The organism is Bacillus canaveralius, from assembly GCF_002860125.1.
Classification (GTDB): Bacteria; Bacillota; Bacilli; order Bacillales; family Cytobacillaceae; genus Bacillus_BJ; species Bacillus_BJ canaveralius.
On sequence record NZ_PGVA01000019.1, the window covers coordinates 1 to 57,671 of the forward strand.

Here is a 57,671-nt window from a genome sequence, read left to right on the forward strand (position 1 = left end):
TGACACTTACTCGGGTTGGACTTTCACCAACTAGCAATTAACGGCTTGCTGGGCACGCACAAATGAAAGAGCACCTGAAAATCAGGTGCCCTCCTAAATTAAACTTCCTTATTCTTTTTTCTGCCCATTTTCCGAATTGCCTCATATACAATCGGAACAATGAGCAGCGTAAGAAATGTTGAGCTTGTTAAACCGCCGATAACGGTTACCCCCAAGCCCTTTGAGATCAGTCCGCTTCCTTCCATTCCGACTGCAAGAGGAAGAAGAGCTCCAATCGTTGCGATCGCCGTCATTAAAATTGGGCGGAGACGGGTTGTACCGGCCTCAAGAATCGCATCCCTTGTTGTTAATCCTTCATTCTCTTTATGGATAACACGGTCGATTAACACGATCGCATTGGTCACAACAATTCCGATCAGCATTAATGCGCCAATCATCGCGGAAACACTTATTGTTTCGCCGCTGACCAACAAACCGAGAAGCGCACCGATAATCGTGAATGGCAGCGAGAATAGAATCGCAAATGGTGCGAGACCCCCGCCAAAGGTAATAACCAGAACTAAATACACGATTGCAATTGCGGCGAGCATTGCCAGTCCGAGCTGCGAGAATGTTTCGTTGATATCTTCGGTAACGCCGCCCATATTTATTTCTGCGTTGGCAGGAAGCTCAAGCTTGTCGACCTTGCTCTGGACATCTGCAGACGCCTGCGCTACGTCATCCGTTCCCAGTTCAGCACTAACCTGGACATAGATTCGGCCGTCCCTCCTTGTCACTGTATCCGACGTGTTTCCTTCTTGAATTTCGACTACTTCACTAACCGCAACATCTGTTCCAAGCGGGGACTGTACCGTCTTGCCTGTTAACTCTTCAACAGTGCTGAGGCTGTCCTCTTCCTCATGGACGTATACATTCAGCTCTTTGCCATCACTTTCAACCTTTGTCAAAACCGGCTGTTCCTGATTCTGGCTCAATGCCATTCCTACCTGGGCGGCCGTCAGACCGAGCTTGCTCAGCTTTTCTTGGTTAACGACCAATGTATACTCTTCATATGTTTCTGAAATACTTGAATCAATATTTTTCAAATCTTTATTTTCAGCCATAATATCCTGGATATCGGCGACAACAGGTTCGATGTCCTCGAGGCTTTCACCATATACAAATAAGACGATTTCATTGCTTCCGGCACTTGCTGAAAAGTTTTGTGAAGCCCATTCTCCTGCATTGTCCCTATCTTGCAGTTTCGCAATAACGGCTTCTTTTTCCGCTTCAAAATTCTCGGTATCATTGTTGTATTCCACAAAGAACATGGCGCTGCTCGTGTCGCCGGGGTTCATTGGGTTTTCGCCACCGAGGGAAAACTGAACTGTCTTAACCCCGTCTCTGTCCTGGAAAAATTCCTCTGCTTCCAATGTGAGCTTTTCAACTTCTTCAAAAGTTTCACCCGGGGCAGGATTGTATGTGGTAATGATCATTTTTTGTTCTTCCTCTGGAAGGAAGCTGACGCCAATGACCGGCACGAGGAACAAGCTTCCGACCAGCATCAATACCGCGATGCCAGACGTGATCCATTTATGATTCAAGGCCCATTCAAGAATTCTCCGGTAAGTGCCGGCAAGCCTCCCCGGTTTTTCCGCATGCTGGTGGGCTTTTTCATTGATGCCTTTTTTAAATAACGAGTGGGCCATCATCGGCACAATTGTAACGGCGACAAGCAAGGATGCCAGCAAAGCGAAGACAATCGTCAACGCAAATGGCATAAACAATTCGCCAACCATTCCGTTTACTAACGCCAACGGAAAGAAGACAGCGATTGTGACGATCGTGGACGACATGATCGGCATGAACATTTCTTTTGTCGCGTCCCTGACCAATTCTTTCCCTTTCAGCTTTTCACCTTTTAAAGACATCCTGCGGTATATGTTTTCAATTACAACGATTGAATCATCGACAACGCGGCCGATCGCAACAGTCATCGCACCAAGCGTCATCATATTAAGGGTGATATCGAGCTGGTTTAATAATAGAATTGCAATCAATAATGACAACGGAATCGAGATAACAGAGATAAGCGTCGATTTGATATCCCTTAAAAACAACAGGATAATCAAGATTGCAAAGGCTGCACCTGTTATCGCCTTGCTAAGCATCGTTTGTACAGAATCCTCAATTGGAGTAGCCTGGTCAAACGTTGTGACAATCTCAAGACCGTCAATGTCTTCTTCAAATTCTTTGATCGCTTCTTTTACATTGTTAGCGACTGTTACGGTATTCGCGTCGCTTGCCTTGACAATCTGCAGGCCGATCGCTTCTTTGCCGTTTGTTCTGGAGATTGATTCTGCTTCCCCAACTACATTAATCTCAGCAATTTCCCCAAGCTTTATAGTTGGAAGTTCAAGCGCTTGCTGTGCACCTGGTTGCATCTGTTGTGTATTGCTTGGCTGGGCATCCATTCCACGGCCAGCTCCGCTGCCAGACTGTGCGGGTGACTGCTGTCCGGCTCCAGTGCCAGGCTGCATTCCCGTTCCATCGCCAGGTTGTCCCGGCGCCTGGCCGGATTCGCCGCCTTGCGGCATTCCTGCTCCGTTACCGGCTGGAATGAGCGGGATCTCGATTGCTTTTAAATCTTCAATTGTCGTAATATTCCCATCTACTACAACCGATTTCTGTGAATCTTCAAAGTTATAAAGTCCTAATGGAAAAGTAACATTTGAGCCTTGGATAACGCTTTGTACGGTTTGCTGATCGAGTCCGTACTCAGCCATTTTTTCCTCATTAAAATCGAGCTGGACCTCTTCTACTTGCTGACCTGATACTTGGACCATTGAAACACCGTCAAGACCTTGCAACGCAGGAACAATTTCGTCCTCAATCGTTGTTGTCAGTTCAGTTAATGTTTGCTTTTCATTTGCAGCACTAATCGCCACTATCGGAAATGCATTAAAGTTAATTCTCATAACCTCGGGATCATTTACCCCATCAGGCAATGAAAGGCTTGCAAGAACATCTTTCACTTCCTGTTCAGCCTCATCCATATCCTTTTCAAATTGATATTCCACCTGCACAGAGGAGGCATTTTGAAAGGAGGTCGAGCTAACCACGTTTACTCCATTTAAGTTTTGAATCGCCTTCTCAATCGGTTCTGATACATGATCCGCCACATCTTCAGGAGTTGCACCTGGATAAACAGTCGTGATACTGACCATCGGCATTGTGATATTCGGGATCGTTTCAAGCTTCATATTAAGCCCCGAATAAAGTCCGGCCACTGTGATGATAATGGTTAACAGCCAGACGGCAAACTTATTTTTCAACGAAAAATTAATAATCTTGTTCATTGTTTCCTCCCCATTTTACACTCTCTCTTGACCGACCGGTCATAATCATTAATAATATATATGACCAGTCAGTCACAAGTCAATAAAAAATTCCCTTCAAAAAAGCTGGTGCACAATAACCATACCTTTACAGCACTCCCGTTAACATGTTCTTCAGCTTTATTTTTAAGTACGACTTAAGACTGAAAAATTTAATTCAATCGATCCTTATTTGCAGCGGTTACTATAAAGGTTTGGGTTTGGTGAAGCCACATATAGCAAAAATGAGATTATTCATTGAAGTGTAACTTTATATTCCGGGAATAAACGGTCATAATTTAAATAGACGAAGATTTGAAGCGGGTGAGATGGATGAAAGAAAAAAAAGTACTCATTATTGAATCAGCCATAAAGCTATTTGCCTCTAAAGGATTTGATGCTACCTCCATCCAGGAGATTGCCAATGAATGCGGAATTTCCAAAGGAGCCTTCTATCTCTATTTCAAATCAAAAGAAGCTTTGCTTTTGGCTATTTTTGAATATTATTACGAAAGAATTCAAACACGGATCCAGCAAATTGAGGCAGAAAACCTGCCGCCGCGCGAAAAGTTTCTTGCGCAGGTGATCACCAATTATGACGAAATCATCCAGCATAAAGAGTTCATCATCATGCAGGCAAGAGAGCAGGCTATTCCCTTCAATGATTCCATTGCCGAATTCATCCAAAAAATGAGGCTTGAAGCGAGCAAGTTCTTTAAAGAGTCTTTGCTTGCAATTTATGGGGAAAGAGCAGCCCCTCATGTATGGGATTTAACTGTCATGCTAAAAAGCATTTTTCATTCCTATTTTGAAATTATTGTGTTTGATAAAGCGGAGATCGATTTAAATGCGCTGGCGCAATATATAATAAACAGAGCTGACAATCTTGTTGAAGGGCTCGCTCAATCCGGGGAAATGCCAATCCTGCCTCCGACACTCGTCGAAGAAAAGCTTATGGGTGATACTTTTATTGGCAAAAAGCTAAATAAATCCGAACTTATTAGAAAGATCAGCGAAACGAAGCAGAAGCTGGATAAATCAGAAGATCTATATATCACGCTTGATGTGCTCGAATCAGAAATACGGTCTGATTCCCCAAGAATGCCTGTTATTAAAGGCATGCTTGCCAATCTTAAAAATGAAAACGGAACAAAAGAACTCGAGGATTTGATTAATAAGTTCTTTCAATTTAAATAATCACTGAAAAAACCATGCCAAATTAGCATGGTTTTTATGTATGATTCATTGGTTTTATAGATTTATCTTAAAAATTCGTGTGGGGAATTCATTTGATAGTCATTACAATGACTCAAATTAAAATTCCTATCATAATATATAATGTTGTTCCGGCTTACTAGATTGATATATTTCCCATTTTACCCTGATTTACTGGAAAACTCCATTTTCAAGCGGGGTCTTTCAATCCAAAATCGCTATTTATAATTATTATAAAAAAGTATTGATTTTTTATTGAAAAGTGTTATCATTCTAGTTAGCAATATAAAAATCTTTAAGAGGTGATTTGATGAGTAATAATAAAAAGCTTACGACTAGCTGGGGTGCGCCAGTTGGCGACAATCAAAACTCCATGACAGCCGGTTCCCGTGGACCAACGTTGATTCAAGATGTTCATCTCTTGGAAAAACTGGCACACTTCAACAGAGAACGTGTTCCTGAGCGTGTTGTCCATGCTAAAGGTGCTGGAGCCCACGGTTACCTTGAAGTAACAAACGATGTTTCAAAATATACAAAAGCTGACTTCCTGTCAGAAGTAGGCAAACGCACACCTATGTTTATTCGTTTCTCTACTGTTGCCGGTGAACTCGGTTCTGCTGATACTGTTCGTGACCCGCGTGGATTTGCAGTGAAGTTTTATACAGAAGAAGGAAACTATGATCTAGTTGGAAACAACACACCTGTTTTCTTCATTCGTGATGCAATTAAATTCCCTGACTTTATCCATACACAAAAGCGCCACCCGCAAACACACTTAAAAAACCCGAATGCAGTATGGGATTTCTGGGGATTATCACCTGAGTCTACACATCAAGTAACAATCCTGATGTCTGACCGCGGTATCCCGGCAACTTTCCGCCATATGCACGGTTTCGGCAGCCACACATTCAAATGGGTGAATGCTGAAGGACAAGGCGTTTGGGTGAAATACCACTTTAAAACTGAACAAGGTGTTAAAAACCTGGATACAGACCTTGCTGCCAAGCTTGCTGGTGAAAATCCGGATTATCATACTGAAGATCTGTTTAACGCAATTGAAAAAGGCGACTTCCCTGCTTGGAAGCTTTATGTACAAATCATGCCTTTAGAAGATGCAAATACTTATCGTTTTGATCCATTCGATGTCACAAAAGTATGGTCTCAAAAAGATTACCCTCTAATCGAAGTTGGCCGCATGGTTCTAAACCGCAACCCTGAGAACTATTTTGCAGAGGTTGAACAAGCAACATTCTCACCTGGAACATTTGTCCCTGGTATCGAAGCTTCACCGGATAAAATGCTGCAAGGCCGTTTGTTTGCTTACCATGATGCCCACCGCTACCGTGTTGGAGCGAACCACCAGGCACTGCCGATCAACCGTGCAAAAAATGAAGTGAATAACTATCAGCGTGACGGTCAAATGCGCTTCGATAACAACGGTGGCGGCTCTGTTTATTACGAGCCAAACAGCTATGCCGGACCAACAGAATCAGCTGAAGATAAGCAAACTCCATATGCGGTTTCAGGAGAAGCTGACAGCGTAGCTTATGATCACAATGATCATTACACTCAAGCCGGTGACCTGTACCGTTTGATGAGTGAAGATGAGCGCACACGTTTAGTTGCCAACATCGTTGGTGCAATGAAGCCGGTAGAAAGCGATGATATTAAGCGACGCGCAACCATGAACTTCTATAAGGCAGATGCAGAGTACGGCACACGTATTGCAGAAGGACTCGGAATCTCTTTACTTGAAGAAGTAAAATAATTACTTAGTTTTTCCATTTCTATTCTCAACTTAATTCTCATTTTCTCAATTAATAGGTATCCATTTGTTTATGAATGGATACCTATTCTTAAAATAAAAAGCAAAGAGGATGTTAATCGTGGAAGAAGATCATGTGACAGAACTAATTCCCTATTTAAAAGAACGCGGTTTACGCATAACACCTCAAAGAATATTACTCTTAAAAACGATACTTTCATTAAATAATCACCCCACTGTTGAGGATATTCACCGGGAACTTCCTTTTATAAGCCTGGCGACTATTTACAACAATGTGAAACTGTTTGTACATTTAAACATTTTAAAAGAACTGCCGTATGGCAATGGATTGAGCAGATTTGAACTGGCGAATACTGACCATTACCATGTAATATGCGAAGCATGCGGAATGATTGTGGACTTTAATTATCCGAAGCTAAAAGAGATTGAGGACGCAGCATCAAAATTAACGCATTACGCGATTCACTTGCATGAATTGGAAATTTACGGTCTATGCACGGCTTGCCAGAAATCCAGGCAAGCATAATTGAAAATTATAAAGGGAAACAGTCACTAAAAGGAGGAAAAACAATGAGCCCGCAAAAAATATTGTGCCCAAAATGCCAATCAGAAATTAAATACTTGAAGCACAGTATCCTATGTCAATGTGGAATTAAGTTGAAAGGCATTAAAACAAAGTTTTGAGTATTATCAATAACTCCAGAAAAAAACTCATCGCAGTAAATTAACCATGGGGATTAACCATTTTTATGTCCTAAAAGAGTGATAAAAGTTCCAGATGCTACTTCTATATGTCTAATTTCCTGGAATCCAAATAATTTGTACAAGTTCTTTGCCGGGAATCAGATAATTTATGATTTCTGCTTCATTTTTCATGCTGGAATTTGTATATTAAGTATTCTTCTAGCTATTTCTTCATTATCAACCATCATTCCCTCTGTCCGATTGTTTTAAATAATTCCTCATCTTTCCCTGTTCCGGAAAACAGCTAATCAAAGGCGAAAATCCTTGCATCATTAAATAGAACAGCAAAGCTGAATCATGAATACAAAAACCCGGACTCCGCCTTTTCGGATCTCCTCGATAACTCTTCATATACATTATGCTCAACTACTCTGTATAGATGCCATAGCCTGTTTTAAGGTTCCAAGTATTCGAATCTCTTTAAAGTCGATGCCAAGACTTATCACAGCTTGGGCCAGTTCTGGCCGCAGCCCTGTAAAGGTGGGTCTGACCCCTACCAGCCTGAGTGCGTTTGCTACTTGAAACAACTCAGATGCTACCATCGTGTCGACGATAGGCACACCCGATAGATCAATGATTAACTCAGAGTTTCCTAACGAGGCACATCTTTGCAGGGAACTTTCCATTAAAACCTTCGCCCGGTATGTATCCAGTTCCCCAACTAAAGGAAGAATGGCAACTTCATCCGATATTGAAACAACCGGTGTCGAAATATCAAGCATCGCATCCTTTGCTAATGTCAGTCTTTTTCTATGATATTCTACAAAAGTAACACTGAACATATAAGCCGTTTGGTCCAAGATTGAGTCAATGATTTGATTAATCCGCAAAATAGAGTCAATTTTCGTAATTTCTTTATCGATATTCTCTTGAATAAAGTCCCAAATCACTTTGCGATATATTTTGTTTGTGTTTAACAATTCATCGATCTCGACTCCATATTGAACGGCTGCTTCCCCAGTGTTCCTTGCCCATTCATTTACGTCGTCCCACACGACCTTCACTTCAAATGAAATCAAAGCCTGGCCAGTATAACCAATTAATTTTGCTCTCCATTGCACGATTTGCTGATCATCCAGGTCGGTTTCCTCAAGGAACCTAATATATTTTTCATTTAAATTTTCACTAATTTTTGATGATAATGTAAGTTTTTCACCGACGATTAATTGTCCTAAATGCTTAGCTGATCGCAACTAGTTTCCTCCTTATAGTACATATTAGTAGACGATGGGATTGCAAAGCTTATGGTCATCCAACCTCTATCAAATCTATTGTACAGCAAATCATAATATTTGAATAAATTTCATAAAGAATTCTTTAACTGAAAAACGAACGGTTATTTAACATTAAGATAATCTTATTCGCTTCCTACGGTATACTCCTGTTTATTTAGACAACGTCATTCGTTTTTCGGTTTAGCTTATTACATTGTGAAATTTACTCATTTAAAAAATTTATTCTAGACAATGCAATCATTATTCAAAGAAACTTGTAAATAGAAATAATGATCTTATCGATACTTTTTCTTTTTCTCTTTTTAAAAGCGTAAAACTAATTGCTGGAGACTTTCTGGCATATTGGAGACTTAAATATACTCGATAAACCAGCATTTAAATTTTTCTAAATTTTGAAAATTTATTACGATTTTTCTTTTTTCTTATAAGGATTTCTGTTAAAGTTATTCTAATAGGATCATTTTTTTGAGGTCCATAATTGCCGGAAAGGGGATGTATAAAATGAATTTATCAACGATTAATAGACTGCTTCAGGAGCTCCAGAAAACTCCCTTCATTGAATCGAATGTTTCCCACAGGATTACAAATGACTCTGAACAAGTGGTTTCCTTAACATATTGTAGTGAAATGGAGCGTTTTAAGTTACATGACATTCAGGAAAACAAAATTCACCAATTTGCCGACCTTGAAGATACAGCTGCTTACTTAAACCGATTTATTAATCAATAAGCATGGAAGCTGCTGATTCAAGTGATTCCGGATTGGAATAACGGCCAGCTTCATTCTAATCCTGAAATGATCTAAAAAAAGTAAATGAGCCCGCTAATACCTAAGCAAATCATTCCAATGAGACCCGCGTATATGCCCACTTTAGTTCTTACCTTTCTTTGCTCCGTTGTTTCTGAATAATAATTCGCTCTTTGCTGTTGCCCGTCAATCCATGCCCCAATACAAATTCCTGAAATCATAATTCCAACTATCCCAACGATAAGAAAAAGTTTCATCATCCCTGCATTCGCCCTCTCTAAGGCTTAATTAATATTTCCAGTCTTCATTGTTGAATATATTTAACCCGATCAGGTTTGCTGTCACTGGCTCTTTGCCTATTTCTCGTGCCCATACTGACATCTGACCGATATGGTGACTCTCATGAACGGCAAGATGGAGAAGTATTTCAATATATATATACGCTACATTCTCCCCTTTCTTGTTGACAGCGTTTAGAATTTGAGCGCCGCTTCCTCGAGTATAATTGTTCAAAAATGAAGTAAAACGTGTTTGTGTTTCCCGGGAAAACCTGATAATCGATTCCAAATTATCAAAGTCAGTGAAGTTGTATTTAATAGACTCAGTATCTACCAGGCCAGATAACCACCTTTGTTCCACATCCACAATATGAAACAAAGTTTGCATAAACCCTTTATAGCCTCCGTTTCTCTCTTTAAAAAGTTCTTCCTCCTGAATTTGCTGGCACCATGCAAACCACTTCTCTCTAATTCTCCAATTATACTCAAACAACGCCCTGATAGTTTTCGGCTCCATCACAATCCTCCTGAAAAAGTTAATCGCACAGAAACAATAATAGCCAGTAAAAATCATTCAGTTCACATTGAGACTTTTATGCTGTGACAACATATACGAGGATTTCTTTGCCCCATTTGTGCATTTTCTTTTCTTTTTTCATGCCGATTCGTTCAGCAACACGAATAGAAGGAATATTATTGATACCGATTAAAGAAATGAGTTTTCGAAGCCTCAATTGGTCAAATCCATATGTTTTACAAGCTGAGGCTGCTTCTGTAGCATATCCATTTCCCCAATGGCGCCGGGCAAACAAATAGCCAATTTCCATCTCAATTGTCCCGTCTATGTCCTGGGGAACAATTCCACACTGTCCGAGAAACTCCCCTGTTTCTTTATGTTCTACTATCCAGAGACCTGTTCCATGAATCGAATAATTGCTTAATGTCCATTCGATCCACTCCATCGTTGCCTTTTCGTCTTTTATAGAAGGATAAAATTTCATCGCTTCCGGGTCCGCAAAGATTTCCATTAGGTTTTGAACATCTTCTTTATTCATTTTCCGCAAGCTCAATCTTTCTGTACTCAAGATCATAAGGTTCCTCTTCCTCAACTTAGGAATTTTTTGGAATATTCATATTTTAATGATAACTAAAAATTTCTGTTTCTACAAGCGCACTCCAGATAAAAAGTATTAAGACTGATTGAAAAATATTTTTCCTTGTTGACATATTTGTATATACAGGATAAAATGAAAACGCAACCAAATACTTGTATATACAGGATTCGTATTTTTGTAAACGCACACATTATCCTGTACATATAAGGGTATGAAAATATAAAAGAAAGAATTGGAGTGATTCCAATTCAACAGGGGGAAGAAAAATGAGTAAGTTCACAGATCCTGCAAAGGATTTATTGGAATACATTGGCGGTAAAGAAAACGTTGCAGCCGTTACCCATTGTGCGACGAGAATGCGCTTTGTATTAAATGATCCAGCTAAAGCTGATGTAAGTCAGATTGAGTCTATAAAGCTTGTAAAAGGAACTTTTACACAAGCAGGACAATTCCAGGTCATTATCGGCAATGAAGTTCCATCCTTCTACAATGAATTTACTAAACTAGCAGATATTGATGGTACTTCAAAAGATGAGGCAAAGGTTGTTGCCAAGAAAAATATGAGCTTTATCCAAAGAATGATTGCCCATCTTGCTGATATTTTTACTCCGTTAATTCCCGCTCTTGTCGTCGGTGGTTTAATCCTCGGCTTCAGGAACGTTATCGGAGACATTAAATTGCTTGAAGATGGTACAAAATCAATTGTTGAAGTATCCCAGTTCTGGGCTGGCGTGCATGCTTTTTTATGGCTGATTGGTGAAGCGGTATTCCACTTCCTTCCTGTCGGAATCACATGGTCGATTACAAAGAAAATGGGTACATCGCAAATACTCGGTATTGTCCTTGGTATCACACTCGTATCTCCACAGTTGCTTAATGCTTATGGAGTTCCCGGTGCTGACACAATACCAACATGGAATTTTGGCTTTGCCGAAATTGAAATGATTGGTTATCAGGCTCAGGTCATTCCAGCGATTCTTGCCGGATTTTTGCTAGCCCTTTTAGAACGCAAGCTTCGTGACTTTGTTCCAAATTCAATATCAATGATCGTTGTACCATTCTTTGCACTTATTCCAACTGTCTTAATTGCTCATACTGTCCTCGGTCCAATCGGCTGGACAATGGGTAGTTTCATCTCAGATGTGGTGTATTCAAGCTTAACATCTGCATTTGGCTGGTTGTTTGCCGCAATCTTTGGCTTTGCTTATGCACCGCTTGTTATTACAGGATTGCATCATATGACAAATGCGATTGACCTTCAATTAATGAGCGAATTTGGCGGAACAAACCTGTGGCCAATGATAGCCTTATCAAATATTGCTCAAGGTTCAGCTGTTCTAGCGATGATTTATATTAACAGAAAAAATGAAGAAGAAAAACAAGTGTCGATTCCGGCTGCGATTTCATGTTACCTCGGCGTAACAGAACCAGCGATGTTCGGGATCAATCTAAAATACGGCTTCCCATTCCTTGCAGCGATGATTGGATCTCTGTTCGCAGGTGTCGTATCAGTAGGCAGCAACGTTATGGCTAACTCAATCGGTGTTGGCGGTCTTCCGGGAATCTTATCTATCCAAGCTGGACACTGGCTCATGTTTGCAGTAGCCATGTTAGTAGCAATTGTTGTTCCTATCATCTTGACAATTGTTTTTGCTAATACAAGAATGAATAAATTTTCTTTTAATAGAAAGTAAGTGGACCGAAAAGGGAGGGAGAAGAAGTTTCTCCCTCGCTTTACTTTTCAGGTGAAATGTCATATTAAAAAAAGAATATGGTATGATTACTGATGGGGATTTTGTGAAGCTGACGTTGTGTGGAACTTTTAAAAAACAGCAATCCTCCTAGCAAGTTCATCTTCAAATAATCCCGATTTACAAGAAATATTTATTTAATAAACTGATTGGGGATCCTTTATGACTAACAAGTATCTAACAATCTATAGCAGCATTGTCGAACAAATTAAAAACGGGGAGATTCCGGCTAATACCCTTCTCCCCTCTGAACATGAATTAAAAGATCAATATGATACATCAAGGGAAACGATTAGAAAAGCATTGAACCTGCTTTCACAGAACGGGTATATTCAAAAAGTCCGTGGAAAAGGGTCGATTGTGATTGACATCAACAAGTTTGATTTCCCCGTTTCCGGTCTGATCAGCTTTAAAGAACTGGCAGATAAAATGGAGAACAAACCAAGAACGATTGTCCATGAACTTGCCTTAATCAAGCCTGACAACTATATTAAGCAACAACTCCATTTATCAAGCAAAGACCAGGTCTGGAAGATTGTCAGAACTAGGGAAATGGGCGGCGAGAAAATTATTTTGGATAAAGATTATATATCTAAAAAACACGTTCCTTCTTTGACAGAGGATATTTGCGCCGACTCGATTTACGATTATCTAGAAAATGAATTGAACTTAACGATCAGTTTCGCCAAAAAAGAAATCGTCGTTGTCGAACCTACCATTGAAGACCGAAAACTGTTGGACCTCGACGGATATCATAATGTTGTTGTCATTAAAAACTTTGTGTATTTGGATGACGCGAGCCTTTTTCAATATACAGAATCAAGGCACCGGCCGGACAAATTCCGATTTGTTGACTTTGCAAGAAGAACACATTTATGAAAAAATGGTGACCTCAATAAAATATTGTGGTCACCATTGTAATAATTATAACGCTGCCGCAAGCTGTTTCTCTTCTGTCTTTGGTCGAACTGCGTCTCTTCCTACTGAATAATACTCAACATTGTATTTTTCCACTTCTTCAAGTGCATAACAATTGCGTCCGTCAAAAATGACTGGTTCTTCATGGAACAGACTTGTCAGAATTAATGCTTTTTGGACAACTTCTTTCCAGTCAGTCAAAATAAACACGATATCTGAATGTTTAATCGCATCCTCGATTGTTTCTGTGTAGACTACGCCTTCTGGCAGCACCTTTTTAGCATTTTCTATCGCAATCGGGTCGTACCCAATCACCTCTGCACTTTCATTCATTAATTTTTCCGCTAAAGCTATTGACGCTGCTTCCCGAATATCGTCAGTTTCTGGCTTAAAGCTCAGCCCAAGAAAAGCGACCCGCTTCCCTGCAAGAGAGCCAAATCTCTCTTTTGCTTTTTCGTATAAAAGGTATTTTTGAGAATCATTGATTTGAATCACTGATTTCAATAAATGAAAGTCATGGTCTGATTCCTCTGATATTTTTACAAGCGCGTGAGTATCCTTCGGAAAACACGATCCCCCATATCCGATGCCAGCCTGAAGAAATTTAGCTCCGATTCTGTCATCCTTGCCAATCCCTTCAGCGACCTCTTCAATATTTGCCCCTACTTTTTCTGATAGATTGGCAATTTCATTAATAAACGAGATTTTAGTCGCAAGAAAAGCATTTGCAGCATATTTAATCATTTCCGCGCTAGAAATGCTTGTTTTCAATACAGGGATCTGCAATGGCTGATACAAGGCTTCTAACGTATCAGCTGTTGCTTCATTATCCGAACCGATCACAATTCGATCACCATGAAATGTGTCCGATACAGCTGATCCCTCTCTTAAAAACTCAGGGTTTGAAGCAAAATTTACTGTGATATTAGCGCGCAGATGTTTTAAGACCAGTTCCTTTATTTTATAATTCGTCCCTATTGGCACAGTGCTTTTTGTGACAAGAATAGTATTTCGGTTGATATGGGACGCAATATCTTTTGCTGCCTGAAAAATATAAGTTAAATCAGCGGAACCGTCTACGTTTTGCGGTGTTCCTACAGCTATGTAAACGACTTCGGCATCAGCGAGTCCTTCACTATGGGACATTGTAAAATGAAGCCGTCCATTTTCAATGTTGGTCTTCATTAATTCTTCTAAGCCGGGTTCATAAATGGGAGATTCTGCTTTTTTCAGCATTTCTATTTTATGCGGATTGATGTCAATGCAAGTTACATCATGGCCAATCTCAGATAAGCAAACACCTGTAACCAAGCCTACATACCCTGTTCCCAAGATTGATACTTTCATATTAGTTTCCCTCCTATAGACGATTAATGGACGAGCTTTTCGTTGCCAACAAGTTCATTCAAATATGTTTTCACCTGTTGATTAAGGTCCTCTCTTTCAAGAGAAAAATCAATGGTCGCTTTAACAAAACCAAATTTATCCCCAACATCGTATCGCTTGCCATCGAAGTCATAAGCAAGTACATTTTCGTTTTCATTTAGCTTTTGAATTGCATCTGTCAGCTGAATCTCTCCACCGGAACCCGGTGGCAGTGTTTCGAGAATCGTAAAGATTTCTGGTGTTAAGATATACCGTCCCATGATCGCGTAATTAGAAGGTGCGATTTCAATGCGCGGCTTTTCGACAACGGATGCCAGTGGGATGATTCCATCATCAGGATTTTTATTTCCTAACGGAGCGATAATACCGTACTTGGAAACATCCTTTGGGTCGACTTCTTGCACGCCGATAACCGAATTCTGGTGTTTATCAAAAACATCGATCAGCTGCTGAAGGCATGGTGTTTCACAACGGACAATATCGTCCCCCAATAAAACCGCAAACGGTTCATTACCTATAAAGCTTGCCGCACAATGAATAGCATGCCCCAACCCTTTTGGCTCTTTTTGGCGAATATAATGGATATTGGCCAGGTTTGAAATACTTTGGATTTCAGAAAGCTTGTCATACTTCTCTTTTTTATAGAGTGTCTCTTCCAACTCATAAGCTTTATCGAAATGATCTTCGATGGCCCGTTTACCGCGACCGCTAATAATCAGAATATCTTCGATACCTGAGTTGATTGCTTCCTCCACAATATACTGAATTGTTGGCTTATCAACGATCGGAAGCATTTCTTTTGGCTGGGCCTTTGTCGCCGGTAAAAATCTTGTACCCAACCCTGCAGCTGGAATAATCGCTTTACGAACCTTCATAGAAACAACTCCTCCTTCTAAAATAAGCTTTTAAGAATGATTTGAAAGGCCTATATTTTCAATCAAGCCGGATCAATTGTTCATTTTATCCTCTTGTTCCCCATGAAGTGGAACGTAAAGTCAGCAATGCCCAGAAACGGAGCGGGCATAACAGGATTAAAAACAAGATGCCATAAACTGGTGCAAGCAGGAAGGTTAATGGCCTTTTGTATGCATAAAACACGTTCCTTGCATAGGCGGATATCGTTACATACGCCAGATAGTAAATCAGCATAATCCAACCCATCGTTGCTGAAGTAATATAAACGGCCATCATTAATGACACTCCGAAAGCGAGCCATAAGAACATTTCAAGCATGACCCAGACAAAAACATTTGGCTTTTTGAAACCGATTTTCAATGCTACTAAGCTTTCTCTAAAGAAAGATTTATTCCAGCGCGACTGTTGTTTCAGCAGCGTATATAGGGATGTCGGCGCATCCGTGATGCAGCGAGCTGTTGATTGATAGATGGTTTTCCCTTCGCGAATGGCATAGTTTGTTAAGCACCGGTCATCGCCAAGCTGCACCTGTTGGCCCAAAAACGTTTGTGTACCATAATGTTCCAAGTTTGACATGATAATATTACGTTTATATGCACTAAGAGGACCGCTGCAGACCAAAACATTTCCTGTCACAGAATGTGCTGCCCGCTCAACACGGAACGCATTGTCATATCTCATATCGATCAGTCTTGTTAATAGATTATCGGTCCTGTTCCGGATATTTACATGTCCGGTTGTGGCCGCAACCTCTGAATCATTGAAAGGCTTTAACAATTCGCGAACCGCGTTGGAAAAAACGGTACAATCCGAGTCAACCGTAACAAAAACGTCACCAGTCGCTCGTTCAAACGCCCAGATTTGCGCATGTCTCTTTCCTTTATTTTGCGGCAGACGATGGACAATCAATTCAGGCAGCCTCGCAGGATCGATGCCTTCGATTGCTGTCATATTTGCATGAAGGGTCTCTTTAAGTTTAAGAGAAGCCTCATAAGCTGATATATCTTTGCTTCCATCATCGATCACAAAGATTTCGTGAATCGGGTAATCCTGCTTTAAAATACTTTTGATCGTACCAAGAACCGCCTCAGGCTCTTCATTATAAGAAGGGATTACAACCGACACCTTTAAGTCGGGAGGGTCGAGGTCGAAAGTTTTGTATTTAAATGACAGAATCATTTTTCCTAACAAATAAGCAATCATCACTGAACCGTAAAGGCCAATCGTTAAATTTAATTGATCTGATGCAGTCCAGTTCACATAGAAAAGCGCAGCTACAGTGAAAATGAAAAGCGTGATGACAAACGTTTTCTCCTTCAATGAGAATTTTTTATCTGTTGTAATCTGCTGGATTTCGGCTGCTGATAAATCTTGTACAACCTTTGACATTGTAACTCTCCTCTCGCTATTAAATTTTCAATCTCCCCTGCTCTCGGCAGGCAACTTCAAAACTAGATTAATAACGACAGCGTTTTTTAGCAATCCGACGTTTTTCACCGTTAAGAAAACCCTTCTTTTTAACCACGGTGTATTAATACTGTTGATCTTACCTGATTGGAAGCGGAAACATTTTGTTATTTAACTTAGCTATTATTTTTGTAACATAACTTTAATGTTTAAAATTGTATTTCCTATATATTCCTATATCCCTGTTTGTAAGGTTTGCTTTATTAAGGTGAAGTGGTGCATAATAATTTTTACATTTCATTTACATTTTCTCATTTTGACATTTTTAAAAAAGTTATAAAAAATTTTTTCTTTTGAAATTCTCTACTCAGATCGGTAAAAACGATATAAATCGCCTCAAAAATAAACGATATTGATTAGATAATGTAATAAACTGGAACTGTTTATAGGAATAATTCCTTATAAAGCTCCTATTCTTTTTATAAAACATTAAGCTTTTAATGATAGATAATAGGATTCTTATGAAATTATCCTCATATAAGAATACATATACGAGTACTGACGAATTTGCTTACTTAAAAGTAACGTGTTATTACAAATACTATAAGAATGTTTACTAAGGAGTTCTGGTATCATGATAGAATTGCAAAACGTTTCAAAAGTATATGGGAATGGAGATGACCAGTTCTGGGCCTTGAAGGATGTTTGCCTTTCGATTAATAAGGGGGAGTTTGTCGCGGTCATCGGTAAATCAGGCAGCGGGAAGTCAACTTTATTACATGTACTATCGGGTATCGATACTCCTACAGAAGGAACTATTAGCATTGCAGGAAAAACGATTTCGAGCTTTCCTGAAAAATGGCTGACGAAGTGGCGAAGCCGGGAAACGGGGATTGTCTTTCAATCTTTCTTCCTGCTTCAGACTCTTACACTCTTTGAAAATGTCATGCTTCCAATGGAGTTTTCCCGCTCCCTGAGCCGAAAAAAAAGAAAAGAACGGGCACTGAAGCTTCTCGAAAGTGTTGGGCTTTTACAAAAAGCTTACCTTTTTCCTGATTCTGTATCAGGCGGAGAAAAGCAAAGATGTGCAATAGCCAGGGCTTTAGCCAATGACCCTCCTCTAATCGTCGCTGATGAGCCGACTGGAAACCTGGATTCTGAGAATGCTGAGCATATCTTCTCCCTTTTTAAAAATCTATCAGAACAAGGCAAAACAATTGTGATGGTCACCCACGATCATGATTTCTCCCATAGGGTATCCCGCTCCTTTATTGTAAAGGATGGATATGTTTCCGAAGATCATATCGTTGACAAAAAAGTTGGTCAGGCATGAATGCTGTTTACATGCGGAAAGCCTGGAGAGATATAAGAAACAGCAGAGCCCGTATTTTCTTCATTATTATTTCTATATCAATCTGCTTAAGTACAGTAGCGACTCTCCTTAATACGAAAGAGCTGTTCAGCAGGACAGTGGCCGATACAGACAGACAGCAGGATTCCGTCATATCTTTGTACACAAACGTATTTCAACAAGAACTTCCCGATTTAACAAAGATAGATGGAATTAACGATGCTGAAGCACGCTTTAAGTCAAGGGTCCGCCTTGAAATCAACGGATCTCTAAGGAATTTTGAGTTAATAGCTTTACCAGGAAACAATCATACACCCGGGATTTTTTTAGAGAAAACGACGATGGACTTTTATGATCTAGAAAAAGGGGATATCGTTCCGGTCAAATTGCCGGAAAACAAGGAAGCGAATCTGCCAGTGGCAGGAGAAATGACCGATTATACTTTTATTCCAACCAAGTTCAGCGGGTTTGGACGCGCTTTTTTATCCCCTGCGTCTCTGGAGACACTGGATTTGTCTTCTGACAAAAACGTCATTCAAATTACTGTTAAATCAGGGGATGATCAACAAAACGACTCAGCCATTATTGAAAATATTAAGAAACTATTAAACTCGCAAGGCATTACCGTATATCGCAGTGAATTTACGAAACAGTCATTACTGCTTAGAGAACAGATGACGGACACGGTATTCAGTCTGTTGATCATCCTCGGGGTACTGGCACTGATCTTGGGAATCATCCTAGTGGTTCACTTTTTCTATCGCCTGACAACGGAGAAGATCCATGACATGAGCATTTTAAAGGTCCTGGGTGCAGAGAGAAAGCATTTGTGGAATGAATACATTGTTACCTTAGGATTTATGGGGTCAAGCATTTTTTTATTGACGATCCTATCCAGTGCTGGATTCTCCTATTATTTTTCGGAATATCTTATTAAATCCCTAAACATCGGAGAATTTGAATTTTATTATTCAACGGATATCCTGGTTCTTATCGTTGTTCTCGCGTTTTTAATTCCATTTGTATCCGCTTTTGTACCAATATACATCGTTCTTAGAATTCCAATTATCCAAGGATTACTATATGGCAGCAAAGAATTTCGCAAAAAAGGGGGAAGAAAAGCTACGGGTTTTCGCTTCTTCTGTCTATCGGTACGGAACGCTGTCAGTAGAAAGGTTCAGCTTTTGACTAATATTCTGATCCTTGCTTTCGGAGGGGCTATTATCATCTCCTGCATGGCCCTGAATAATTCGATGGTAAGCACACTCAAAGAAATCCAGAGCTTTTGGCAGCATGATTCGGAATGGAGTATAAGAACAAATTTAAGCAGCGAGCAGGTTACTGAGCTGGTCAATCAAACAGATGGAGTCCTTCAAGCTGAAAGTTGGACAGGCAGAAATTCAGAAGCAATTCTCCCTAATAAAACTACGGCAAGCAGCACTCTTTTGCTTGCGGTTCCAAGAGAGAGCAATATGCTAACCCCGGCAGTAACGAAAGGATTATGGCTAAGTAGCTTGCCCAAAAACCATATTGTTGTGAACAAGGACTTTCAAACAATGGCAGGAAACATTCAACCCGGTAGCCGGATTTCATTAAAGATAGGAAATCAAGTCAAAAATTGGACAGTTGGCGGTATCGTGCAGAGCCATTTAAATGGTCCTGCTATTTATATCGGCGCCGGCGATTATCATGATTGGATAAGTGAACAGCAGCCTAACAAGGTGATGGTAAAAATGAATTCCCATGGAAACTCCAAAACGATCAGCAATATTGAACAGCAGTTTAGTGATCATCACATTGCCATTGAATCGTTTGATACCGTTAATCACATGAACAAAAGACCACATGAGATTATTTCGCTTGTCGTCTATTCACTTTTATTTACGGGAATTCTTTTCACGGCGGTTGGAATAATGAATTTAATTACGGTTATGAGTGGAAATGTTCTTGAAAGAAAACAAGAGATCGGGATCATTCGTGCTATCGGGGGTTCCGACTTGAAAATCTTCCAACTGTTTATAGGTGAAGGACTTTTCATTGCTATCATCTCCTGGTTCATTTCCGTTGCACTATCCTATCCGATCCAAAAAATCTTAAATAAAAGTATTGGAGAATCGCTGATTCATTCCCAGCTGCAATCGCAATTTTCGCCGTGGGGGGTTGGCTTATGGCTTGCACTCTCTTTATGTCTGGGTGTGATAGCCAGTGTCGTTCCAGCACAAAAAGCGGCACGACTGCCAGTCAAAGAACTTATTACCGAGAAACTTGGAGGGGGACAATGAAAAAGATACTGTTTTTACCTCTATTTAAAATGGAATCTGGACATCATAAGGTTTCATCAGCACTGATCGATTCCTTTACGGAGGAATATCCGTCAATACAATGCAAAAAGGTCGATCTTCTAAGTTTTATGAGCCCAGCGCTTGAAAAAGGAATTTCTCACCTCTATCTGAACTGGATTAAAAAAGCGCCTGCTTTTTACAGCAGATTTTACAAAGGCTTCTTTAGCCAAAATTCAAAACTTATTCAGAGAGTTTATGAATCGTTCTGTTTAGAAAAGATGGAGGAGCTTTTGTTGAGGGAAGAGCCGGATCTGATTGTGTGCACGCACAGCTTTTCGTCCTTTCTAGTAGGCAAGCTCAAGAAATACGGAGTCATCTCAACACCTGTAATCAATATTTATACTGATTTTTTTATAAATAGCTTGTGGGATTTAAATGAAACGGACTGGCACCTCGTCCCTTCACGCCATATAAAAACTAAATTTGAGGAATCGGGGATACCATCAGAAAAAATTAAAATTACGGGAATCCTCGTCAATAACGAGATTAAATCGAGGAGTAAGAGAAAAGCATTTAATGAGCAGCTTTGTATTTTGATCGCTGGGGGAAATCTTGGGTTATTAAACATGTCAAAGTTTGACTCGTATTCTGCTGAGTACAGGGTTTTATGCGGAACAAACTTACCCCTTTATAGAAGCCTAAAAATGCAAAAAAACCCTGACGTTACACCCTATTCTTACATTACAAACAGTGCAAAAATGAATGAATTATATGATTGGGCAGACGTGATCGTCACTAAGCCAGGCGGTGTAACAATCAGCGAAGCGTTGCGAAAACGGCTTCCTATTTTTCTGCACAGTGTACTGCCCGGGCAGGAGGAAAAAAACGTCGAATATTTAAAAGCAAATGACCTGGTTTTTCTTTTTGATACTAATCTGCCAATGGAAGAGCAAATTTTTACCTTCCTGCAAAATCAGCCTGCCGTGTTTAAAAAACATAAAGCTACACAAGCGTATTTAAGCGAGCTGGAATTAAGCACAACTGCTGAAGTTTGCCATTTTATCGAAAAAACGATCTTGAATGAAGACAAACCGGGACACATTACGTATATAGATACCGTATTTTATCAGCTCTATGGTAATATTGAGAACTAATTTTTAAAGATATGGAAGAATATAAAAACCGTTCCAATCCCAAACACGACAATGTAAAGCCATGAGTAAACAAATTGGACGATTGAAATGAAATTGTGCATGTATTATCAACTCTCTGTTGGATTTTATTTGCCTTGTAGATGTTAACTACTGAACCGACGTCTTCTTTCTTTTATCGGTATGAAACCATCATAATTGTAATTGTTTTTTAGTTGGTCGTTACTTATACCCTAAATATTTTACATGTAACTGAAGATATGGCTTTGCGGCGAATTCGTTTTAATACTTTAACAAGAAACATTTATTTGAAATAATTTACGATTTATTAACACACAAGTCAATTTCACAATGTAACAAGCTAAACCGAAAAACGAATGAAGTTGTCTAGATATACAGGAGTATGCCGTAGGAAAAATTAGGTGAATGAGCTTGGGAAAAGTCCTTCATCCAGGCGATGAAGGACAAAATTAGGCAAGTGAGCTTGGGAGAAGTCCCTCATCTCTTGGATTGCCGCCAATGTCGTATTCTTCGATCATATGAAGATTGCCATCCCTCACCCCGCCCTTCTGATTCTCCGTTTCAAATAAGTGACCGCAGCCTCTTTGATGTCAGCCTTGCGCTTGCGGTGAATCAACAGGGTAATCTGAACAAATATAATTGGCAGGGTATGTTTTTTATATACAAGATACCGTGATTCCCACAGCGGTTCGAATTTATTTTTATATTCATAGAGCCCTTTAAAATTGTACAAGTAATTGCCTCTTTTATAGATGAACTGTCCGATCAACTCGGCCAAGTTAAACCTCTCTGATTCTCCTAAATTGGCTAGTGGCGACATTCCCAGGCTGCACCACTCATAGCCCTGTTCCTTACACCAGTTAAATATTGATACAAACAGAAAATCCATCGTTCCGGACGGGCTGTCCTGCAAGTAGCGCATTAAATCGATCGTAATTGTCCGATTCTTCAGTTGCTGGTTACATGCAAGCGTCGCAAAAGCAATGATTTTGCCATCTGGACCCGCAACAATAGCCAGCGGAAAACGGGCAAGATAATTTTCGCAAAAAAAACCGACCGAAAACCCCTTTTCTTTCCGATTGCCGAGCCAGGAATCCGATACGGCTTTTAACTCATTTTTTAACAGTGCTGAATGCGGCGGAAATAAAACAGAAAAACGGTAACCGTTCCGTTCGAATTTATTGATCGGCGTTCGAAGCCGCGTTTTCTTTTTCCCGACCGTCGAAAACTCCGGTATGCGAATTCTCGCTTCTTCGCCAACCTTAACCGAATGGTATCCCTTTTGTATATAATCATCTAAAAAACGTGGAGAAACATGATAAAAAACCGGCTCATTACCTGACCGGTAACAAAATTGTTTAAATTCCTTTATTGCGTCTTTCATGAATGATTCTTTCCCAACCGGGTCCCCTAAAACGACGCAAGTTTTGCCTACCTTTTGATAAGTAAGCAAAACTTGTTCATTTTTCGCCCAATAAAACAATTTGTCATTTAAAAAGCTTAAATGAGAGGTATGATTACCACCATATTTTTCTAGAAACGTCCAAATTTCATTCAAGTCCGTTTCATTTTGAACTGACCCGATAGCTCGATTCTCTTTAACGAAGAGATAGACAGTAATTAAAAATAATAATGACAAAGAGTAAACAAGGAGCATATGTCCCTCCGTAAAGCTAAATTTCCAAAGTCATTCTTTTACAATAATTTGCTTAATGCCTCTTCAATTCGTTCACTTGAAAAGGGCTTGACAATGAACTCTCTCGCACCTGCCTGAATGGCTTCGACCACCATATCCTGCTGCCCCATTGCCGAGCACATAATGATTTTGGCGTTAGGGTCGATTTTTTTAATTTCTTTCACAGCATGAACGCCGTCCATTTCCGGCATTGTAATATCCATTGTCACGAGGTCCGGTTGAAGCTCTTTATATTTTTCAACGGCCACCAGTCCGTTTTCAGCCTCACCAACAACTTCATGTCCTGCTTTAATAATCATATCTTTTAGTAACAATCTCATAAATGCTGCATCATCCGTTATTAAGACTTTTGCCATAAAAAAGTAAAAACCTCTTTCTATTATATATTATAGTTCTTTCATTTTCTGCATTTTGTGAAAAAATAAAAATCGTGTTATCGCGTTCATTTCTTGGACAATCACATCAATCGAGTAAAAAATAAATGATGAGATTCCCCTTTTCTTTAAAAGTAACAACAAACTGGATTCCCTTCTTGAAACCTGATATTTTGGAATCCCCTTCCATGATCGTCGGAGATGTGATATCCAGTGAAATTCCCTGTTGAAATACGTTTGCGCATAACCCTCCTGAGATCATATTACCAAGTTCACCGGCAAAAGATTTCAACATCTCTCCCTCCATCGGCATCCCATACATGGCTTCTCCAAGTGAACCGAATAACTCCTGATCACCTTTATAAATAATCTTTCCTTTCAGATCACCTGTAAGTCCGATTAACACACCAAATTGAAGGTTTAGATAGTTTTCCAGACTTTGCGGGCTTCCTTTTTCATAGGGGACGGGAACGACATGGTCTAATGACGAAAGCATACCATCCATAAGTATGGAAACCGGCTGGGATTGTGTAAGATTCATTCTGTGTATTTCCTCCAATTAATAAATATTTGACGCTCATATAGAGCTATCGACAATACACTACCTCTAAATTAGGCACCCCCAATCCTTCATTCATCGGATTGGGGTCAACTATCTATTACTCTATCATATTTAGTTCACTTTAAAACCGGATACCGACTGGTTCAGCTCCTCTGCCAGCTGGGCAAGAGATTGGGCAGCTACAGCTGTTTCCTCATGAAAATAATAGAAAGAAAAATCCCCATAAAAAAACGACCTCATTGCTGGTCGTCTTTTGTTATAGCTCCTAGTCCCTCTAATAAAATTTTAGCATCAGAATTCAGGTAAAGAATGACATCTTTGCGCAACAGCAATTGCGCTTTATCCTTTATACTAAGCTTCAGCCCTCTCACGTCAAATCTTGAGGCGTAAGCGTTTATTGAATTGATAGCCCCCAATTCCTGGCGTGTCAGTGGTTTATCTTCATTATCCAAACTATTAGTTAAGAATTCGAGTAATTCCCTGGCATTACTTTTCAGGAGATTTTTATTCTGATTAAGAATGGTTATGTTGGCTTCGATAAGCTTTCTTGTTGAAATAAGATCCAGATCCTCTACACTTTTATTTATTTTCAAAATTAACTCAGAAAGCTGCATGTTCTCTTCTCCTCTATTTCTTATTAACCTGGCTACTTTGGCTTGACTATGCTTTCTTAATAATCATATAATTCCCATGTCCCACCACTGTATTTGGAGTCTCGTATCCAAAAATTCGGGCAGCTTCCCGTGAAATTTCAACCAGTACACTGTTTTCCCTGACAAGAAACACTTCGCCTTCACATGAAGTATCTTTTCGTTCAAAAAGAATCGTGTCGCCTTTCTTCGCTTTTCCCGATTTTATTCTTTCCACCACTAACTCTCTCCCTTTTTTATGTGTTAATGTTGCATTCATAAATTCAAATCCGATTTTCTTTTTTCCAGCGTATAACGATATTTGAAGGGATATTTAAATCCTCTTGTATTTCCAGGATCGTTGCTTTTGGTTTACGTCTTAAATAATGTTTTACTTCGCGAAGTAATACGCTCTCCTGTTGGGCGCATTTAGCGCAAAGCTGTTCGGCTGTTCCGGAATGTACAAATATTTCATGACATTGAATACAATTAATTAACTCCATTTATCATCGCTTCCTCACCTATGATTCTTTAAGCTTTAAAACTAAGAAGTTACGTAAATTGAATAATTGTACCCGTAAACCTCGCTTAAATTTTCATACAAAAAAATCCACCGAAAAAGTTGGTGGACTTGTTGTATAAATGGTTTTCAAGCACCATTTACCGATGATTTTTCCCGAACTTTTTGGCAACCCGACTATCCTAGTACGATGACCTTAGACTCGTGGCTTTGCGTCCTTGTCTTTCAACAAGTTTGCCGTTTTACATTTGATTAATATGATAGTAAAACTTTAGAAGGGAAATTTCAACATTTTTCGCCATTTTATAACATAAATAGGTAAATATACTCATGCCTTAGGATTCATTTATATGATAATTAAATTTCGCCGGAATATCCTTACAAAAATCAATCCGACCTTCTATTTTTTCGTTAATCCTGTTCGGGAATCAATTACTTCTACCAATTTCCCGACAGTCTGTCAATAAACAACTGTGTCAGTCCTTTTTTCGCACTGACGCTATGTAAACATATTTAAATAACATCAGTAGTTTTGAGAAGATTGTCCCTTCTTCTAAAATACCCAACACCTACCACTAAAATGACTAAGACAATTGGAAGCCACGTGTGGATCTCGTCGACTAAGCCGGGAACGACAGAATGGAGAAATGCTTCTATTGTTTCGTCTTCAATCAGCATTTCTCCCGCAGTATATGCCAACAGCCCGGCACCAGCATAAATGATGAACGGGAATTTTTCCATTACGCGCAATAATAGCTGGCTGCCCCAAACAATGATTGGAATAGAAATTAAAATACCAACCAAAATCGGGACGAATCCATGTGCGACACCCGCTAATGCCAAGACATTGTCAAGGGACATTACGGCATCTGCGATAATGATCGTTCTCACAGCCGCTGCCACTGTCGCGCCACCGGCTTTGTGTTCTTTTTCTTTTCCGGCTAGCAACTTATAAGCAATCTGAAGCAATAAGAGTCCACCAATGAAAGATATAAAAGGTATTCCCAATAACCAGACAATAATTGCAGCGAAAATTAACCGTAAAATGATCGCGCCCAGTGTACCCCAAAATATCGCTTTTCTCCGATGTTCGGGTGGTACATTTCGAGCGGCCAGCGCAATAACGATTGCATTATCTCCGCTTAAGATCAGATCTACACCTATGACTTTTATAAGTGTTGATAGTTCCATTCCCAAGAATTCCACTGTCATCCCCCTGACAAATTGTGATAAGTTCTACTGCCCTAGTTTTTATCTATTTCAACATTTTAAACCGAAATTCCGAAAGAACATTCTCAAGTTGGTTTATCGGTAGATCGTACATATTTTATAAAAGGTGATGTAGTGAAAGCTAAAACCGGCTACAGTTCAACTGTATGCCGGTTTTGGTAATTATATCTATTGTTTTAGCAATTCGTATTTTAATGGAGATTTACGACCTTTTCCATATATTGTTCAATGTCCCTGTCATTAAACCAATAATAGGTTTCCCTTGGATTTGGATCATTCGTGTCATTCACTTTGTAGTGATTGAAATGACTAAACCAAATCCGGTACGGTACGGGCTGTCCACCATCATCATAATCATGATCCGATTGGATTTCATCGATTACGCCAGTGGACCCCTTTTTGACAACACCGTTATTTAATTCAAGGTCTTCCTTTGTAATAAAAGTATCACCCAATTGATATTGCATATTGTTCGCTCCTTTTCATTTTTCGCTACATTTTTACACACAGTGATAGGGTTTACTTACTGAGAGGCTAATTATTCTTTTTACGAATGCTTGTTAATTGATCTTCAAAAATATCTCAAGTTAGAGCTGAGTCCATTTTAACCCGTAAAAGGGGTCACCCCATAAAGTCATGTAAACTGACGTTGAGTGCCCCTAAGAATTATTTAATTACAACTTCCATGATGATTTGGACAGCCTGTTTCTTCGTTTTCAACCTGTAACGTGCTGTGTTCGATTCCAAATTCATCATGGAGGATCGACTGTGCCTGGAGCAAAACCGTATCATGGACACCGTCTGCATCAATGGCAATGTGGCAGCTGAGCATCGGCATCCCTGAAGTGATCGACCATATATGCAAATCATGAACTTGATTGACATTAGGAATAGTTAATAAAGTGACTTTTACTTTTTCTGCTTCAATCTGTATTGGTGTCCCTTCCATCAATACATGTATAGAGTCTTTCATCACTCTCCAACCGCTAACAAGAACAAGAACCGCAACAATGACGCTGGCAATCGGGTCGGCAATCCCCCATCCAAGGAAATATATGAGCAGTGCAGCGACGATAGCTCCAACCGAACCGACCATGTCACCTATTACATGAAGAAAGGCACTTCTCACGTTTAAGTTTTCATCTTTATCAGCTCTCATTAGTATCCATGCAGCTACTATGTTTACCAATAATCCAGTAAATGCGATGGTTAACATCCCTAAGCTTTGCACTTCAGGAGGATCAAGAAATCTTTGAATTGCTTCATTAAAAATATAGAGCGAAATAAGAATCAGAGTTAACCCATTTAAGGCAGCTGCAATGATCTCAAATCGTCTATACCCGAATGACTTGGTTCTGGTTGCCTGCCTTTCACCTAGTTTTATGGCAAAAAAGCTTAATCCCAGTGCCGCTGCATCGCTAAGCATGTGACCTGCATCTGAAAGTAAAGCGAGGCTATTCGTTAAAATTCCGCCAATTACCTCAACAAACATGAAGGTTGCGATTAATAAAAAAGATAAAAATAAAGCTTTTTTATTTTTTGTCTGCCCATGAGAATGTCCGTGTCCTTGAGAATGGCCATGGTGGTGACCCATAAGAACCCTTCTTTCTATATATGAGTATATGCTCATATATATTATATATGCAATTCCGATTTTATCGCAACTGTTTTTTGTACAATACCACAATTCTTTTCGCATTATCCCCCTTGATCCTTAGCGTTTTAACAGCGTATCGTTTGAACAAAAAAGCTTTAACCACTGAATAGAGAAGCATAAAAAAGAAAAGCTTAACTGAAAAGCTTCTCTAAGGGCTGTTAATATGATTAATGATGTCGTGCGTGATCAATCGTTTGCTTTAAGACATTCATAACGTGCTCGTCATTACATGAGTAAATCATCGTGGTACCTTCCCGGCGGGACTTCACCAGTCGCAAATTTTTAAGAAATCTTAATTGATGTGAAACGGCAGACTGGAGCATGTTCAGGTTTTCAGCTATTTCATTAACGGCATGCTGTTTTTGGTACAACAAATGAAGAATTTTTATTCTTGTAGGGTCTGATAAGGCTTTGAAAGTTTGAGAAACAATAAATAATGTTTCTTCATCTAAAGAATCTTCAAAACGCTCGTTGTTTATTTCACTTTTTTCGGATCTTTCCATGGTCCACCTCGGCGGAATTCTTTTGCCAATTATTATAACATAGAAAACCGCTGCTGTTGATGTTCAGCGGAACACGCTGCAGCAATGATTGTGGCATCAGCATGGGAATAACAAATTTTTCACGTTTTTGCCCTCATTTATTATTGAATGCTATTAGAGACAGATAGCTTGAACAACAAATAGAACAGTCATTAAGAATGATAACACTACTGGGCCTTTCGAAAAAGTGCGTTGCCTAAATCTTAGGCAACGCACTTTTTAGTTTCTTATATTTTAAATTTCTTCAACATATCCTGCAGTTCTTCTGCCATCAATGCAAGTGCTGTTGATGAACAAAAAAAACAACCCATCGTTATTCATAGCAATGAATGTTAAATGAGTTGCAATAAACGGCACTAAAAACACAATTAAGGAGTTTCATCGTCTTGTAAAATCTGTTTGAAATAATTTTGAACCTCCTGGATCTTTAGTTTTGAGATATGGGCGGTTTTATTGAAATTCGAAAAATGAGCAATGTAGGACTCACCCATTACTTCTATTTTGATGATTTTTTCCAAATTAACCAGGAAGGAACGATGTGTTTTAAAAAAGACAGGTTGTAATCGAACTTCAAGTTCCTGCAGCGATTCGTTTGTTTCAAACCGATCATAACCTGTATATATAACCGTTTTTCTTCCTTCCTTTTCAACAAATAATATATCATCGACCGGTAAATATAGGTGAGCGTTCATCGTTCTAACTGTTAACGTTTTCTTTGAGTCATTTGTCATTGTTGAAACGTCTTTTTGCATTTGCACTAATTTTTTGGCCTTCTCAAGAGCTTTAAAAAATCGTGTTGTATCTATTGGCTTTATCACGTAATCCGTTGCTGAGATGTCAAACGCATCTACCGCAAACTCTGTGTGACCGGTTGTAAAAATAACAGCTAAGCTTGGGAAAAGTTCTTTCAGTGATTTAACTGCATCCAAACCATTTAAACCAGGCATATCTATATCAACTATTATAATATCCGGTTTTTTTGTTAATACTAACGGAATTAATTCTGTTCCGTTGAGTGCTTCTCCAATGATCCTAAAATCAGGAACCAATTCAATATAGTGATTTAGAATCTCTCTGGCTGTTGCGTCATCATCTGCAATTGCGATACTAAATTGGTTCATGTCAAAATCCCCCTCCAGCATCTTAAAAACATCCATACCATTACTTAAGCAAAGCGATGAGTTACTTAAAAATATCGGGTCCCAGAATATCAGGCAATTGAATAATTTCAAAGATGTCTCTCACTTGTGGAGCTACATCAGAAATAGTTATAGCAACTTCGTCTTTTTTTAATGTATCAATTAAATTGATGAGCAATCCAATTCCTGTCGAATCGACGAATGGAACATCAGCAAGGTTTATATCAATTGTCTTAAAAGATTGTAAAGATGGAAAAATTTCTTCATCCATCATTTCAGTTACTTCAATATCTAGATCTCCAAGAAAGTAAATAACAGCATTCTCATCATTTTCCCGGTTAATGTTAAATGTAAACATCTGATTTATTCCCCTTTATTCAAAACAATTCTATTGTTTTCATCTAAAGCTGCTTCTATACGTTGCTGGTCTTCCATAAAAGTATGCTTTACTTTTCCAATTTGAATGGTCGTTCCTTCTCTGGCTATCCCAATTTTGATTTTCTGATCACTCGGAACAGCAATCAGGCTTGTCACTCCACCGTCTGAACCGACTTCTTTCACAGAAGCTCCGAGCCCGGCATGTACTTCCCCGCCGCGCAGGACGCCCTTTATTTGAAGCTCGCCTCCACAATGTATTTTTGAATTATAGCACCCCTGGCCTTTTATGGTCACGTCTCCACTGCAATAAATAAAGCTGTTTAATGTATATTTCAGTTCAATAAAGCAATGATCTTTTTCTGATACCTTGTACTCTTCAATAATATTTTGAATATTGTCATATTGTTTATTTAAGTAATCCTTGGAATGCCATGCATTAGGCACTGAAGCAAGCAAGCATAGCCGTAAAGATTCTGCTAAATTGTGAAACTCCGAATCAAGATTGTTGTTTCCACTGTTGCACAGCTCAATATATTCCTTGGTTGCTGCAGTTAAATTTTGATACTTTTTCTCTAATAATATTCTAATTAACGGATGCAAACCGCTTTTAGAATGATCTGATATTTTAAACGCCGGCACGGCTAATAATTGATCAATAGAAAGCATGAATTTTTTAAGATCCGGTTCAATAACAGTTAATAAATGCACAATTTGTGAGACCAGGATGTTCGTTTTTCCTGCCGATAATGTACTGCCGATCACATTTTGATTGATGATAATCGAATTTTTCGACGTAATTATTGCCCTATTAGCGTTATTTTTTACATTTATTACTCCATCTGCTTCTACTCTCATATTTTCCTCAACAGAGCCCAATACATCAATGTCCCCTTTAAACCGCAGGTTTCCTGTTGACATATTGACATCTCCATGATGAACCATCTTTTGCACAATACTAACCTTTACTAATTGTCCTTTAAGATCTATTTTTGGTCTGCCTGTTTCTGTCGCGACAATCTTTGTTTCATTTTCGATCAGGGCTGTACCATAACCCGTTTGTACAAGGATGGGGGCTGTCTGTTTAGCAGGGATCGGCTCATTTGTTACTGTGTTGCCTGGAATACCTGGAACAGGAGGATGGATGATCGCAATAACCTGTCCCTGGTTTACCACCGGTATATGTTTAAGTTCTCGAAAATCAACGGTTCCGTCTTCTCTTTCTTTCGGACCCTTTAAAATCTCTTTATCTTCGATGACCAGTTGTACGGAACCATTCTTTCCTTCCTTCGGTTCAGTACCAGCTGCGATAATGTAATCTCCAATGTCTTTGGCTTCGACAGCTGCCATAATGGCATTATGGATAAATCCATGAACCACTCTTAGCGAGTCAAGCTTGTCCACCACATCTTTGTAAGTTAATGTATTTTGGATTTCTATAGACTCCTCTGCGTGCAGTTCAATGTGATGGCTTGGTTCTACGTCCTTAAGGGTTCGGGTGATTTTAGCTCCCGGTTCAATATGTAGCTTAACGTTTAACTTCGTCTTATCGAATTCAATATGCCATTTTGTTTCCCTATATTCTTCGTCCAATTTCACTTCATATAAATCATTGCCAGTCACAACCCCAATTCCGTCAACCTTTTCTTTGTTCTTATATAGATCGATTCCTTTCGCGACCGAAATGGTTGGATAGGTCAAGTTGGAAGGTTGGCCAAAAATTCTCCCTCCCTTTACCCACACCTTGCCTGCATTGGCACTCAGTGCTTCTTCTTGAAACGGAACAACGTCATTGTTTGTTTCATTCTGAACTAGGCTATTTGGAATGGAGCTGAGTTTGTCAATCATATCCTCAATATTTGGCTCAGCGGATGTTTCTGCGTCCATTTTTTCAGTCTTGGTATGTGTTAGTTTTACAACCGCAGGTTTTGACCGAAAAAAAGACTTTGTCTCCTGCTGGATGATTTCTATCGATACATCCTCACGGGTGACATTTAAAATATCCAAACCAAGGTTAATGGCTTCAATGACGTCTTTTCCTTTTGAAATGATTGTTTGTGACATTGTGTGATCTACTCCTCTGTATTTATAACGGGAGAATTAAAGCTTGAAATATCACTTTTTTCCTCTTGAATTCTTAAAGAAACCATTGTTATATCGTCCTTTTGCGGGGTTCCCTGTGTAAACTCTTCAAGTGAATCCATGATGGACTGTTCAATCGCCGCCACCCCTTCGTCCATATTCTTAAACAAAGTTTCAACCAGGCGTTCTTTTTTGTATTGTTCATTATTCGTATCGGTCGCTTCAACAATACCATCGGTGTAGAAGAAAACTGTATCATTGTCTTTTAACTGGATTGATTCTTCGACATAAATATGGTTTGGGAGTCCGCCGACCATAATTCCAGATACTTTAGGCAATTCCTCAATCACTTTTTCTTTTCCTTTGATATGAAGCGGCATGCTATGCCCAGCACATGCATAAGTAAGTGTTTTTGTGTTAGGATCCCAATCTGCACAAAATAATGTTACAAACGACCTTAGTGAACGCAGATCATTACAAAGAGCTGTATTCATGGCAGTTAGTGTTTCCCCCGGCCCTTTTGTACTCTCCGATGCACTGCGAAAGGCGCCGCGCGTTAAAATCATTAGCATCGCAGCTGGAATCCCTTTTCCCATCACATCTCCGATAACAATTCGAATCTTCCCATTCACCAAAGGGTAAAAATCATAATAATCTCCACCGATTAGTCGGGCAGGAAGGGAGGAGCCTTTTAGCTCTCCCCCACTTAATTGAGGAGTTGGACCATTCAGCAATTTAGCTTGTATATTCCGTGCCAGACTGATCTCTCTTTGTAACGTTTTATCCATGGAAACACCATCATTCTCTGGTTTATCTTTCACTGATGATGCTTGATGAGACATCGAAAGGTGATTTAAAAACATCTAAACGACCTCCCCTTGATAGACTTCTAAAATTTTGTATAATCCAACTGTCTCAAAAACTTCATCTGTCAATTCATCGATGCCTTGAAGTATTAATTTGAACTTTTTTTCATCTGATAAATAGATCGCACTCATGATCGAGCCAATGCCTGTTGAATCGATAAATTCTAATTCACTAAGATCCAAAACCAATGCTTCTATATCTTCAAGGTCCTCTAAATAAGGATTAATAATCCTGGTTGTTGATATATCCAACACGCCGTTAATTTTCAAGATCACTTTTGAGCTCTGCATTTCCTTTTTAACACTTAAAGACATCACAATGCCTCCTCGTTACAATTTGAATTTTGCCATATAATCAAGCAGTTTATTAGATATATCGGATAGTTCACTTGATTGTCCATGCAGAGATTGCAGTAAGTCGGAAAGAGTAATCGTGACGTCTGTTGTCGCAGCTGTACGGTCATTTGCTACTTCTCTCATCGCATCTAACCGATCAAGAATATATTTCACTTTCGGATTATCTTTAAATGAATCAAGTATCTCTACAATTTCATCCATAAATGATGTAATTTCATACAATTGATCCCTTGATTTCATTGTTGCTTCCGTTGACAATCCATACATTTTTTCAATGGATTGAGATGCTTCAGCTTCCAGCAGGATTGAAAGACGCTGTGTTTTGGTTGCTTGCTCTTGAGTATCTTTGATGAGTTTATTTAGTCTTTCTGCCATTCGATTCGTACTATGAGATAGCTGCTCCAATTCACTTCTGTCATTCACTTCACTTTTTGCTGTTAAATCTCCCGCTTCCAGCAGCTTAATTTGCTGAATGATTTTTTGAATATTTTCATAGATACGATTGAAAAATCCAAATGATAATAAGAAAAGACCGAGCAACGATACTAATCCTGTAACAAACAGAATGATCGAGTGACGGTAGAGAGGATCCGTCATTTCTGCATAATCGAGGGCGATATAGATCACTTGATTATTTTTTATCGGTATAAAAAGTTTTAAAACTTTTTCACCCTTAATGTTTTGAACATAACTGTGTTTTTCTGGATAATTCGCTAAATTCTTAAGCAATTGAATATCTTTCTTTGTTTCAAACTTAAAATGACCATGAACCACTTTTTTCATTGGAGGCCAATATTGTTCCGCCAATTCCGGGTTTTCAAACACTTTAGGATCTAAGACAGCAATTTCTTTGATAAAGGAATTCTCTTTGACCATTGTTTCAATCCAGGAATCGGGTCCTATGTCTTGCGTGAATTGATATACTTCATTCGCTTCAATATACGGATTTACAAAATAATCCGTTCCTTCCGGATGGTAGTAAGCATACTTAAAAAATAAAGGTTGGTCTTCATAAGTCCCGGACATCATGATAGGCAGAACCAGCAAACCTTTCTCCGTATAGGCACCAGGCACGGTCGGATCTTTGCCGTTCAACATATCATCCGATGCTTGATAGACGATTTCACCAAAATTCTTTGTACTAAACCCTATTTCTTTTTGGTCTGTAGCTTTTACAGCCACAATATCATTGTCTACTCTTGTAAAAATAGTTAATCCCGAGAGATTTAACTTTTCTTTTATTTGGATAAGTTCTTCAGTTGTAATATCTTCAGCCTTTTCCTTACCCAACATATCACCAATATGTTTAGCATAACCAAACATTTTCAAATCAATTTGGTGTTCAATACTTTTCGCTGCTAAATCTGTTTCTTCTATCCCCTGGTTTATACTATCAGCTATCAATGATGATTGGGTGTCTATTTCATAATCAATTTGTTTATCCATAAAGTATAACTGTATTCCACCAGATAGGACGGTAATCAAGATAAGGACGGATAAAATCCGGGTCAACAGTTGTTTGCGTAGTGACGTTTGTTTCATTACAAGGAAACTCCTCTTTATCATTAATGTTTTATTTTGTTAAAGCTAATTTACGAAGTGATACTTTATCGGTCTTCCCCTGAACGATCGGAATTTCGTCTATAAACTTAATTTGGTCAGGTACCTTATATCTTGCAATATTTGCATGGCAATAATTGATTAGTTCCTTGACATCGATATCATCTTGATCTTTGACAATGTAAGCTACAATTTGCTCCCCGTATACAGAATGGGGTACTCCAACAACAACAGATTTTTGTACACTTGGATGACTGTTTAGAAACCTTTCAATTTCACCCGGTATAACTTGTTGCCCGCCTTTTTTAATCATGTCTTTCTTTCGGCCGATAATTTCGATTTTCCCATCAACTGTTACCTTTGCTAAATCTCCTGAGTAAAACCAATTATCTGAGTAAACTTCTGCTGTCAGGTCGGGGCGTTTATAATAACCCAAGAACTCATTTCCATTTTTAAAAAGAAGTTCTCCGATCCCGTCATCTGATTGTGCCACCGCTTTATACTCAACATTAGGAACGAGAGACCAATTTAGACCCTCCCGTATATCTTTTTCCGTATACATGATGCAGCCTAATTCTGAAAACCCATAAAATCCTCTCATCAAGCTTCTTGTGTTTGAAACGGAAGCAATAAAATCATCTGAAATCGCTTCACCAGCCAGGGTGATCAACTCCAATGGCTCTAATGCTGAACTTCCGGAACTTTTACAGAATAAGTCCAATGCTCTAAATAACGAAGGAGTGGTAATTAATTTTCGACACGGTTTTTCTTCAACCAACTTTATAATGTCTGGAAAACTAAAAGACTCTGTCATGACGATGTGATATTGGGAATGCAGGCTTGACAACAACCAGCAAAGCCCAAATAATCCAGACGCAGGAGCCATGATAAACACATCATCTTCTTCGGAAATTTCATTCACGAAACGGTACGATAGATCTGCGGTTCTGACAAGATTCATGTCACATACAATCCCCTTTGGTGTACCTGTACTTCCAGAAGTGCATCCAATAATGTGAATACCCTCATTTTCCAAGGGGCGTGTTTCTCCAAAAATCGTGTTTATTTCCCAGGAAAGATTGTCATCAGATTCAAAAATGTGCGTTTCTTTACCACTTGAATCAGCCCACGAATTTACAGCTGCTGCTAAATGAAAGCCCTGGTGATTTTTTACTGTAAATACGATATGCGGATCTGAAAAATCTAAAACTGCGAGTAAGTCATCTTTTCTTAGCAGGGGACTTAACGGAATGATGATGCCTCCTAATTTACTAATCGCAAGGACTATCGATATGAAACTATCTACCTTTGGTACAATGACAGCTACTTTTTTATTCTTGATTTCACCTAATGGCTTCAACAAATCTACATATCGATTGACATCATTATGGATATTCAAATATGTATAATCAACGCTCTGGGTGGATAATATCGTTTTATTCAAATCTAGTTCTTGTTCAAATATCCATTCATAAAAATTGTTCATGAATTAAATCTCCCTCATTATCATTTGATATAGATTCCCGACTGTTCTAAAATCTTCATTACTCTGTATCCGTGGGTAATCAATTCCGTATTTAGAGGAAACTTCCACGATCAGATTGACCAATTGTAATGAGTCAACATTTAAATCATCACGGAGCGAAGAATTCTTTTCGATCTTTTCCAATGGAAGATTTAGAACATCCGATATAAAATGACGAAAATCTTCATAACTCATCTATTAAACCTCCTTCTCAGTTGCAAACCATTTCATTGATTTTTCACGAATTTCAGCTAGTTTATAATTGCAACAATGCCCTTCTTCTTCGTATTCAACCAAGCGTTTACCCTGAGGTAGTTGCTCGTACAAGTGATAAATATTACTGTCGGACACCATTACATCTTGTTTTCCATGAAATAGCATAACAGGATTTCGAAATGGCAACAGTTCAAAAGCTGGTAAAGCTTTTTCCTCTTTTAAAACAAAACGGGTTCGCTCAACAAAATAATCTGGTAATGTAATTGCTTCGCCGATAAACGCAGGGGACACAGCCACTGTTTTATTTACTTTCGGATTGCAACTTCCATATAACGCCCATGCTGCGCCTGAACTAGTGCCAAATAGGTTGATTGGCAGGTTCGGGAATGTGTTTGAAGAAAAGTCTATCACGTCATCAATAAATGCTTCCCAACGCTTAGTTGTGCCCCGCAACCCTTCAAAAGTGAATGTTTGTCCCTGTCCTGGTCCATCAAAACTGACTACTATATATCCTTTACTTATGAAGTCAAGCTCGTAAGTAAATAATTCCTCTTTCGTTGAATCCAACGGGTTAATGATAATGACAACACCTGCAGGCTCGTCCGGAATACGGAGTCTTCCAAAACAATGTTGTTCTCCAATCGGAAGCTGAACATATTTTGTTTTGATTTGAGATAGTTTGTCCGCTTTTTCAAAAGCACTCAAACTAACATTCAACCAGCCTATTTTTTCCGTCTTCCGCTCAGGAATGAGCCATTGCATCAGTTGATAATAAAGTCCTGCTGCCCGAAACTTCATTTCTGCTTCAGTAAAGGAATCGTTCTGCGCCAGTTTTTCCGCCTCTAAAAACTTCTTGTCCGCAAGTTTACGCCAACCATCCACCCATATATCTTTGGTTAAATAAGAAGAGCGCAATGTCTCAATATCTTGTTTTTCTACTCCGTGCACAATCCATCTATCCCAAAACCCGTCAAATAAATTGGCAGTCAGCAGAGTTTTATCGATTGTTGTTTTAGCTAATGGCATGTATCTCCCCCACCTTGTCCTTGCTGGAATCAAAAATTAATATAATTGTGGATCCCTTTGAAGAAGTAAACAAAAGGACCTGTCTAGCCATTTTCATCATCAGGGTAAACCCCTGGCCCATTGATTTTTTTGATGAGTACCCTGCTAGCAACGTATTTTTAGGTAATTCTTTCAGCGCAAACCCAGGTCCTTTATCTTCAATAACGAAGCGTATTTCATTGTTTTTTTTATCTTCGATTATCGTCAGTTTACCTTCTTCAGCATGTTTAATCGTGTTTGTAATAGCTTCTGATAAAACCAAGATCCAGCTCATAATCTTCGATTTACTGAAGCCCTTTTGTTCAAGTGTATCTTTTGCTTGATTGCGAGAGACTGGTATATCAGAACGGTTTTTTATCTCCGTGTTGAGTAGTACGGTTCCTTCTGTGTATTTGTTGACTTCTTCATATGAAATCAGTAAAAACTGCCCTTGCGTGGCAGCATAAATCACGTCTCGATAAACCTCCCACTCATTGTTTTCTTGTTCGTCGAAAGAAACCACATGCTTATGTTCCGTATGTTGTGGTGTAGACGTGAATACATCTTGTTTATGGATCTCATATGCTTTCAACATTGCGTTTTGTAAATCCATTTTTATATCAAGATTGATGATTTGTTGTGGAATATCTAAATGCTGTTTGTCCCAATTGAGCATCGTGTGACTAAGCTCCAGGATTAGTTCGGTTTGGTTGTTGTTGACATCAGAATATTGTGGATTTAATCCCGCCAAGGAGCGGTTGAATACTGCATCGCCTATTTCCGGAGTGAGTCCAATATAATGACAAATTTTTCGTGCAAGAAAACCCCTTTTTGTCATCAGTTCCAGTTCTGGGTAAGATAAATCGAGTGGCTGAGGTTTGACAGGCAGATCCTCTTCAGAAGAATTTTTGATGATATTGAATAACCGCCTCAATCGCAACTCCCCCTCAAAGAATTCCATTTGGCGGCATTATCGTGATTTCATCAACAACCGCTCCTGATGGTTGATTTAATAAGTAAAGAAGGTGTTTCGCCACCGTCTCAACAGGAATCATCTGCGCCAAATCGGGGGTTGGCTCAATATTTTCCCAAAATGAACTGCTGACAGAGCCTGGGAGCACAGCAGTAACTTGGACCCCTTGTCGGCGAAGTTCTGCCTGCAGAACCCGAGTTAAGCCAAGCACTCCAAATTTTGAAGCAGAATATCCTCCGCATCCAGGCAAAGCTGTTGTGCCGGCAATAGAAATCAAATTTAAAATATGGCCTTTTCCCTGCTCCGTCATATGTTTTCCAAAATATTTGCATGTCAGATAGGTACCACGTAAATTAACCGAGAGCATTTGTTCAAAATCATTTGTAGAAGAATCAATAATACGATCAAACATCCCCACGCCAGCGCTATTAATCAATATGTCAACTGTCCCAAAATGTTGTATCGCACTTTCATAAAAGGTTTGAACCGATTGTTCACTGCTTACATCTAACGGGATTTCGAATACATTTCCCCGTATTGATGGTTGATTGCTGCGACTGCCTAACACAAGATTTGCACCGGATTGTTCTAATAAAAATGCTGTTGCTTTCCCTATTCCTTTACTAGATCCAGTAATCACAATGGTTTTGCCTTTGAATTGATTATTTTCTGCCATCGCTTATCCCTTTTCTGTTCCGAAATATTCAAAGTAATTTTTTTCAGTTTCATATAAGCCAATTTTGTAGAGATTATTCATTTTAGGGGCAAGCAAATTCCAAGTTACTACTGCGACATTTTCCGATGTTGGATTTAATTCTTTGAATTCTTCTGTATCGAGATTTAAATGTTTATGGTCAAATCTATTGATAATTTCTTCTTCTACCGTTTTATCTATATCTGCAATGTTGGCGATCATTCCTGTGATTGGATCTGGAACGCCGCTAACAGTCACTTCCAAATAGTAATTATGTCCATGACCATATGGATTATTGCACTTTCCAAATAAGCTCAGGTTTTTTTCCTCACTTAGTTGATCGCTATGTAAACGATGTGCTGTGCAAAAGTGATATTTTCTAGTTAATCGGACCATCTCGTTATCCTCTTTCTCTGAGTATAGAAAATCATTTTCATATAAACGGATTTTGTGAAGATCACAGTTATCTATCTTGTCAATGAGAGAATCCCATATGTAAGAAACGATATTTTCTGTTGTTGGAATATGTTTTTGAAAGTAATTGTTTTCTTTATTCAGGAATTTGCCGTCCAACTCAATTTGAATAAACGACTTAACGGCTGTATCGATATCTGTAATATTCACAACGATTCCGGATTTATCATTTAATTCGCCTTTAACCATTACCTCCATGGTATAGTCATGGCCATGTCCGTTAGAATTGCTGCAGGGACCGAACATTTTTCTGTTTTGCTCTTCAGTCCAGTCATCGATGCGATAGGAATGAGCGGCTGAAAAATACAATTTCCTTGAAAGATAGAGCATGTCAGGAACCTCCTTTTAATCTCTCAGAAGAGCTCGTTCAAATTCCTCAGCTAAAGAGACATTCTCAGTAAATACACCTTTTTTTATCGTCGTCACTGTAGATGCTCCAGGCTTTTTCACTCCCCTGGCACACATACAAAGGTGTTGCCCCTCTACACTTACAATGACTCCTTCAGGGCCAAGTACATTCATGATCGAATCTGCAATTTGTTGCGTCATTCGTTCTTGAACTTGAGGTCTTTGCGATACAAGCTCAACCAGTCTGGCAAATTTACTTAAACCAACTACCCGGCCATTAGGTATGTAGCCGATATGTGCTTTACCAAAGAACGGAATAAGATGGTGTTCGCAAAAAGTATAATAGGTAATATCCTTTACAACGACCAACCCATCATAGGCTTCTTCGAAAGTTGTTGTTAATGCGGTTTCAGGATTAACTCCCACGCCTGCAAATACTTCCTTATACATTTTGGCTACGCGTTTCGGCGTATCTTTTAAGCCTTCTCTTGAAGTATCCTCGCCAATCAACTGCAGAATCGACTTCACGTTTTCTTCCATTGAATCTATTGTTGATTCTTTCTTTAATTCTACTGCCATCTTAAATCCTCCAATTTTCCTCTAAATGATATAAGTCTTTTGTTTGCATGAATTTCATAAAGCGACTGTTTAACTGAAAAACGAACATATATTTAAAAATAAGATGGTTTTATTCGTTCCCTATGGCATAGTCCTGTTTATTTAGAAAACTTCATTCGTTTTCGGTTTAGCCATTTACATTGTGAAATTTACTCATTTATAAATCCTAAAAATTAAAATCAGGCTGTTTCATAATGATTTTTTCAGGCTTACCCAACAAATAACCTTGAACAACTGGAACTTTTAAAAGTTTTGCCTGGGCCAAATCAATAGCTGTTTCAATGCCTTCTAAAATCAAGATCATTTTTTGACTGCTGTACTGTGTGAGTAACGAAACTAGCATCTGTTTATCTGAAGACGCAGCCAGGTCTTTTGCGAAATATTTGTCTAATTTGATGTAGTTGGGTCTATATTCGATGATACTTTGCAATGATGCAGCACCCTTCCCCACGTCATCAAGTGCAACATAAAATCCATAATTCTGTAGAAATGATATTTTATCTTTTAGCTCAATGTGTGACCAAGAACAATATTCTTCACAGGTTTCATTTATCTCGAAAACAATTCTTCCATGTATAAAAGAATGCTCATGTACCAACTCTTCTATAAACTTTTCAAATTTCGAATTTAGGACAGTAGATGGAAACACGTTAATAAAAAGTAACTGCGTCTTATTATAAAAGAGCGGAAAATTCCCAATGGAACTCTTAATTGCATGGCAATCCATTTCAAATAAGCAATCTTCCGCTCTGGCTTTTCGAAATAAATCTTCCGGATTAAAATCATCATTATCCACTTGACGAAGTAGGCCTTCATACCCATAAATATTCCAAAATGCAGTATTCCATAAAGGCTGGTATACGTATTCCAGCTGAGTGACATCAATAATTTCGCTAATATGATTCGCCATTTAGGTCTCCTTTCTTGTTTCTGATCAAAACTGTAATACGACTATACCTTTAGTCCTATAAAATAGTCTAATTAATCCAAGGCACGAGGTGCACCTTTCCAAGCATGACAAACAGCGAATTACGATATTCAGACCAAATGAAGGACATTTTACGTCAATTTCCGACAAAAAAAGAGACCTATGAAAAAGGTCCCTCTAAAGTTAAATATATTTTTTTATTGTCAGTAAAAACTCGTTGATATTGATCGGTTTTGTTATATAATCATCAAACCCTTTATCTAACGTGTATTGTATGTCCTTGTTAATTGCATTGGCACTGAGTGCAATGACCGGGATCTTATTCGTGTTTTCATCCTGTTTCATCTCATTAAACACTTGATAACCATTAATATCGGGAAGGTTAATATCAAGTAAGACGAGATCAATCTTTTTATTTTTAATAATGTCCAAACCTTTCTTACCGCTATCTACAATGATGACAGAGTAATTCGTTTGAGCTTCAATAATTTCTTTTAACAAATCTATATTCGATAAATTATCCTCAATATACAAGATCGTAGATTTGAATTTCTTACCTATTTCCCAAGAAGAAATGTTGCTATTTTTATCCTCAGGTTCTGTTAATTCAAGTTCATGATGGATTGGTAAACTAAACCAAAAGGTACTGCCTTTACCCTTTACACTTTCGGCACCAATTGACCCTCCCATCAGCTGCATCAGCTGCCTCGTTAATGATAGACCAATGCCTGTTCCTTCCGTATTGGTTTCTTTTATTCTGTAAAAAGGTTCAAAAATATCATCAACATATTGATTACTGAAGCCTATACCAGTGTCTTTAATATAAACGGTGATATCATGTTTAGTTATTTTACAGCTAATGTTTACTTGACCGTTTTCTTTATTATATTTAATTGCATTATCGATTAAGTTTAACATTACTTGTCTTAATCGGATTGGGTCGGCGTAAACGAATTGGTCAGCAATATGGTCCAAGTCAGCTACAATTGAAATATTACTTTTTTCTGATACCGGAGACATCATACCAATACACTCATCTATTAACTTAGCTGTATTAATCACTTGAGAACTAATTTGCATCTTTCCCGTTTCAATTCGGGATAGATCCAGTATTTCATTAATAAGATTCAATAAATGTCCACCACTGGTGATTATTTTCTTCACAAACGTTTGCTGGCGATCGTCAAGTGTTCTTTCTAGTTCTAAAAGTTGCGCAAAGCCAAGAATGCCATTCAATGGCGTTCGAAGCTCATGACTCATTTTAGATAAGAAATCAGATTTAGCCATGTTGGCATTCACTGCTTCTTCTTGTGCTTTTAATGTAGATTCTTGAAGTTTACTCATTTCAGTGATATTTTCAAAGGTCCATAAATGGGCTTGACCCCTGCTGTTTAAATTTAATGGCGAATAATGAAGTTTAAAAATATATCCATTAACAGATCTAACTGTCAGTGTCCTAGGCACTCTCTTTGTTATGATGTCTTCAATCTGTTCACTGAAACTTTCAGTTTGAGTAAAAGCAGAATGAAATTGTCCTACCAATACACCGTGTACCTTTTCATCACAATCAATTCCTAAAATTTCTCTTAAAGCTTTATTTATTAATAAAATAGTTCTATTTTCATCTATAACCAGAATACCCGTTTGTGTATTTTCCATCAGGATTTCATTAAAGGCATTCATTTCTTTTAACTCTAATTCCTGTTTCTTCTGCAGGGAAATATCGCTAAATGATACGAGGGAGGCAGACTCTTCACTTAATGCCAATGGTTTTGAATTAACCGAAATCCACTTTTTTATATTGCCATTTGCTTTCACACCCATAACCGCATCTTTGAAAATAGTGCCATGATCGGTGGTAACCATAGCCGGTAAATCTTTATACTCCCACAGGCTCCCATCTTCTCTGACAAACTCAATGCCTAATTGATTCATTCCCGCTTCACTAAATACTCCTGATTTGATTCCAAGAATCTCTTCTACGTTATCGTTTAGATTGGTAATCATTCTTGATTTACTAATAAGAAATATTCCTTCAGACATGGTAGTCAGTACTGAACGATATAAATTGGTTTTTTTGCGAAGTTCTTCTTCCATGTTTTTGCGATCGCTAATATCAACACATGAACCAATAACTTCGATTACCTTACCGTTTCTAAGTATTGGTCGCAATGACGCAACATAGCTGATCCCGTTTATCTGACCTTCATACGTTGTGATTTCACCAGCCCAAGCTAGATCGTAGGATTTGGTTTTATTATGAATGACATTGTTCGAAGTAATAAAGTTACCTAGACTTTTGCCGATCACATCTTGAGGGGTCAAGCCAAATCGATATAACAGCTCACCATCACATAATGTATGAATATAGCGGTCTCCTTGTTTAATATATTTAAAAATCATTCCTTGTTGTTTCCGAATCGTATTTCTTAATTCTATTTGCGTTTTTACTATTCTATCCCTATACGTTTGTAATTCTGAAATATCATTACCAATAATAAAAAAGATCCCATCTTTATTATCTATTGTAATGGGTATTAGTGTGAAATTCATAGTAATACCATCACTTCGTTGTTTATTATGGATCTTTCCTATAAAACTGGCAGATTTACCCGACTTTGCTAACTCCAGCTGATTTTGTATATACTGTTGCTCATCGCAGTTTACAAACAGATTCCAAAACTGATTTGAAATTAACTGTTTGTACGTATAATTCAAGGTATTTATTACTTTGGAATTTACGGAAATAATATTCCCATTTCCATCAACAAGAAAAGTAAGCGAAGGATGATTGTCAAATAGAGAAACAAACAAACGACTCTTTTTCATGTAAGATCGATAAGTGAAAAGGATTACAAAAGTGATGATTATTAACATGACTAAGTTGAAAAAAGTTGCCCATAATCCGACATCATTTAGATCAATCATTCTATAAATTAAATAAGAAAAACAAATTCCAAGCGAAAACATTATTATCGGTAAATTCATTTTTTTACAGTGCAATTTTAATCATCCATTCTGCTCATTTTTTCATGTTCCTTGATATTGATACATAAAGACAGTTGGTATACCCATCGGTTCGAGATGAGAAGAACAGTCAATACTATTTAAATACACCATTTTTCTGAATACAAGTGACTATTGACCCGACCTTTCCAGCACCACTATACACTATATCTTTTTCTAAAAATCCTTTAATAGATTTTTACGGATTATTTTACAGGAAAAGGAAAACATTCTAAAGTAGAATATTTGTGCACATCACTGAAATGAACGGAGGAAATCAATCAGATCAGATAAGTTGTAATATCATGTTTGAAAAGAACATCGCTATGAGATTTAGTTTAATAAAGCTTCCTAAGGCGCTGTTTCACAAATTAACAACCGCTGTCCTGGTCCAAGCAGCCGATTCTCTGCACTTGATATAGAATTAGATAAGGATCCAACATAACCAGATTGACTACTTTAACAAACAGTAATGATTAAGAATCATTGTATGCTGTAATTTTTAAATCCATATTCTACTCTTAATGGCCGTCTTTTTGGTTAGAGAGACACATTCTCAATAGTTAATAATAGTTGCTTTCTTCATATTAAAGCGTCAAGATTAAGAAGATATGTACTTTAAAGAAAGAATTTGTAGGTGATTAACATTATAGAAATAAAAACATCCACACTCAGCGATGGGGAATTCAATAGAGGGGTATTTGCGACGATTGATATTGCAAAAGGTCAGCTTATACATGAAGCACCAGTCATTCCTTACCCTAACAGGGAGCATGTTTTCATACAGAAAACGGTGCTTGATGATTATGTGTTCGAGTACGGAAAAAACCATACTGCAGTCGTGTTAGGATATGGAATGTTATTTAACCATTCATATAAGCCTAATGCCACTTATGATATTAACTTTAACAACCATACGTTTGAATTTTACGCATACAAAGATATAAAAGCAGGAGAAGAGATATTAATCAACTATAATGGTGATGTTGATGACAAAGACCCACTATGGTTTGATAAAGATAAAAATAGCAAGGATGGATGATTAACAAAAAAAGCAGTGTGATTTCACTTTGAAATCCACTGCTTTTATTTTTGCATAATACCGAGAGTACCGACTTAATATTTTGTAACTTCAAAAAAAATGTTGACACCATGTTTACCTTAGGAATAAAGTATAGCTAAAGATCATATTTTTGCATAGAGGAAACTTTTTTAAGGAGGGTAAAAAATGTCTGTTGATGACAAAGTATCAAGACGGGATATTTTAAAAATAGGTTCTGCTGGTGCCTTAGGTTTGGCAGGCAGTTATTTGTTAAATAAAATGACGCCTCTTACTCCAACTGTTAAAGCAGAAACTCACAGTAAAAATGTGCATGCTAAGATGAATCACCATAATAATATGAATGACCTATCAAAAACCTCAGGGTACAAAATGGCTGAAAGGTTACTAACCAAATTCGATTACGGGAAAGTAAGTACGTTAGCAAATGGGCAAACCCTAAGAGAGTATGAAGTCATTGCGATTGATAAAGAAATTGAAATTGCAAAAGGTATTACATTTCCAGGATGGACATTTAACGGAACCATTCCGGGCCCTACGTTTCGTTGTACGGAGGGGGACTTACTTCGTTTTCATTTTGTAAATCAGGGAAGCCATCCTCACTCTATTCACTTTCATGGCATTCATCCACCAGAAATGGATGGCCTTACTTCGATTTATCCAGGGGAAAAATTTACTTATGAGTTTGAAGCCAAACCATATGGAATGCAGGTATACCACTGTCATGTAATGCCACTTGCCCGCCATATTCATAAGGGATTGTATGGAAATTTCATCATTGATCCGAAAACACCTAGAGAAAAGGCACACGAGCTGAACATGGTCATGAATGGATTTGATTTAGATTTAGATGGTGAGAATGAGTTTTATACTGTAAACGGATATGCTTTTGCCTTTATGAATCATCCAATTAAAGTAAAAAAAGACCAGCTAGTCCGTATTTATCTTAGTAACTTAACGGAATTTGATTTAATTAACTCTTTCCATCTTCATGCCAATTATTTTACGTATTATCCGACAGGAAGAAATGACAACCCTTCTCAGTTTACGGATACAATTATGCAAAGCCAAGGAGAACGCGGCATCCTGGAAACGCGCTTTACTTACCCGGGAAAATATATGTTCCATGCACATGTTAGCGAATTTGCTGAATTGGGCTGGATGGGATTCTTTGAAGTAGAATAATGGGGGTGTGGAAATGAAGACAAAGTTAATTTTGACTGTGTTAATTCCTCTAGGTCTACTCCTCGGGGTCTTAGGATGGGTATTTACAAATGGCGCAGGCGTTGAGCAAGAACCGGCTGCTCCTATCGAAATTTTAAATATTGATAGAATCATCGTAACCAAATTAGGGTTTGAATTAAAGGTAAGCAATACGGGTCCAGAACCGTTAACGATAGCCCAGGTAATGGTGGATGACTCTGTTTGGAGTTTTGGTGTTACCCCCAGCCCTGATCTTGACCGTTTTGATGAAGCAACGGTAAAAATCAACTATCCATGGGTCAAAGGAGATCCTCATGTCATTAAACTGATCACTGAAAATGCAATCATTACAGAAGGTGAAATAGCAGCAGCAACTCTAACACCACAAGGCAATTTTAACAACTTTCTTAATTTCGGCTTAATTGGATTTTATGTTGGAATTGTACCAATCGGGCTTGGTCTATTGTGGTATCCATTTATGAAGAGGTTTAAAAGAAAAACGATTAATGCAATTCTTGCACTCACCGTGGGGTTGTTGCTTTTCCTATTCGTTGGCACGCTGGCTGACGGGTTTGAGATCGGGGCAGAAGCTCCTACGGTATTGCAAGGGAACATGGTAGTTATCATTGGAGCATCGCTGACCTTTTTACTGTTGATCGGTTTTGATCAATATCAGTTTAGAAAACAAGCATCAAAAGGTTACACGCCTTTCGCTCTGGCACTTTTGATGGCAACAGGAATAGGCTTGCACAATTTTGGGGAAGGTTTGGCAATCGGCTCCTCTTTTGCACTTGGTGAAGCTGCACTGGGAACATTCTTAATAATCGGATTTACCCTTCATAACATCACTGAAGGAATTGGTATCGCTGCACCATTGCTCAAAGCGAAGCCGAGGGTAAGAAACTTTTTGCTCCTTGGTGCAATTGCCGGTGGACCAGCCATTCTTGGAACGTGGTTTGGCGGATTTATCTTCTCGCCCATTATGGGAGCTTTATTCTTAGGAATTGGAGCAGGCGCCATTTTGCAGGTAATCTATATCATTACGAAAATGCTTATTGAAGATCATCGAACACATAAGGAACCATCTGTTTCATGGTTAAATCTTTCTGGATTCGCCATCGGACTGTTAATTATGTACTTTACTGCATTCTTTGTTAAATTTTAAGGATGAATCTGAACGGTTTTGCTCCTGAAGTTACTTTAAAGATGATCATAAACGTCTGAAGGAATTACAAAATCTAAATATTCGGAGGAAATTATGCTTCAAAACATTGGAATACCTGGATTAATACTAATGTTAGTAATCGCCCTTATTATCTTCGGACCATCTAAGTTACCGGAAATTGGAAGGGCGTTTGGCTCAACATTAAGAGAATTTAAGAAGTCTACTAGAGATCTTGTAACAGATGACATAGTTGCAGAAACATCTAATAAGAAAGAAAAATTTGCCGATTAAAGGAAGGGAAGATGTAGGTTCTGACTTACATCTTCTTTTTCACGGACTAGGCAATTATGAAATTTCAGCCTGTATATAGCTTTGAACATAGTTGGCAGAATCCAGCTTCAAAAGAGTACGGCTCCGGAATCGATACACCGCACGAAGGAAAAGCGATAGCTTTTTCGAAGAGCGTCCAACCAGTTTTCCTAAGAACATGCTCCTTCGAATATCTCCCGGAGAGCATGACCTTTTGGTTATACTAGCAGCAGTTTTCGTCCTCGACAAAGCTTCATCGAATATCAAACGAAATGCATGCATAAAGGTTAGGTTAGTTAATACCTCCTGGTCGATATTGAACCCAAACTATTCTACAATTACCAACCCAAGCTATCCTACAGGGACCTCGACAACTTTAAATCTCAGCGAAACTTTTTCCATTCAAATAATAGGAGGATTCCAAAAATGCTGCAAAAGCAACTTCTACCTCTGGAATCCCAAGTGAAAGAACATGCTTTGTCACGAGGTGGGCAAATTGGTCCTGGATGTCCTGGCTACGTTCGAACCATTTGACTTCTATAAAGGGATATCCCTGAACCTCATTTTCATCAAAAACGAAAGTTGATTTTACTATTTCAAGAGTGAAATTATCAGTTTCACATATACAGAGTTCAGCTAATTCCTTTACTAGTGGTGTACTTATCGATTTGACCTGTTCCACGGAAATTCCTCTGATCATTAAATGGGGCATCCGAAATCCTCCAGCTTAATTTTTTTATGGATTAGATTCCAAAATGGAAAGTATTGCATTACATAAACCTACTAATCGAATACCTATCAATTGGAATAGATGTTTCTCCATCGAGAATTAATTCAGTCATTAGTGTTCCAATTAGGGGGGAAAGGGTTACTCCGCTATGTGTAGCTGCAACATAGAGATTTTCAATGTCAGGAACTTTTCCAAGAATCGGAAAGCCGTCTTCTGGCATAGCACGAATACCTGAAAATGCACGGACAATTTTTACTTTTCTCAATGAAGGTACATAATGGATAGCCATATTTGCTGTTTCCTGGATAACATCAAGGGTGGTTGATCTGTCAAACCCTGCCTTCTCCATCGAGTACCCGATTAAGACCTCGCCATTATTTGCTTGCCTGAGCCCGCTGATCGTATAATTCAAGAAAGGCTTTAGAGGTTCGGAAACAAGAATTTGCCCTCTTAATTGATTTACTGGAATATTGATCCCAAGCATCGCCCCCAACTCCCTTGACCAGGTACCGCCAGCAAGGATTAGATTTTTACATAAATAGGTTTCCTTGTCTGAAACAACGATAAATTTTCCATCCTGCTTTTGGATGTTTGTTACTTTATTATAAGTGGAGAAATTAACACCATTTTTCTTTGCAGCTCTCATGTACATGTCAATTAACCGAAAGGGATTGACGTTCCCGTCGATCGAACTATACGTCGCCCCAGCAACCTCAGGGTTGATTGAGGGCTCCTTTTCCAATACTTCTTCCCTTGATAATACCTTAATCTTAATGCCTATTTTTCGGTAAGACTCAGCAAGTTGTAAAGCCTTTTCCCGGTCCTCCTCATTGAAAAATGGAGATAGACCACCAGTCCGTTTATATTCAAAATCTCCAATTTTTTTTGATAAATAAGGATAGAGTTCAGCACTATACATACTAAATTCGGCATACCAGGATGGTGTCTTATTGTGCACCCACACCCAGGCCTGAGTGGAGCCCGATGTTCCTGTCATTGGATATTTCTTATCAAGCACCAATATGCCTTCTTTATAGCGTTCAGATAGGTGATAGGCAATACCATTACCTACTACCCCTCCACCAATGACCACTGTCTCGTAACTTGTTTCCATTTACTTCACCTTCCCATCCTCTAATTCCACCTCATCTAAAACAGATTTCACAGCCGAAAATGTTGTACTATTAGTAGCTAGTGTTTCAAGCTTTATAGGGGATAGCGGCATCCGCATCCGAGGTAAAGGAATCTCATGAAAAGGCCTGCCTGTTTGATCATGAATAATTTTCGCAACGAGGCTCGTGCAGATTTTTGCCTGACAGGGCCCCATTCCGCACCGTGTTAGTCTTTTTACATCATCAAAGGTACTTGCGCCTTGCTCAATGACTTCTTCAATTTCCTCACAGCTTATTTCTTCACATCGACAAATGATTGTTGTTTTTTCCAACTAATTCACCTTCTAGTCTCTTAATCTGTTGGTCTAAGACATAAATTGATCTCTAAGCTTGGGATTTGCAAAGTTTTCTATATGATTGATTCTGCCTTGCCATGCAGCCGTATCTAGTTTTGTTTCTAAAATCTCTAACTCTTTCCAAAGGGAATACCTAATCTGCTCAGCATCTTCCATGCTTATAGAATTCAATGCTTCACTTACACTAATTCCAGTGATCATACCTGTTACTAGTAAAACTCCTTGTGAGCTGATCCCTGCTGCATTACCAGCTATAAAGACATCATTACGATCTGTTTGGAAAAGTTTATTATATTGCGGGAGCCATCCTCCAAGTCCTACTTGATAACCGAAGGAGCAACCCAACTGATAAAACGAATCTAGAATAGGTGTTCTTCCTCCATCTACACAAACGAGGTCGACCATTTCAGTAATGACCTGATCCTGTTGCTGTATGTCAATTTCATCAACTTGACCATTCCCTCTCGCTTCCTTAATAGTAGAATTCAGATAAAAGGGAACACCTCTTTTTTTCACTTGTTCCACTTTTTCTTTATCTCTTGCTAGGACATGGGATTGATTTTCAATGATCCCTTTAATTTTTACGCCTACGTCTGAGAGCTGAATTACAACTTCCACGGCAAAATCACTAGACCCATAGATTACTGCTTCCTTTCCAGGAATAACAAAATCCCGATTGACTAAGGTTTGGGCTGCACCAATCGTCATAATACCTGGCAGCGTCCATTTCGGAAAAGGAACTGCACTTTCAGCTGCTCCAGTGGCGACGATTATTTTTTTCGCCTTTAATGGAAAAACATTTGCCTCATCTGTAATACCAACACTTCCATCCTTATATAGGCCAATCACTCGATGTTCAAGCAAATAATGGATTGGAAATTCATTTAATTGTTCCGTTAACTTTCTTGCTAGTTCAAAGCCACGCATTTGCTTGTAAGCTGAGGGTAATGATCGAATAAATTGCGTTTGCTGGCATAACTGGCCGCCCATTGAAATCGATTCATCAACAATTGTTACATCCAATCCCTTTGAAGCCGTTTCGAATGCTGCTGCAAGCCCTGCTGGTCCCGCTCCAATGATGAGAACATCAGTCTCCATCGCCATCTCTCCTTACCTCTGGATCTTCGAAGCTTGGATAAATCTCCATCCCTTCTTCAACCCTTTTCATACAAGTGCGTACATGGTCCTCTCCATCCACAGTCATATAGCAACTACAACATCTCCCTCGTGAACAAAAAAGACCTCGTGACTGAATTAACTTTCTGCTTAAACCGAATTTTTTTTCGCCATTAGCTATTAATGCTGCTGCAACCGTTTGCTGTTTATATGCCTTATATGGCTTATTATTAAAATAGATCGTGACGGGATCTTGAAGCTGCTTCCCTAACACGGGATGATTTTCGATATGCATAAAAACACCTTCTTATTGATTTTTCGATGCAAACACTTTTCCTACACCCAATACCCTTTCAATTACAACCATTAGCACAATGGTTAATAAAATCATAATACTTGATACCGACGTTATAATTGGATCATATTGGTATTGCATGTACGTATAGATTCGAACCGGCAGTGAAACCACATCGGTACTTACAATAAATAACGCTACTGTTAAATCATCAAATGAAGTAATAAATGCAAAGATAGCACCTGCAATCACCCCGGATTTAATAACAGGAAGAGTAATTTGAAAAAACACTTTAAATTTCCCAGCCCCTAAATTCATGGCAGCTTGTTCTATCGAGCGGTCAAAACCTACCAAACTAGCAACTACTAAGCGCATAACAAAAGGTACTGTTAAAATAATATGTCCAAGTATTAAAGCAAAAGGACTTGCGGACAATCCTATCCAAGAATAAAACTGGAGAAGTGCCACTCCAAACACCACGGATGGAATCAATAGGGGTGAGCCAATTAATTGGACAATGGCCATTTTCCCTTTAAATTGATGCCTAACAACAGCGATGGAAGCTAATGTCCCGATTGCCGTGGCGATAATTGAAGTACCAACTGCTACAATGACACTTAACACAAAAGATTGCATAAATTCGGGATGTTCAACTAGTTCAAAATACCATCTAAGTGTTAATCCTTTCGGCGGAAAAACAATATATTCAGTGGTTGTTAACGAGGACATTAATACGACAACAATAGGTGCAAGCAAAAAGCCATATACTAGGAAACAAACGAAATTAAATAGGAATTTGGGCAGCCTCTTTTTCCTCATTGAATTGCCACTCCTTTTTCCGAACTAGCAAGTATTTTGCTATAAGCGATGATCGTAATCGTTGCAATAATGATTAATAAGAATCCAATTGCTGCTCCATATGGCCAATTCAACATAACGGCCACCTGCTCATATGTTAGATAGGACATCACCTTCACCTGTGGACCACCAAGAATAGCAGGAGTAACAAACGAACTCACACTTAAGCTGAATACCATAACGGATCCGGCAAATATTCCAGGTAATGTCAAAGGCAGTAAAACCGAAAAGAATGTTCTAATTGAGCTAGCCCCAAGATTTTGTGCAGCCCTGATAACAGAAGGATCAATTCTTTCAAGCGAACCCATAATACTTAAGACCATATATGGAAACAGCACGTGTACCATTCCGATAATCACACTCAACTCCGTATACAGTAAGGTTAAAGGCTGGTCAATCCACCCAAGGTTCATCAAAGTATTATTCACTACACCGTTATTTGATAGTAAAATAACCCATCCATAGCAGCGGATGACCATACTAATTAACAGTGGTGATAACACAAGCAATATTAAATAATTTTTCACTCTCCCGTTGGCTCTTGAAATTTGAAAAGCCACTGGGTAAGCAATAATGATCGTAACCAATGTAGTTATCAAAGCTATTTTTACCGTTCTCCAAACGACCCCTAAGAAAAAAGGATCTGAAATGAATTTGATATAATTTTGAAGTGTCCATTCACTTCCAATTCCACTACTGGCATCGAACGTCTTAAAACTCGTGATAAAAAGGAAAAACAAAGGGAGCAAGAAGAAAAAGATGAAGATTCCGAGAGTAGGTAGCAATAACAGCCACGTATCAAGCCGTTTCCTGTTTAGGTTCTTTTTATTCTGTTTGAGTATTAAATCATGTTCCGTTCCTATTCCAGTCTGCATTCGCTCTGTCACCTCACCTTCCTACAAGGTAATAAATCTTCTGGATTCCAAATAGCAAATACGTTGTTTCCCTCCTGAATCTGATTAGGATTTAACACTGCATTTGATATATCAGCAACTAAATGCTTATCTTGTGCTTTTAAGATATATCTAGTCTTAGCTCCCAGAAACATCTTTCTTTCAACTTTCGTTTGAAGGCCAGCTTTCCCATCAAAAGATTCATCTAAAGAAATTTGTATTTTTTCAGGCCTAATAAAAAAGTCAACCTCTGAATTCTTCGTTGAATTGACCGAAACAATCTGCTCATTCCCAAAGAAGTGTAGTTTGCATTTATTATTTCCATAATTCTCTATAACTTTTCCCTGAATTTGATTGACTTCTCCAATGAACTGGGAAACAAAATCTGTTTTTGGGTGATTGTAGATGGCAGTAGGAACGTCCACCTGTTCAATTCTCCCTTCATACATAACTGCTATCCGATCTGATATCGCAAGGGCTTCCTCTTGGTCATGTGTAACAAATATGGTAGTAATTCCAACTTTCTTTTGAATATCCACAATTTCTTCACGCATTTCCTGGCGAAGTTTTGCATCGAGATTACTTAAGGGTTCATCAAGGAGAAGTACTTTGGGCTTGATTACTAGAGCCCTAGCCAAGGAAACACGCTGCTGCTGCCCACCAGAAAGCTCTTTCGGATAACGTTTTTCATATCCTGATAATCGGACCATTTCCAATGCTTCTAGCACTCGTTTATTCAGTTCACTTTTAGCGACCTTACGAAGTTTCAATCCATACGCAACATTATCAAAAACGGTCATATGAGGAAACAAAGCATAGTTTTGAAAGACCATACCCATTTCTCTTTTATTTGGAGGAAGAAGGTGAACGGGTTTCCCGTCCACCTCAATTTTCCCACCATCCACTTCTAAAAACCCCGCAATCATATTTAAAGTCGTTGTCTTTCCGCAGCCAGATGGTCCAAGAAATGACATAAGCTCCCCTTGCTCAATCTCAAGACTTAACTTTTTTACCACTTCTGTTTTATTAAATGTCTTTATCACATTTTCAAGGGTTAAATAACACATCATATCACCTCTTCGTTAGTGGGCTACTTCAATTTCTTTGTTAGCGCGTTCTGTCCACTCAGCTCTTTTTTGATTAACAACTTCCCAATTCACTTTTATAAGTTTCGCAATTTGGTCTTCGCCATAAACAACCTTATTTGTAATATCCCCCTCTAATTTCACGTTTTTATTAACCGGACCGTCAAACAGTGCATTGGCAAATAACTCCTGTGCTTCTTCACCTAAAATAAAATTGACAAATTCTTGAGCAAGTTCTACATTTGGTGCATCTTTGATCACACTAATTGTTGGCATCAACGCAGGAACTCCCTCTTTGGGTATCACATACTCAATTGGAAATCCTGTATCCTGCAGAGTGTATACACGGCTGCTTCCCCATGCACTTGCCACTGTCTGACCCTGCAAGAAATAATTAGAAACATCTGCCGTTTTATCAAATGTGACGGCATTTTTGGCAATTTCCTTTAATTTTTCAAAGCCTGGCTCAATATTTTCTTCACTTCCTCCGTTAGCAATTGCGGTCATTAGAAGCATATGAATCCCGTAAGTATTCGCAATAGATGGCAAGACAAGTTTGCCTTTAAACTTAGGATCTGCTAGATCATTCCAAGATGTTAATGGCTCCAAACCATTTTGTTCAAAGAATTCTTTGTTATATGCCAGTCCAGTTGAAATGATTCCAAAACCGACCCCAACATTATCTTTGTCCTTCGCAATGTCGTATACATTTGCTAGATTAGTAACAACTTCCTTATCTAGCGGGGCAAGTAATCCAAAGGCTTTTGCCTGAGCTTGTGGACCATCATCTAAAAATGCCACATCAATTTGCGGTTTGTCCTTTTGAGCCTGTAACTTGGACAAAGTATCCACAGAACTTCCGGTAATATACTTAATCTTAACGCTATGTTCCTTTTCAAATTTAGGGATAAGAACCTCTTTCATCTTTTGTTCATAGCTACCGCCGTAGGCAGCCAAAACCAATGTTTGTTCATCCTTCCCTGTTGAGCCTTCGTCGTCTGAGGAATTCCCCGCTTGACTACTGCATCCAGAAGCTATCGCAAAAAATAAACAGATTATTACAGTAAAATACGTTTTTCTTTTCATCAATTTTCCCCCTCGTCAATTTACTTGCATTCCCTGCACATAAAGAGCTGATCATGATGAAGTATTGTCGGACTTTTGTATTCCTCCTTTTCTTTTTTAAACTCAGATATATATTAATTTAATGTTACCAATTTTCAGATAAAACTTATTAAAAAAATATAATATTATAACTTTATAGCTTTTATAAAAAGAATACTTACGTTTAAAAGTATATCTCTTTAAAAATGAACCTCTGTATAATAGGTTTCTTTATCTTGACGCACATAAAATTTTGAGTACTCAATAATCTCCTCTTGTTTAGTGTAGGTAAACCTTTCCCATTCAAAAACAGGGGTTCCAGGCTCAACTTGTAGCAGTTTTGCTTTTTCATTTCGCACAATGTACGGATTAATAAAAAGCTTCGCCCTTCCCAGTGCAATATTAAATTTATTTTTAAGTATATTGTAAACAAGATCATTATTAATATCTTCAGGTGAAAGATCGGAGCATTTGGCATATGGAAGATATGTATATTCAAGTGCCATTGGTTCACTGTCGACAACTTTTATGCGCTTCAACTTAATTATTTGCGATTTATTTTGTACATTCAATTTTTCCGCTATTTCGCAGCTAGCATCCTCAATGGAAAAGCTGATCAATTCGTGAGGATGTTCTTCTGTCTCAGTTGTTAAAGAAATAAAAGAATTAATATCTTGTTCTTTTACTGACCCCAAGACAAATGTCCCCTTTCCTCTTTGTCTAAAAAGATATCCTTTATTCACAAGCTCGATAATTGCTCGTTTTACTGTAATTTTACTAACATCAAAAAGATCAGATAACTCTTGTTCCGATGGCAATTGACTGCCTACAGCCCATTTACCTGATGTTAATTTCTCTTCTAAAACCTGCTCCACTTGCTTGTAAAGAGGAATAAGTAGTTTTTTATCTATCTGCATCTCTAAAATCTCCTCAATATAATGTTATAACTTTAATTCATTAAAGCTTACATATTAATTATTGTCAATGTATTTTGAAAATTTAGTTTTTTTATTCTATTCAATTGAATATACGTAATCGATTGTCGGTGGGGGTGAGGAGTTGTACCCGCTTCTTCAAGCAAAACTAGTCATAATAACACTACTCTTCTTGTAGCTCTAAGATGGAATTAACATGAAGGATGGTTGAGAGCCAGTGGGCAATCATGATGACTGTTTTTTCGTGGTCAAATTGACTGATTGATTCTTGAATAAGCTTTTCTCTTTCGACTTCGTTGATTAAATAACTCATAGCAACATGTAACATTACACTAACTAATATCTACATCAATGTAGAGTAGAAAACAGGAATTAGA

57 protein-coding genes and 1 riboswitch are annotated in these 57,671 nt (G+C 38.5%); of the genes, 13 read left to right on the forward strand and 44 right to left on the reverse strand.

The annotated features are described in order from the left end of the window. Positions 1-98 precede the first annotated feature (98 nt). Positions 99-3,338: an efflux RND transporter permease subunit gene (locus CU635_RS08795; RefSeq protein WP_101576993.1), complete on the reverse strand. Its 3,240-nt coding sequence runs from the start codon at positions 3,336-3,338 to the stop codon at positions 99-101. A gap of 351 nt (positions 3,339-3,689) precedes the next feature. Here CU635_RS08795 and CU635_RS08800 point away from each other — a divergent pair, with 351 nt between their 5' ends. From CU635_RS08800 to CU635_RS08810, 3 genes are all read left to right on the forward strand, one after another. Then, positions 3,690-4,553, forward strand: a complete 864-nt coding sequence (locus tag CU635_RS08800; protein ID WP_101576995.1) for a TetR/AcrR family transcriptional regulator — start codon at positions 3,690-3,692, stop codon at positions 4,551-4,553. A gap of 328 nt (positions 4,554-4,881) precedes the next feature. Next, positions 4,882-6,339 (forward strand): catalase KatA, encoded by a 1,458-nt coding sequence (katA, locus tag CU635_RS08805; RefSeq protein ID WP_101576997.1) that lies wholly within the window; start codon positions 4,882-4,884, stop codon positions 6,337-6,339. Positions 6,340-6,448: 109 nt separating this feature from the next. Then, positions 6,449-6,883 carry a Fur family transcriptional regulator gene (locus tag CU635_RS08810; protein WP_101576999.1) on the forward strand — a complete coding sequence of 145 codons (435 nt, stop codon included), beginning with the start codon at positions 6,449-6,451 and terminating at the stop codon, positions 6,881-6,883. 580 nt (positions 6,884-7,463) lie between these two features. Here the strand turns inward: CU635_RS08810 and CU635_RS08815 are convergent. Then, entirely contained in the window at positions 7,464-8,294 is an 831-nt protein-coding gene (locus tag CU635_RS08815) for an STAS domain-containing protein (RefSeq protein ID WP_101577000.1), read from the reverse strand. A 543-nt stretch (positions 8,295-8,837) separates the two neighbouring features. Between CU635_RS08815 and CU635_RS08820 the strand changes: the two genes are divergently transcribed. Further along, positions 8,838-9,065 carry a hypothetical protein gene (locus CU635_RS08820; protein WP_101577001.1) on the forward strand — a complete coding sequence of 76 codons (228 nt, stop codon included), beginning with the start codon at positions 8,838-8,840 and terminating at the stop codon, positions 9,063-9,065. Positions 9,066-9,136: 71 nt separating this feature from the next. Here the strand turns inward: CU635_RS08820 and CU635_RS08825 are convergent, their stop codons facing one another. The 3 genes from CU635_RS08825 to CU635_RS08835 form a co-directional block, all read right to left on the reverse strand. Continuing rightward, positions 9,137-9,343, reverse strand: coding sequence for a DUF5316 family protein (locus tag CU635_RS08825; RefSeq protein ID WP_101577002.1), 207 nt, complete (start codon positions 9,341-9,343; stop codon positions 9,137-9,139). Between the two features lie 28 nt (positions 9,344-9,371). Beyond that, positions 9,372-9,878, reverse strand: coding sequence for a DinB family protein (locus CU635_RS08830; RefSeq protein WP_180956469.1), 507 nt, complete (start codon positions 9,876-9,878; stop codon positions 9,372-9,374). Positions 9,879-9,954: 76 nt separating this feature from the next. Then, complete coding sequence (locus CU635_RS08835) at positions 9,955-10,452, reverse strand: GNAT family N-acetyltransferase (protein WP_101577004.1); 498 nt, start codon at positions 10,450-10,452, stop codon at positions 9,955-9,957. Between the two features lie 290 nt (positions 10,453-10,742). Between CU635_RS08835 and treP the strand changes: the two genes are divergently transcribed. Both treP and treR read left to right on the forward strand, forming a co-directional pair. Beyond that, positions 10,743-12,170 carry a PTS system trehalose-specific EIIBC component gene (gene treP, locus CU635_RS08840; RefSeq protein WP_101577005.1) on the forward strand — a complete coding sequence of 476 codons (1,428 nt, stop codon included), beginning with the start codon at positions 10,743-10,745 and terminating at the stop codon, positions 12,168-12,170. A gap of 219 nt (positions 12,171-12,389) precedes the next feature. Beyond that, positions 12,390-13,106 carry a trehalose operon repressor gene (gene treR / locus CU635_RS08845; protein ID WP_101577006.1) on the forward strand — a complete coding sequence of 239 codons (717 nt, stop codon included), beginning with the start codon at positions 12,390-12,392 and terminating at the stop codon, positions 13,104-13,106. Between the two features lie 45 nt (positions 13,107-13,151). On the opposite strand, the gene CU635_RS08850 is transcribed toward treR, so the two are convergent. The 3 genes from CU635_RS08850 to CU635_RS08860 form a co-directional block, all read right to left on the reverse strand. Next, on the reverse strand, positions 13,152-14,492 hold the full coding sequence (locus CU635_RS08850; RefSeq protein ID WP_101577007.1) for a UDP-glucose dehydrogenase family protein: 1,341 nt from the start codon (positions 14,490-14,492) through the stop codon (positions 13,152-13,154). A gap of 23 nt (positions 14,493-14,515) precedes the next feature. Beyond that, positions 14,516-15,406 carry a UTP--glucose-1-phosphate uridylyltransferase GalU gene (gene galU / locus CU635_RS08855; protein ID WP_101577008.1) on the reverse strand — a complete coding sequence of 297 codons (891 nt, stop codon included), beginning with the start codon at positions 15,404-15,406 and terminating at the stop codon, positions 14,516-14,518. An 85-nt stretch (positions 15,407-15,491) separates the two neighbouring features. Further along, positions 15,492-16,835, reverse strand: a complete 1,344-nt coding sequence (locus CU635_RS08860; RefSeq protein WP_101577009.1) for a glycosyltransferase family 2 protein — start codon at positions 16,833-16,835, stop codon at positions 15,492-15,494. Positions 16,836-17,487: 652 nt separating this feature from the next. Between CU635_RS08860 and CU635_RS08865 the strand changes: the two genes are divergently transcribed. From CU635_RS08865 to CU635_RS08875, 3 genes are read left to right on the forward strand one after another with little or no spacing between them, the layout of a single operon-like run. Next, positions 17,488-18,186, forward strand: a complete 699-nt coding sequence (locus CU635_RS08865) for an ABC transporter ATP-binding protein (RefSeq protein WP_101577010.1) — start codon at positions 17,488-17,490, stop codon at positions 18,184-18,186. Beyond that, positions 18,183-20,486 carry an ABC transporter permease gene (locus CU635_RS08870; protein ID WP_101577011.1) on the forward strand — a complete coding sequence of 768 codons (2,304 nt, stop codon included), beginning with the start codon at positions 18,183-18,185 and terminating at the stop codon, positions 20,484-20,486. The genes CU635_RS08865 and CU635_RS08870 overlap by 4 nt, the downstream gene beginning before the upstream one ends. Continuing rightward, positions 20,483-21,640 carry an MGDG synthase family glycosyltransferase gene (locus tag CU635_RS08875; RefSeq protein ID WP_180956470.1) on the forward strand — a complete coding sequence of 386 codons (1,158 nt, stop codon included), beginning with the start codon at positions 20,483-20,485 and terminating at the stop codon, positions 21,638-21,640. The genes CU635_RS08870 and CU635_RS08875 overlap by 4 nt, the downstream gene beginning before the upstream one ends. Positions 21,641-22,193: 553 nt before the next feature. Here CU635_RS08875 and CU635_RS08880 read toward each other — a convergent pair. From CU635_RS08880 to CU635_RS08995, 26 genes are all read right to left on the reverse strand, one after another. Continuing rightward, a complete protein-coding gene (locus tag CU635_RS08880; protein WP_101577013.1) occupies positions 22,194-23,315 on the reverse strand; it encodes a phosphatidylglycerol lysyltransferase domain-containing protein in 1,122 nt (373 codons plus the stop codon). Positions 23,316-23,353: 38 nt separating this feature from the next. Beyond that, entirely contained in the window at positions 23,354-23,710 is a 357-nt protein-coding gene (locus CU635_RS08885; RefSeq protein ID WP_101577014.1) for a response regulator, read from the reverse strand. 106 nt (positions 23,711-23,816) lie between these two features. Beyond that, complete coding sequence (locus tag CU635_RS08890; RefSeq protein WP_101577015.1) at positions 23,817-24,269, reverse strand: chemotaxis protein CheX; 453 nt, start codon at positions 24,267-24,269, stop codon at positions 23,817-23,819. 132 nt (positions 24,270-24,401) lie between these two features. Then, positions 24,402-24,530, reverse strand: a complete 129-nt coding sequence (locus CU635_RS24075; RefSeq protein WP_257985632.1) for a hypothetical protein — start codon at positions 24,528-24,530, stop codon at positions 24,402-24,404. Then, the gene (locus CU635_RS08895) at positions 24,527-24,904 is read right to left on the reverse strand and encodes a hypothetical protein (RefSeq protein WP_101577016.1); all 378 of its coding nucleotides are present in this window, start codon (positions 24,902-24,904) and stop codon (positions 24,527-24,529) included. The genes CU635_RS24075 and CU635_RS08895 overlap by 4 nt, the downstream gene beginning before the upstream one ends. Before the next feature lie 46 nt (positions 24,905-24,950). Then, positions 24,951-25,157, reverse strand: coding sequence for a DUF2187 family protein (locus tag CU635_RS08900; RefSeq protein ID WP_245917393.1), 207 nt, complete (start codon positions 25,155-25,157; stop codon positions 24,951-24,953). 46 nt (positions 25,158-25,203) lie between these two features. Continuing rightward, positions 25,204-25,422, reverse strand: a complete 219-nt coding sequence (locus tag CU635_RS08905; RefSeq protein ID WP_101577018.1) for a hypothetical protein — start codon at positions 25,420-25,422, stop codon at positions 25,204-25,206. 181 nt (positions 25,423-25,603) lie between these two features. Then, positions 25,604-25,688, reverse strand: a riboswitch (cyclic di-GMP riboswitch). Positions 25,689-25,952: 264 nt separating this feature from the next. Next, positions 25,953-26,651, reverse strand: coding sequence for a TerC family protein (locus CU635_RS08910; RefSeq protein ID WP_245917395.1), 699 nt, complete (start codon positions 26,649-26,651; stop codon positions 25,953-25,955). A gap of 209 nt (positions 26,652-26,860) precedes the next feature. Continuing rightward, complete coding sequence (locus CU635_RS08915) at positions 26,861-27,136, reverse strand: hypothetical protein (RefSeq protein ID WP_101577019.1); 276 nt, start codon at positions 27,134-27,136, stop codon at positions 26,861-26,863. Between the two features lie 203 nt (positions 27,137-27,339). After that, a complete protein-coding gene (locus CU635_RS08920; protein ID WP_101577020.1) occupies positions 27,340-28,263 on the reverse strand; it encodes a cation diffusion facilitator family transporter in 924 nt (307 codons plus the stop codon). Positions 28,264-28,493: 230 nt separating this feature from the next. After that, positions 28,494-28,829, reverse strand: a complete 336-nt coding sequence (locus CU635_RS08925; protein WP_101577021.1) for an ArsR/SmtB family transcription factor — start codon at positions 28,827-28,829, stop codon at positions 28,494-28,496. A 407-nt stretch (positions 28,830-29,236) separates the two neighbouring features. Next, entirely contained in the window at positions 29,237-29,989 is a 753-nt protein-coding gene (locus tag CU635_RS08930) for a LytR/AlgR family response regulator transcription factor (protein WP_101577022.1), read from the reverse strand. A gap of 61 nt (positions 29,990-30,050) precedes the next feature. After that, positions 30,051-30,365 carry an STAS domain-containing protein gene (locus tag CU635_RS08935; RefSeq protein ID WP_101577023.1) on the reverse strand — a complete coding sequence of 105 codons (315 nt, stop codon included), beginning with the start codon at positions 30,363-30,365 and terminating at the stop codon, positions 30,051-30,053. 5 nt (positions 30,366-30,370) lie between these two features. Continuing rightward, entirely contained in the window at positions 30,371-32,446 is a 2,076-nt protein-coding gene (locus tag CU635_RS08940; protein ID WP_101577024.1) for a FapA family protein, read from the reverse strand. Between the two features lie 8 nt (positions 32,447-32,454). Continuing rightward, complete coding sequence (locus CU635_RS08945; protein WP_101577048.1) at positions 32,455-33,306, reverse strand: PP2C family protein-serine/threonine phosphatase; 852 nt, start codon at positions 33,304-33,306, stop codon at positions 32,455-32,457. Positions 33,307-33,327: 21 nt separating this feature from the next. Next, complete coding sequence (locus CU635_RS08950; protein WP_101577025.1) at positions 33,328-33,645, reverse strand: STAS domain-containing protein; 318 nt, start codon at positions 33,643-33,645, stop codon at positions 33,328-33,330. 15 nt (positions 33,646-33,660) lie between these two features. Further along, the gene (locus CU635_RS08955; RefSeq protein ID WP_101577026.1) at positions 33,661-35,229 is read right to left on the reverse strand and encodes a methyl-accepting chemotaxis protein; all 1,569 of its coding nucleotides are present in this window, start codon (positions 35,227-35,229) and stop codon (positions 33,661-33,663) included. A 31-nt stretch (positions 35,230-35,260) separates the two neighbouring features. Then, positions 35,261-36,733, reverse strand: coding sequence for a class I adenylate-forming enzyme family protein (locus tag CU635_RS08960; RefSeq protein ID WP_101577027.1), 1,473 nt, complete (start codon positions 36,731-36,733; stop codon positions 35,261-35,263). A 3-nt stretch (positions 36,734-36,736) separates the two neighbouring features. Further along, positions 36,737-36,967, reverse strand: a complete 231-nt coding sequence (locus tag CU635_RS08965; protein ID WP_101577028.1) for an acyl carrier protein — start codon at positions 36,965-36,967, stop codon at positions 36,737-36,739. 3 nt (positions 36,968-36,970) lie between these two features. Further along, entirely contained in the window at positions 36,971-38,014 is a 1,044-nt protein-coding gene (locus tag CU635_RS08970; RefSeq protein ID WP_101577029.1) for an alpha/beta hydrolase, read from the reverse strand. Beyond that, positions 38,001-38,966, reverse strand: a complete 966-nt coding sequence (locus tag CU635_RS23280; protein WP_180956471.1) for an ATP-binding protein — start codon at positions 38,964-38,966, stop codon at positions 38,001-38,003. Before CU635_RS23280 ends, CU635_RS08970 begins: the two co-directional genes overlap by 14 nt. A 13-nt stretch (positions 38,967-38,979) precedes the next feature. Further along, on the reverse strand, positions 38,980-39,681 hold the full coding sequence (locus tag CU635_RS23285; RefSeq protein ID WP_180956472.1) for an SDR family oxidoreductase: 702 nt from the start codon (positions 39,679-39,681) through the stop codon (positions 38,980-38,982). Positions 39,682-39,684: 3 nt separating this feature from the next. Then, positions 39,685-40,503 (reverse strand): 6-carboxytetrahydropterin synthase, encoded by an 819-nt coding sequence (locus tag CU635_RS08980; RefSeq protein WP_101577030.1) that lies wholly within the window; start codon positions 40,501-40,503, stop codon positions 39,685-39,687. Positions 40,504-40,518: 15 nt separating this feature from the next. Further along, a complete protein-coding gene (folE, locus tag CU635_RS08985) occupies positions 40,519-41,100 on the reverse strand; it encodes a GTP cyclohydrolase I FolE (RefSeq protein ID WP_101577031.1) in 582 nt (193 codons plus the stop codon). 205 nt (positions 41,101-41,305) lie between these two features. Then, on the reverse strand, positions 41,306-42,049 hold the full coding sequence (locus CU635_RS08990; RefSeq protein WP_101577032.1) for an EAL domain-containing protein: 744 nt from the start codon (positions 42,047-42,049) through the stop codon (positions 41,306-41,308). Between the two features lie 201 nt (positions 42,050-42,250). After that, positions 42,251-45,070: an ATP-binding protein gene (locus tag CU635_RS08995; protein ID WP_101577033.1), complete on the reverse strand. Its 2,820-nt coding sequence runs from the start codon at positions 45,068-45,070 to the stop codon at positions 42,251-42,253. A 649-nt stretch (positions 45,071-45,719) separates the two neighbouring features. Here CU635_RS08995 and CU635_RS09000 point away from each other — a divergent pair. The 4 genes from CU635_RS09000 (at position 45,720) to CU635_RS09015 (ending at position 48,792) form a co-directional block, all read left to right on the forward strand. Next, positions 45,720-46,115, forward strand: a complete 396-nt coding sequence (locus CU635_RS09000; protein ID WP_101577049.1) for an SET domain-containing protein — start codon at positions 45,720-45,722, stop codon at positions 46,113-46,115. 186 nt (positions 46,116-46,301) lie between these two features. After that, complete coding sequence (locus CU635_RS09005) at positions 46,302-47,318, forward strand: multicopper oxidase domain-containing protein (protein WP_101577034.1); 1,017 nt, start codon at positions 46,302-46,304, stop codon at positions 47,316-47,318. Between the two features lie 13 nt (positions 47,319-47,331). Then, positions 47,332-48,501, forward strand: a complete 1,170-nt coding sequence (locus CU635_RS09010) for a ZIP family metal transporter (protein ID WP_101577035.1) — start codon at positions 47,332-47,334, stop codon at positions 48,499-48,501. Positions 48,502-48,594: 93 nt separating this feature from the next. Continuing rightward, the gene (locus tag CU635_RS09015; protein ID WP_101577036.1) at positions 48,595-48,792 is read left to right on the forward strand and encodes a twin-arginine translocase TatA/TatE family subunit; all 198 of its coding nucleotides are present in this window, start codon (positions 48,595-48,597) and stop codon (positions 48,790-48,792) included. A gap of 394 nt (positions 48,793-49,186) precedes the next feature. Here CU635_RS09015 and CU635_RS09020 read toward each other — a convergent pair whose 3' ends face one another. The 10 genes from CU635_RS09020 to CU635_RS09065 form a co-directional block, all read right to left on the reverse strand. Beyond that, positions 49,187-49,522, reverse strand: a complete 336-nt coding sequence (locus CU635_RS09020) for a DUF1904 family protein (RefSeq protein ID WP_101577037.1) — start codon at positions 49,520-49,522, stop codon at positions 49,187-49,189. Positions 49,523-49,580: 58 nt separating this feature from the next. Next, positions 49,581-50,654, reverse strand: a complete 1,074-nt coding sequence (locus CU635_RS09025) for an NAD(P)/FAD-dependent oxidoreductase (protein WP_101577038.1) — start codon at positions 50,652-50,654, stop codon at positions 49,581-49,583. Then, complete coding sequence (locus CU635_RS09030) at positions 50,655-50,984, reverse strand: (2Fe-2S)-binding protein (protein WP_101577039.1); 330 nt, start codon at positions 50,982-50,984, stop codon at positions 50,655-50,657. A 33-nt stretch (positions 50,985-51,017) separates the two neighbouring features. Continuing rightward, a complete protein-coding gene (locus CU635_RS09035) occupies positions 51,018-52,106 on the reverse strand; it encodes an NAD(P)/FAD-dependent oxidoreductase (protein WP_101577040.1) in 1,089 nt (362 codons plus the stop codon). After that, positions 52,096-52,419, reverse strand: a complete 324-nt coding sequence (locus CU635_RS09040) for a (2Fe-2S)-binding protein (RefSeq protein WP_101577041.1) — start codon at positions 52,417-52,419, stop codon at positions 52,096-52,098. Before CU635_RS09040 ends, CU635_RS09035 begins: the two co-directional genes overlap by 11 nt. Positions 52,420-52,431: 12 nt before the next feature. Further along, complete coding sequence (locus CU635_RS09045) at positions 52,432-53,238, reverse strand: ABC transporter permease (RefSeq protein ID WP_101577042.1); 807 nt, start codon at positions 53,236-53,238, stop codon at positions 52,432-52,434. Next, positions 53,235-54,152 (reverse strand): ABC transporter permease, encoded by a 918-nt coding sequence (locus CU635_RS09050; RefSeq protein ID WP_101577043.1) that lies wholly within the window; start codon positions 54,150-54,152, stop codon positions 53,235-53,237. The genes CU635_RS09045 and CU635_RS09050 overlap by 4 nt, the downstream gene beginning before the upstream one ends. Before the next feature lie 8 nt (positions 54,153-54,160). Further along, a complete protein-coding gene (locus tag CU635_RS09055) occupies positions 54,161-55,237 on the reverse strand; it encodes an ABC transporter ATP-binding protein (protein ID WP_101577044.1) in 1,077 nt (358 codons plus the stop codon). Positions 55,238-55,252: 15 nt separating this feature from the next. Then, positions 55,253-56,341 (reverse strand): ABC transporter substrate-binding protein, encoded by a 1,089-nt coding sequence (locus tag CU635_RS09060; protein ID WP_101577045.1) that lies wholly within the window; start codon positions 56,339-56,341, stop codon positions 55,253-55,255. A gap of 218 nt (positions 56,342-56,559) precedes the next feature. Beyond that, positions 56,560-57,276 (reverse strand): GntR family transcriptional regulator, encoded by a 717-nt coding sequence (locus CU635_RS09065; protein WP_101577046.1) that lies wholly within the window; start codon positions 57,274-57,276, stop codon positions 56,560-56,562. Positions 57,277-57,671 lie beyond the last annotated feature (395 nt).

Coding starts and splice junctions, on each gene's coding strand:
- CU635_RS08795 (WP_101576993.1), bottom strand. CDS start 3,338: ATGAACAAGATTATTAATTTTTCGTTGAAAAATAAGTTTGCCGTCTGG.
- CU635_RS08800 (WP_101576995.1), top strand. CDS start 3,690: ATGAAAGAAAAAAAAGTACTCATTATTGAATCAGCCATAAAGCTATTT.
- katA (WP_101576997.1), top strand. CDS start 4,882: ATGAGTAATAATAAAAAGCTTACGACTAGCTGGGGTGCGCCAGTTGGC.
- CU635_RS08810 (WP_101576999.1), top strand. CDS start 6,449: ATGTTAATCGTGGAAGAAGATCATGTGACAGAACTAATTCCCTATTTA.
- CU635_RS08820 (WP_101577001.1), top strand. CDS start 8,838: ATGAATTTATCAACGATTAATAGACTGCTTCAGGAGCTCCAGAAAACT.
- CU635_RS08825 (WP_101577002.1), bottom strand. CDS start 9,343: ATGATGAAACTTTTTCTTATCGTTGGGATAGTTGGAATTATGATTTCA.
- CU635_RS08830 (WP_180956469.1), bottom strand. CDS start 9,878: ATGGAGCCGAAAACTATCAGGGCGTTGTTTGAGTATAATTGGAGAATT.
- CU635_RS08835 (WP_101577004.1), bottom strand. CDS start 10,452: ATGATCTTGAGTACAGAAAGATTGAGCTTGCGGAAAATGAATAAAGAA.
- treP (WP_101577005.1), top strand. CDS start 10,743: ATGAGTAAGTTCACAGATCCTGCAAAGGATTTATTGGAATACATTGGC.
- treR (WP_101577006.1), top strand. CDS start 12,390: ATGACTAACAAGTATCTAACAATCTATAGCAGCATTGTCGAACAAATT.
- CU635_RS08850 (WP_101577007.1), bottom strand. CDS start 14,492: ATGAAAGTATCAATCTTGGGAACAGGGTATGTAGGCTTGGTTACAGGT.
- galU (WP_101577008.1), bottom strand. CDS start 15,406: ATGAAGGTTCGTAAAGCGATTATTCCAGCTGCAGGGTTGGGTACAAGA.
- CU635_RS08860 (WP_101577009.1), bottom strand. CDS start 16,835: ATGTCAAAGGTTGTACAAGATTTATCAGCAGCCGAAATCCAGCAGATT.
- CU635_RS08865 (WP_101577010.1), top strand. CDS start 17,488: ATGATAGAATTGCAAAACGTTTCAAAAGTATATGGGAATGGAGATGAC.
- CU635_RS08870 (WP_101577011.1), top strand. CDS start 18,183: ATGAATGCTGTTTACATGCGGAAAGCCTGGAGAGATATAAGAAACAGC.
- CU635_RS08875 (WP_180956470.1), top strand. CDS start 20,483: ATGAAAAAGATACTGTTTTTACCTCTATTTAAAATGGAATCTGGACAT.
- CU635_RS08880 (WP_101577013.1), bottom strand. CDS start 23,315: ATGCTCCTTGTTTACTCTTTGTCATTATTATTTTTAATTACTGTCTAT.
- CU635_RS08885 (WP_101577014.1), bottom strand. CDS start 23,710: ATGGCAAAAGTCTTAATAACGGATGATGCAGCATTTATGAGATTGTTA.
- CU635_RS08890 (WP_101577015.1), bottom strand. CDS start 24,269: ATGAATCTTACACAATCCCAGCCGGTTTCCATACTTATGGATGGTATG.
- CU635_RS24075 (WP_257985632.1), bottom strand. CDS start 24,530: ATGAGGTCGTTTTTTTATGGGGATTTTTCTTTCTATTATTTTCATGAG.
- CU635_RS08895 (WP_101577016.1), bottom strand. CDS start 24,904: ATGCAGCTTTCTGAGTTAATTTTGAAAATAAATAAAAGTGTAGAGGAT.
- CU635_RS08905 (WP_101577018.1), bottom strand. CDS start 25,422: ATGGAGTTAATTAATTGTATTCAATGTCATGAAATATTTGTACATTCC.
- CU635_RS08910 (WP_245917395.1), bottom strand. CDS start 26,651: ATGACAGTGGAATTCTTGGGAATGGAACTATCAACACTTATAAAAGTC.
- CU635_RS08915 (WP_101577019.1), bottom strand. CDS start 27,136: ATGCAATATCAATTGGGTGATACTTTTATTACAAAGGAAGACCTTGAA.
- CU635_RS08920 (WP_101577020.1), bottom strand. CDS start 28,263: ATGGGTCACCACCATGGCCATTCTCAAGGACACGGACATTCTCATGGG.
- CU635_RS08925 (WP_101577021.1), bottom strand. CDS start 28,829: ATGGAAAGATCCGAAAAAAGTGAAATAAACAACGAGCGTTTTGAAGAT.
- CU635_RS08930 (WP_101577022.1), bottom strand. CDS start 29,989: ATGAACCAATTTAGTATCGCAATTGCAGATGATGACGCAACAGCCAGA.
- CU635_RS08935 (WP_101577023.1), bottom strand. CDS start 30,365: ATGTTTACATTTAACATTAACCGGGAAAATGATGAGAATGCTGTTATT.
- CU635_RS08940 (WP_101577024.1), bottom strand. CDS start 32,446: ATGTCACAAACAATCATTTCAAAAGGAAAAGACGTCATTGAAGCCATT.
- CU635_RS08945 (WP_101577048.1), bottom strand. CDS start 33,306: ATGTCTCATCAAGCATCATCAGTGAAAGATAAACCAGAGAATGATGGT.
- CU635_RS08950 (WP_101577025.1), bottom strand. CDS start 33,645: ATGTCTTTAAGTGTTAAAAAGGAAATGCAGAGCTCAAAAGTGATCTTG.
- CU635_RS08955 (WP_101577026.1), bottom strand. CDS start 35,229: ATGAAACAAACGTCACTACGCAAACAACTGTTGACCCGGATTTTATCC.
- CU635_RS08960 (WP_101577027.1), bottom strand. CDS start 36,733: ATGAACAATTTTTATGAATGGATATTTGAACAAGAACTAGATTTGAAT.
- CU635_RS08965 (WP_101577028.1), bottom strand. CDS start 36,967: ATGAGTTATGAAGATTTTCGTCATTTTATATCGGATGTTCTAAATCTT.
- CU635_RS08970 (WP_101577029.1), bottom strand. CDS start 38,014: ATGCCATTAGCTAAAACAACAATCGATAAAACTCTGCTGACTGCCAAT.
- CU635_RS23285 (WP_180956472.1), bottom strand. CDS start 39,681: ATGGCAGAAAATAATCAATTCAAAGGCAAAACCATTGTGATTACTGGA.
- CU635_RS08980 (WP_101577030.1), bottom strand. CDS start 40,503: ATGCTCTATCTTTCAAGGAAATTGTATTTTTCAGCCGCTCATTCCTAT.
- folE (WP_101577031.1), bottom strand. CDS start 41,100: ATGGCAGTAGAATTAAAGAAAGAATCAACAATAGATTCAATGGAAGAA.
- CU635_RS08990 (WP_101577032.1), bottom strand. CDS start 42,049: ATGGCGAATCATATTAGCGAAATTATTGATGTCACTCAGCTGGAATAC.
- CU635_RS09005 (WP_101577034.1), top strand. CDS start 46,302: ATGTCTGTTGATGACAAAGTATCAAGACGGGATATTTTAAAAATAGGT.
- CU635_RS09010 (WP_101577035.1), top strand. CDS start 47,332: ATGAAGACAAAGTTAATTTTGACTGTGTTAATTCCTCTAGGTCTACTC.
- CU635_RS09015 (WP_101577036.1), top strand. CDS start 48,595: ATGCTTCAAAACATTGGAATACCTGGATTAATACTAATGTTAGTAATC.
- CU635_RS09020 (WP_101577037.1), bottom strand. CDS start 49,522: ATGCCCCATTTAATGATCAGAGGAATTTCCGTGGAACAGGTCAAATCG.
- CU635_RS09025 (WP_101577038.1), bottom strand. CDS start 50,654: ATGGAAACAAGTTACGAGACAGTGGTCATTGGTGGAGGGGTAGTAGGT.
- CU635_RS09035 (WP_101577040.1), bottom strand. CDS start 52,106: ATGGAGACTGATGTTCTCATCATTGGAGCGGGACCAGCAGGGCTTGCA.
- CU635_RS09040 (WP_101577041.1), bottom strand. CDS start 52,419: ATGCATATCGAAAATCATCCCGTGTTAGGGAAGCAGCTTCAAGATCCC.
- CU635_RS09045 (WP_101577042.1), bottom strand. CDS start 53,238: ATGAGGAAAAAGAGGCTGCCCAAATTCCTATTTAATTTCGTTTGTTTC.
- CU635_RS09050 (WP_101577043.1), bottom strand. CDS start 54,152: ATGCAGACTGGAATAGGAACGGAACATGATTTAATACTCAAACAGAAT.
- CU635_RS09055 (WP_101577044.1), bottom strand. CDS start 55,237: ATGTGTTATTTAACCCTTGAAAATGTGATAAAGACATTTAATAAAACA.
- CU635_RS09060 (WP_101577045.1), bottom strand. CDS start 56,341: ATGAAAAGAAAAACGTATTTTACTGTAATAATCTGTTTATTTTTTGCG.
- CU635_RS09065 (WP_101577046.1), bottom strand. CDS start 57,276: ATGCAGATAGATAAAAAACTACTTATTCCTCTTTACAAGCAAGTGGAG.